Annotated in this window: 45 protein-coding genes, 1 rRNA gene and 1 other RNA gene (2 of these 47 running past the window's edge); 24 read left to right on the forward strand and 23 right to left on the reverse strand. The window is 40.7% G+C overall.

Features of this window, described 5'->3' with window-relative positions; genetic code table 11:
• The 4 genes from D9T12_RS09640 to D9T12_RS09655 form a co-directional block, all read right to left on the reverse strand.
• Window positions 1-977: ribosomal RNA gene (locus D9T12_RS09640) — 16S ribosomal RNA — on the reverse strand; it reaches 565 nt to the left of the window's first position.
• A gap of 729 nt (window positions 978-1,706) precedes the next feature.
• Window positions 1,707-5,456 (reverse strand): YhdP family phospholipid transporter, encoded by a 3,750-nt coding sequence (locus D9T12_RS09645; RefSeq protein WP_130537974.1) that lies wholly within the window; start codon window positions 5,454-5,456, stop codon window positions 1,707-1,709.
• Window positions 5,457-5,546: 90 nt separating this feature from the next.
• On the reverse strand, window positions 5,547-7,016 hold the full coding sequence (rng, locus tag D9T12_RS09650; protein ID WP_130537975.1) for a ribonuclease G: 1,470 nt from the start codon (window positions 7,014-7,016) through the stop codon (window positions 5,547-5,549).
• A gap of 62 nt (window positions 7,017-7,078) precedes the next feature.
• Window positions 7,079-7,663 carry a Maf family protein gene (locus D9T12_RS09655; protein ID WP_165395088.1) on the reverse strand — a complete coding sequence of 195 codons (585 nt, stop codon included), beginning with the start codon at window positions 7,661-7,663 and terminating at the stop codon, window positions 7,079-7,081.
• A gap of 135 nt (window positions 7,664-7,798) precedes the next feature.
• On the opposite strand from D9T12_RS09655, the gene D9T12_RS09660 reads away from it, so the two are divergent.
• Window positions 7,799-8,233 (forward strand): hypothetical protein, encoded by a 435-nt coding sequence (locus D9T12_RS09660; protein WP_130537977.1) that lies wholly within the window; start codon window positions 7,799-7,801, stop codon window positions 8,231-8,233.
• A gap of 24 nt (window positions 8,234-8,257) precedes the next feature.
• Here D9T12_RS09660 and D9T12_RS09665 read toward each other — a convergent pair whose 3' ends face one another.
• The 4 genes from D9T12_RS09665 to D9T12_RS09680 form a co-directional block, all read right to left on the reverse strand.
• A complete protein-coding gene (locus D9T12_RS09665; RefSeq protein WP_130537978.1) occupies window positions 8,258-8,920 on the reverse strand; it encodes a hypothetical protein in 663 nt (220 codons plus the stop codon).
• A gap of 126 nt (window positions 8,921-9,046) precedes the next feature.
• Entirely contained in the window at window positions 9,047-9,667 is a 621-nt protein-coding gene (locus D9T12_RS09670; protein WP_130537979.1) for a glycosyltransferase family protein, read from the reverse strand.
• Between the two features lie 126 nt (window positions 9,668-9,793).
• Complete coding sequence (locus D9T12_RS09675) at window positions 9,794-10,828, reverse strand: polysialyltransferase family glycosyltransferase (RefSeq protein ID WP_130537980.1); 1,035 nt, start codon at window positions 10,826-10,828, stop codon at window positions 9,794-9,796.
• Between the two features lie 10 nt (window positions 10,829-10,838).
• On the reverse strand, window positions 10,839-11,987 hold the full coding sequence (locus D9T12_RS09680) for an O-antigen ligase family protein (RefSeq protein ID WP_165395089.1): 1,149 nt from the start codon (window positions 11,985-11,987) through the stop codon (window positions 10,839-10,841).
• A gap of 178 nt (window positions 11,988-12,165) precedes the next feature.
• Here D9T12_RS09680 and D9T12_RS09685 point away from each other — a divergent pair, with 178 nt between their 5' ends.
• A complete protein-coding gene (locus D9T12_RS09685; protein WP_130537982.1) occupies window positions 12,166-13,038 on the forward strand; it encodes a glycosyltransferase family 2 protein in 873 nt (290 codons plus the stop codon).
• Here the strand turns inward: D9T12_RS09685 and D9T12_RS09690 are convergent.
• Window positions 13,017-14,117 (reverse strand): glycosyltransferase, encoded by a 1,101-nt coding sequence (locus D9T12_RS09690; RefSeq protein WP_206199093.1) that lies wholly within the window; start codon window positions 14,115-14,117, stop codon window positions 13,017-13,019. The genes D9T12_RS09685 and D9T12_RS09690 overlap by 22 nt on opposite strands.
• Window positions 14,099-15,157 carry a glycosyltransferase family 9 protein gene (locus D9T12_RS09695; protein WP_130537983.1) on the reverse strand — a complete coding sequence of 353 codons (1,059 nt, stop codon included), beginning with the start codon at window positions 15,155-15,157 and terminating at the stop codon, window positions 14,099-14,101. Before D9T12_RS09695 ends, D9T12_RS09690 begins: the two co-directional genes overlap by 19 nt.
• Before the next feature lie 111 nt (window positions 15,158-15,268).
• Between D9T12_RS09695 and msbA the strand changes: the two genes are divergently transcribed.
• Genes msbA through D9T12_RS09715 form a run of 4 tightly spaced genes read left to right on the forward strand, consistent with a single transcriptional unit; the run spans window position 15,269 to window position 19,966 of the window.
• A complete protein-coding gene (msbA, locus tag D9T12_RS09700) occupies window positions 15,269-17,005 on the forward strand; it encodes a lipid A export permease/ATP-binding protein MsbA (protein WP_240693172.1) in 1,737 nt (578 codons plus the stop codon).
• Entirely contained in the window at window positions 17,002-17,937 is a 936-nt protein-coding gene (locus D9T12_RS09705; protein WP_130537984.1) for a lysophospholipid acyltransferase family protein, read from the forward strand. The genes msbA and D9T12_RS09705 overlap by 4 nt, the downstream gene beginning before the upstream one ends.
• 8 nt (window positions 17,938-17,945) lie before the next feature.
• The gene (hldE, locus tag D9T12_RS09710; protein WP_130537985.1) at window positions 17,946-19,403 is read left to right on the forward strand and encodes a bifunctional D-glycero-beta-D-manno-heptose-7-phosphate kinase/D-glycero-beta-D-manno-heptose 1-phosphate adenylyltransferase HldE; all 1,458 of its coding nucleotides are present in this window, start codon (window positions 17,946-17,948) and stop codon (window positions 19,401-19,403) included.
• Window positions 19,403-19,966: a D-sedoheptulose-7-phosphate isomerase gene (locus D9T12_RS09715; RefSeq protein WP_130537986.1), complete on the forward strand. Its 564-nt coding sequence runs from the start codon at window positions 19,403-19,405 to the stop codon at window positions 19,964-19,966. Before hldE ends, D9T12_RS09715 begins: the two co-directional genes overlap by 1 nt.
• Before the next feature lie 63 nt (window positions 19,967-20,029).
• Here the strand turns inward: D9T12_RS09715 and D9T12_RS09720 are convergent, their stop codons facing one another.
• Window positions 20,030-20,239 (reverse strand): zinc-finger domain-containing protein, encoded by a 210-nt coding sequence (locus D9T12_RS09720; RefSeq protein ID WP_130537987.1) that lies wholly within the window; start codon window positions 20,237-20,239, stop codon window positions 20,030-20,032.
• 29 nt (window positions 20,240-20,268) lie between these two features.
• Window positions 20,269-21,198, reverse strand: a complete 930-nt coding sequence (locus tag D9T12_RS09725; protein ID WP_130537988.1) for a branched-chain amino acid transaminase — start codon at window positions 21,196-21,198, stop codon at window positions 20,269-20,271.
• A 357-nt stretch (window positions 21,199-21,555) separates the two neighbouring features.
• Here D9T12_RS09725 and D9T12_RS09730 point away from each other — a divergent pair, with 357 nt between their 5' ends.
• Both D9T12_RS09730 and argF read left to right on the forward strand, forming a co-directional pair.
• Window positions 21,556-22,728, forward strand: coding sequence for an aspartate aminotransferase family protein (locus tag D9T12_RS09730; protein WP_130537989.1), 1,173 nt, complete (start codon window positions 21,556-21,558; stop codon window positions 22,726-22,728).
• Window positions 22,729-22,743: 15 nt separating this feature from the next.
• Window positions 22,744-23,649, forward strand: coding sequence for an ornithine carbamoyltransferase (gene argF / locus D9T12_RS09735; RefSeq protein WP_130537990.1), 906 nt, complete (start codon window positions 22,744-22,746; stop codon window positions 23,647-23,649).
• A 70-nt stretch (window positions 23,650-23,719) separates the two neighbouring features.
• Here argF and D9T12_RS09740 read toward each other — a convergent pair whose 3' ends face one another.
• The 5 genes from D9T12_RS09740 to ffs form a co-directional block, all read right to left on the reverse strand.
• Entirely contained in the window at window positions 23,720-25,618 is a 1,899-nt protein-coding gene (locus tag D9T12_RS09740) for an Ig-like domain-containing protein (RefSeq protein ID WP_130537991.1), read from the reverse strand.
• Window positions 25,619-26,218: a recombination mediator RecR gene (gene recR / locus D9T12_RS09745; protein ID WP_130537992.1), complete on the reverse strand. Its 600-nt coding sequence runs from the start codon at window positions 26,216-26,218 to the stop codon at window positions 25,619-25,621. It abuts the gene before it with no gap.
• Between the two features lie 17 nt (window positions 26,219-26,235).
• Window positions 26,236-26,565, reverse strand: coding sequence for a YbaB/EbfC family nucleoid-associated protein (locus D9T12_RS09750; protein WP_130537993.1), 330 nt, complete (start codon window positions 26,563-26,565; stop codon window positions 26,236-26,238).
• Between the two features lie 139 nt (window positions 26,566-26,704).
• Window positions 26,705-29,296 carry a DNA polymerase III subunit gamma/tau gene (gene dnaX, locus D9T12_RS09755; RefSeq protein WP_130537994.1) on the reverse strand — a complete coding sequence of 864 codons (2,592 nt, stop codon included), beginning with the start codon at window positions 29,294-29,296 and terminating at the stop codon, window positions 26,705-26,707.
• Between the two features lie 151 nt (window positions 29,297-29,447).
• Window positions 29,448-29,544, reverse strand: an RNA gene (gene ffs, locus D9T12_RS09760) — signal recognition particle sRNA small type.
• Window positions 29,545-29,957: 413 nt separating this feature from the next.
• Between ffs and D9T12_RS09765 the strand changes: the two genes are divergently transcribed.
• Window positions 29,958-30,650, forward strand: coding sequence for a YdcF family protein (locus tag D9T12_RS09765; protein ID WP_240693173.1), 693 nt, complete (start codon window positions 29,958-29,960; stop codon window positions 30,648-30,650).
• A 159-nt stretch (window positions 30,651-30,809) separates the two neighbouring features.
• Here the strand turns inward: D9T12_RS09765 and hemN are convergent, their stop codons facing one another.
• The 3 genes from hemN to D9T12_RS09780 form a co-directional block, all read right to left on the reverse strand.
• A complete protein-coding gene (gene hemN, locus D9T12_RS09770; RefSeq protein ID WP_130537996.1) occupies window positions 30,810-32,192 on the reverse strand; it encodes an oxygen-independent coproporphyrinogen III oxidase in 1,383 nt (460 codons plus the stop codon).
• A 166-nt stretch (window positions 32,193-32,358) separates the two neighbouring features.
• The gene (locus D9T12_RS09775; RefSeq protein ID WP_130537997.1) at window positions 32,359-33,576 is read right to left on the reverse strand and encodes an EAL and HDOD domain-containing protein; all 1,218 of its coding nucleotides are present in this window, start codon (window positions 33,574-33,576) and stop codon (window positions 32,359-32,361) included.
• Between the two features lie 636 nt (window positions 33,577-34,212).
• Complete coding sequence (locus D9T12_RS09780; protein ID WP_130537998.1) at window positions 34,213-34,698, reverse strand: hypothetical protein; 486 nt, start codon at window positions 34,696-34,698, stop codon at window positions 34,213-34,215.
• A 464-nt stretch (window positions 34,699-35,162) separates the two neighbouring features.
• On the opposite strand from D9T12_RS09780, the gene D9T12_RS09785 reads away from it, so the two are divergent.
• From D9T12_RS09785 to D9T12_RS09840, 12 genes are all read left to right on the forward strand, one after another.
• A complete protein-coding gene (locus D9T12_RS09785; RefSeq protein ID WP_130537999.1) occupies window positions 35,163-35,372 on the forward strand; it encodes a TOBE domain-containing protein in 210 nt (69 codons plus the stop codon).
• 170 nt (window positions 35,373-35,542) lie between these two features.
• The gene (locus tag D9T12_RS09790) at window positions 35,543-36,892 is read left to right on the forward strand and encodes an alginate export family protein (RefSeq protein ID WP_130538000.1); all 1,350 of its coding nucleotides are present in this window, start codon (window positions 35,543-35,545) and stop codon (window positions 36,890-36,892) included.
• 11 nt (window positions 36,893-36,903) lie between these two features.
• Entirely contained in the window at window positions 36,904-37,647 is a 744-nt protein-coding gene (gene modA / locus D9T12_RS09795) for a molybdate ABC transporter substrate-binding protein (protein ID WP_130538001.1), read from the forward strand.
• Between the two features lie 69 nt (window positions 37,648-37,716).
• Complete coding sequence (locus D9T12_RS09800; RefSeq protein WP_130538002.1) at window positions 37,717-38,379, forward strand: molybdate ABC transporter permease subunit; 663 nt, start codon at window positions 37,717-37,719, stop codon at window positions 38,377-38,379.
• A 20-nt stretch (window positions 38,380-38,399) separates the two neighbouring features.
• Window positions 38,400-39,248, forward strand: coding sequence for a ModD protein (gene modD / locus D9T12_RS09805; RefSeq protein WP_130538003.1), 849 nt, complete (start codon window positions 38,400-38,402; stop codon window positions 39,246-39,248).
• Window positions 39,249-39,280: 32 nt separating this feature from the next.
• Window positions 39,281-39,997 (forward strand): ATP-binding cassette domain-containing protein, encoded by a 717-nt coding sequence (locus D9T12_RS09810; RefSeq protein ID WP_130538004.1) that lies wholly within the window; start codon window positions 39,281-39,283, stop codon window positions 39,995-39,997.
• A 567-nt stretch (window positions 39,998-40,564) separates the two neighbouring features.
• Window positions 40,565-41,950 (forward strand): sigma-54 interaction domain-containing protein, encoded by a 1,386-nt coding sequence (locus tag D9T12_RS09815; RefSeq protein ID WP_130538005.1) that lies wholly within the window; start codon window positions 40,565-40,567, stop codon window positions 41,948-41,950.
• A gap of 295 nt (window positions 41,951-42,245) precedes the next feature.
• On the forward strand, window positions 42,246-43,112 hold the full coding sequence (gene soxA, locus D9T12_RS09820) for a sulfur oxidation c-type cytochrome SoxA (RefSeq protein ID WP_130538006.1): 867 nt from the start codon (window positions 42,246-42,248) through the stop codon (window positions 43,110-43,112).
• Window positions 43,113-43,159: 47 nt separating this feature from the next.
• Entirely contained in the window at window positions 43,160-43,843 is a 684-nt protein-coding gene (gene soxX / locus D9T12_RS09825; protein WP_206199094.1) for a sulfur oxidation c-type cytochrome SoxX, read from the forward strand.
• A gap of 90 nt (window positions 43,844-43,933) precedes the next feature.
• Window positions 43,934-44,947 (forward strand): MBL fold metallo-hydrolase, encoded by a 1,014-nt coding sequence (locus tag D9T12_RS09830; protein ID WP_130538007.1) that lies wholly within the window; start codon window positions 43,934-43,936, stop codon window positions 44,945-44,947.
• Window positions 44,948-44,979: 32 nt separating this feature from the next.
• Complete coding sequence (locus D9T12_RS09835; protein WP_130538008.1) at window positions 44,980-45,459, forward strand: DsrE family protein; 480 nt, start codon at window positions 44,980-44,982, stop codon at window positions 45,457-45,459.
• A 245-nt stretch (window positions 45,460-45,704) separates the two neighbouring features.
• On the forward strand, window positions 45,705-46,265 hold the full coding sequence (locus tag D9T12_RS09840; RefSeq protein WP_130538009.1) for a rhodanese-like domain-containing protein: 561 nt from the start codon (window positions 45,705-45,707) through the stop codon (window positions 46,263-46,265).
• Window positions 46,266-46,333: 68 nt separating this feature from the next.
• Here the strand turns inward: D9T12_RS09840 and rlmKL are convergent, their stop codons facing one another.
• Entirely contained in the window at window positions 46,334-48,583 is a 2,250-nt protein-coding gene (rlmKL, locus tag D9T12_RS09845; protein ID WP_240693174.1) for a bifunctional 23S rRNA (guanine(2069)-N(7))-methyltransferase RlmK/23S rRNA (guanine(2445)-N(2))-methyltransferase RlmL, read from the reverse strand.
• Window positions 48,584-48,735: 152 nt separating this feature from the next.
• On the opposite strand from rlmKL, the gene D9T12_RS09850 reads away from it, so the two are divergent.
• From D9T12_RS09850 to D9T12_RS09860, 3 genes are all read left to right on the forward strand, one after another.
• Window positions 48,736-50,001: a lytic murein transglycosylase gene (locus D9T12_RS09850; RefSeq protein WP_240693175.1), complete on the forward strand. Its 1,266-nt coding sequence runs from the start codon at window positions 48,736-48,738 to the stop codon at window positions 49,999-50,001.
• A gap of 14 nt (window positions 50,002-50,015) precedes the next feature.
• Window positions 50,016-52,064 carry a putative bifunctional diguanylate cyclase/phosphodiesterase gene (locus tag D9T12_RS09855; RefSeq protein ID WP_130538010.1) on the forward strand — a complete coding sequence of 683 codons (2,049 nt, stop codon included), beginning with the start codon at window positions 50,016-50,018 and terminating at the stop codon, window positions 52,062-52,064.
• 132 nt (window positions 52,065-52,196) lie between these two features.
• Window positions 52,197-54,839 carry an HD domain-containing phosphohydrolase gene (locus D9T12_RS09860; RefSeq protein ID WP_130538011.1) on the forward strand — a complete coding sequence of 881 codons (2,643 nt, stop codon included), beginning with the start codon at window positions 52,197-52,199 and terminating at the stop codon, window positions 54,837-54,839.
• Between the two features lie 61 nt (window positions 54,840-54,900).
• On the opposite strand, the gene lspA is transcribed toward D9T12_RS09860, so the two are convergent.
• A complete protein-coding gene (lspA, locus tag D9T12_RS09865; protein ID WP_130538012.1) occupies window positions 54,901-55,392 on the reverse strand; it encodes a signal peptidase II in 492 nt (163 codons plus the stop codon).
• A 464-nt stretch (window positions 55,393-55,856) separates the two neighbouring features.
• Window positions 55,857-57,671, reverse strand: the 3' portion of a protein-coding gene (ileS, locus tag D9T12_RS09870) for an isoleucine--tRNA ligase (RefSeq protein ID WP_130538013.1). The gene runs 1,032 nt beyond the window's last position; the window shows 1,815 of its 2,847 coding nt (coding positions 1,033-2,847); its start codon lies beyond the right edge, outside the window; it ends in the stop codon at window positions 55,857-55,859.

Below are 57,671 nucleotides of genomic sequence, written 5' to 3' on the forward strand. Positions count from 1 at the left end.
TCGCGTTGCATCGAATTAAACCACATGCTCCACCGCTTGTGCGGGCCCCCGTCAATTCCTTTGAGTTTTAATCTTGCGACCGTACTCCCCAGGCGGTCAACTTATCGCGTTAGCTACGTTACGAAACATTTTAATATGCCCCACAACTAGTTGACATCGTTTACGGCGTGGACTACCGGGGTATCTAATCCCGTTCGCTACCCACGCTTTCGCACCTCAGCGTCAGTTTTAAGCCAGGAAGGCGCCTTCGCCACTGATGTTCCTCCTAATATCTACGCATTTCACTGCTACACTAGGAATTCCCCTTCCCTCTCTTAAACTCTAGATTGCCAGTATCGGATGCAGTTCCCAGGTTGAGCCCAGGGCTTTCACAACCGACTTAACAGTCCGCCTACGCGCGCTTTACGCCCAGTAATTCCGAATAACGCTTGCACCCTCTGTATTACCGCGGCTGCTGGCACAGAGTTAGCCGGTGCTTCTTCTAAAGGTAACGTCAAGCAATATCGATATTAGCGATACTACCTTCCTCCCAATTGAAAGTGCTTTACAACCCTCGGGCCTTCTTCACACACGCGGCATGGCTGCATCAAGGTTTCCCTCATTGTGCAATATTCCCCACTGCTGCCTCCCGTAGGAGTCTGGGCCGTGTCTCAGTCCCAGTGTGGCTGATCATCCTCTCAAACCAGCTAGAGATCGTCGCCTTGGTAAGCTTTTACCTTACCAACAAGCTAATCTCACTTAGGCTCATCCAATAGCGATAGCTTACAAGTAGAGGCCACCTTTACTCCGTAGAGCACATTCGGTATTAGCATGCGTTTCCACATGTTGTCCCCAACTATTGGGTAGATTCCTAAGCATTACTCACCCGTCCGCCACTCGACGCCTAGAGAGCAAGCTCTCTATCGTTTCCGTCCGACTTGCATGTGTTAGGCCTGCCGCCAGCGTTCATTCTGAGCCAGGATCAAACTCTTCAGTTTAATCTTGCTAGATATATTTAAATTCCGTCTCCGGATATAAACACTCGGAATTGACAAGTTTGCATGATAAATAAATAAATTTATTACCAGTTACATATTTGTCAGTTTTCGAGATTTTTTATGCGTACTCACTTAAGAAGTTTCCACATAAATTATCTCTGAATTACCATATTTTTAAAGAACTTATCCACAACCTAGTCACTGTTGATTTCAAACCGTGACTCGTTGGTAGGCCGCGTATTCTAGAGAAGCTAAAATCTTTTGTCAAATGTTTTTTCAAACTTTTTTCAAAAAATTTTCATCACATTCAAACCAGAATCGCGATGGTTAACTGCTTGCTTTTAAAATTCAATCAAGAAACAAAATCCTCAATCAAATCAAACAATTAACACCAATTTTTTTCATCTCTGAGAAGGCTTTGTTTCCGCTGCCCCTCAAGACAGGTGCGTATTCTAGGGATTTCTAAAATGAACGCAAGTCTTTTTTTACAAAATATTGAAAAAAGTTTAAATTAATTTCAACTCCATTACTTACCCACAAAAACATCCTCTTTATACAAACTTATCCACAGATTTATTCACAAAATACGCTTTAAACTCTTTTTATTCCCCTAACCAATCCTGACCGGCCGGTAAATGAATCCATTCATTAGGCTTCCATAAACCAAATAACCCATTTTGAATGTTTTCAAAACGGGTTTATATAAAGTCGCTAAGTTTTAAATGCTTATTATTGAATCGTCACAGGTATCAACTTTGGCTCTTTCCAAGGTCCAGAAATTTTATATTTAAATGTCACTAACTCTTCATTCACTTTTGGAAGTACCTTCATTAAAGTATACACAGCAATAGCTGCAAAGGGATTCACTGCACCGGCAGCAGCAGCTATAGTTGGAATTGAACTGCCTAGCGATGGTGTGACTTGCGCACGCATATCAAATGTTTCATTTTTTAGAGAGAGCAAACCATTTACTTCAACCTGTGCGGAAGGCGCATTTACATTTAAGCTTTTTAGTTTGACAGTTTGATGATCGAATTCACCTTTTGCATTAATCTCATCAAATACGAATCCTTTCGTTGTTATATCTTTTAAATCTAGTTTTAATCTACGCATAATCGATTCAACACTTAACAAGCCTAACAATCTTGCTAAACCTGGCTCAACGTCCTCAATAACACCATCTTTTACTTTAAAGTCCACCGGTCCTTTTAATTTCTGAGAATCAAAACAGGCTAAATCTCCTTGCCAACTGAGCTGCAACTTCCCTTTTACCTCTTTTCCAGTAAACCCTTTATTAATTCCTAAATAATTGGTGAGAGCTTGAACCTTAGATGATGTCAAAAATAGGACTAACGAACTAACCGCACGATCACTTCTAAAAGAGTAAGCACCTGAAATATGACCTGCACTCTCTCCCAAGGTTCCATTAATTCCAGTTGCTAAGTAACCCTCACTATGCGGAGACAACTTAAAATTTAAATCCTTTAACCAATAATCTTTAAAACGAAGTTGCTTTGCAGAAAAATAAATTTCAGGAATATCTTGCGCAACAACGGATTCTGAACAAATTAGTGAAATGTCTTTTTTACTTTTATTTGGATTCAATTCAATCGTTCCAACTTGAACATTTAGACTTGAATCTGCTTTTTTAACAATTGCAATATCGGCTTTAGGACCTACTAACCGGAAAACCAATTCCTCTTCTCTGGGCTGCCAGCTTAACTGAGATTTAGGAAACTCATAGGAATCAAAGCTAAGCTTTTCAATCTCAAGACGACTATTTCCCCAATTTACAACATAACTAGAATCATTAGATTCCTTTAAATAGCTTTGCTGAAACTGCTTTGAATACTTCCACCATTCATCAATCGAAAACTGATGAATAAACCCTTTTATGGTTAAATAATCACTGAATTGACCATCAAAATTCTCCCATGCAGATAAATGGTCTGCTTGATTCGCCAGCAACACTGTTCCATTTATTGTTTTCTTACCTGATTGGTCTGAAACTTGAATCGCTGCTAAACCGGTAGATTCAGACTGAAAATTTAAGATCAGTTTGTTTTCTTCAACAATGCCTTTAACCGTTAAAGGCGCGTTCAAATCATTTTTTGAAAGCGGCGAAGGCATACCACTAGCGGACTTATGCCAATTTACCCTCCCCAAAACAGAAATATCCAATTCTGCTTGATAAGGAATGTCTACATTCGCAGACCACGCAACAGGGTCAATAAACAGTAACTCATTTTGATCAACCGCCTCACCTGCAATCTCAAGACCTAAGCTTGCTTGATCACCATCTAATTTAATATCGACAGGCCCATTTAAGGTTTGCCCTTGCAAATACCCCTTTACAGACTCTCTTTGAATCTGAATTTGTCCCTGTATAGCTGAAATTTTTGGCAAATCATAAATAAGTGCTCCAACCTGCTTCAATTCAATAGCAATATCAACTTGCGACACTTTCTCTTTATAACCAGACACCGGAACCCAAATCGATTGGATATCAAACACGCCTTCACCAGTCAATATTAAAGACTCACTCAAAAAGTCATTAAATTTTTGTGTTTTTACAAGAGGAGACGCTTGAAGATACTCAACAGCCGATTTTATTTCACCTTCAGCTTGGCCAGAAATTTCAACCGCTATATCTTTTTCCCGCAAATCCGAAATGGCCACGCTCACTTGTTTTGCAAACAATTCTTCGTTTAAAGCAACCTTAGCAGTTGTGAAATTCAAACCAAATTCTTGCAACAAAAAATTAACATCAAAATTCTGTAGGCTCTTCCAATTTGAATCAAAGTTAAGTTGCGCAGACTTGATGACACCAGACATTTCAAATCCATGACCATTAGTCAAAAACTCTTCAAATGGTGCATCAATAGAAATACGAGCCTTTAGAGCCTCGCCATCTATTTGACTATTCTTCAACCATTTCTGAAGAGGCTGCCCCATCCATACATATGGCAAATACTCCATGACAATCTTGGCACGATTCGATTCAAAGCTAGAATCAAACGATATCTTTGAGTTATTCATTCGAGCACTGTTGATCGCTAGATCAAACTCATCAATCGCTAGATGGAATGGCTGCACACGCCAGTGTGTCGGTGAACGCCAATCTATAACAATTGATGAGGTCGGCTGAATTTTAATCGCATCCTTATGAACTCGAGTATCAACTAACCAAACCGGCTTAGATGTCTGCAAAATAACCTCAGAACCTGTTTTATCAAAAGTCAGTTCTTCTATCGCTAAACTAGGAAAATCGGTTAATGGCACCGCTAATTCTTTCAAATAGAAATGTAAATTTTTCAGTTCAAGAGTTTGCCAGTTAAGTTTGCCAGAAAGATTTTGGATGGATAAATGCGCTGTTTTTCCGAAAAGGTTAGCTATTTTAGGATCACTAATGAGTGCCTGCGTAATCACTTTAAAAGGTTCAATATTTAAGCTTTTCGCATCGAAGTCAATAAAATCATCATCAACTTTCAACTCAATTGGCGAAATCGACTCTAAATATTTTTGATCTAACTGAAGGCCTAACAGTTGAATATGCCAATCATCTTGACCTACAAAAAGCACATCATTTTCTAGAACCCATTCAAGCTTTGCTCCCGCAGAATTTGGAAGAAGCTCATCATTTTGAGGCCAGTCGAATGAGCTACCGTTCAAGTTCATTTCTATTTTTGACAGCTTTGAATTTTGAAAGTTTGCTTTTGCTTCAACAAGAACATCTCCTTTGGGAAGAATAGCCTGCCATTCTTCAGGTAACAGAGATACCAACCCTTGAATCTTTACCGGCCGGTAAGAAACCAAATTTAATCGACCATCTCCAATTCCCCCAAAAGAATTTTGACTGGCGTTTAACGTTAAACTAAATGGTTCATAATCCAACACCTCACCATATTTCATACCAAACTCTGATACTAATGAAATCCTTGAAGATTTGGCCAATTCAAAACTTTTTAAATGTATACCGGCCGGGTATTCTTGCTGAAGAGTAAGCCGAACATCTTTAATCGAAACTTGTTTCCACAAGCTTCGAATAGTGGATGGGATTAATAGTTTTTGATGTAAATCTTCTCGACTAACCGAAAGTTGAGCCAGCTTACTTTCGGAAGAGTTTACAAACGATGAGCGCTTCTCAAGCGAAGCATTTTCAACATAAAGATAGTCACCAGCCGCAGCCGCAGGAAGTGCAAAAGAAAAAAGATTGATATCGGCTGACAGTTTTTCAGCGTCAAAGTGAAAACGCTCTGAGTTAAGAGAAACATTTTTCGCTTCAAATTCAAAACCGAGCCAATGTTGGTCGAGCGCCAAAGATTCATAGCTCAATTCCACGCCAATGAAACTTTTAACGGCAGAGGTAAATTGTTCAGGAGCATATTGAAGCCAAGTCAAAAAACCACGAGTAATCAGTAAATACACAATAAATAGTGCAAAAATGACCTCTAAAAATCTGTATGTGAACTTAACCAATTGAGAAACCTCTCACTTATGCCCTTAGCATGCTAAGAATGATCGTTAGAGTTTCCATTTGTTTGGAATGGGAACATCTAACGTAATCAATTACATCATCACAACATCATATTGCTCGGCCGCATAAGAACTTTCCGCTTGAAAACGAATACTCTTATTTAAAAATGCCTCAAGCTCCGCAACACTGCTCGACTCTTCATCCATAATTTGTGAGACCACTGATTCTGCAGCAATCACTCGATACTGTAATGCATCAAATGAACGCGCCATTCGGGTAATTTCACGGAAAATTTCATAAGCCACCGTTTCAGCCGTTTTGACAGAACCTCGTCCACTACAGACAGGACAAGGCTCACACAAGGTTCGCTCTAAACTTTCACGCGTGCGTTTGCGCGTCATTTCCACCAAACCAAGACTTGAAATACTACTTATTGACGTTTTAACACGATCCTTCGCTAACTCTTTTTCTAAAGCGGACAAAACATGCTGCTGGTGTTGCTTATCTTCCATATCAATAAAATCAAGAATGATAATACCACCTAAGTTTCTCAACCGAAGCTGACGAGCAATGGCCTGCGTGGCTTCAAGATTAGTTCGGTAAATTGTCTCTTCTAAATTCTTATGTCCGACAAAGGCCCCAGTATTGACATCAATGGTGGTCATTGCTTCTGTTTGATCAATAATCAAATAGCCGCCTGACTTCAAATTCACTCGTTTGTGCAGAGCGGTTTGAATCTCCTCTTCAATATTATATAAATCAAAGATCGGTCGCTCACCTTGGTACAAGCCCAAACGATTCAAACACTCAGGGACATACATTTCTACGAATCCCTGCATTTTCTTCAAGGTTTCTGTGGAATCCACACGAATTTTTTCAATCTGATCCATTGGAACATCGCGAAGAATCCTCAAATAAAGCGGTAAATCTTCATAAATAATAGTTGGCTTTCTTGATGCACGCGTTTTCTCTTGAATATCCCCCCAAAGGCGTTGCAGATACATCATGTCAGCACGCATTTCATGAAAGTCTACGCCTTCAGCAACGGTGCGGACAATAAACCCACCTTCAGATGATTCAAATTCTGGAATCTGTTTAACAACTTCTCGCAAACGTTCACGTTCTTCTGATGAATCAATTTTCTGAGAAACACCGAGCGTTTTTTCAATTGGCATGTAAACCAGCATTCTAGATGGAATCGTCACTTGCATCGTAATCCGAGCACCTTTACTTCCTAAAGGGTCCTTAACGACTTGCACCATAATCTTTTGTCCAGGATGCAAGAGTTTTGCAATATCCTCACATTGCTCATCCTCACACCCCAAAGCCTGATGACACACATCCGAAACATGCAAAAACGCGGCACGTTCAAGCCCAATGTTAATAAATGCTGCTTGCATACCCGGCAAAACTCGATCCACTTTACCCATATAGATATTGCCAACTAAACCACGCTTGTTCGCTCGCTCCACCCAAACTTCTTGCAAAACGCCATTTTCTACCCAAGCAACCCGAGTTTCATTTGGAGTAACATTGACTAAAATTTTTTCTTCATTGTGCATCGTTGTAGCCTTTATTTTATGTGTGCACACATAAGTTTTTTATTTTTATTTAACTCTTCGAATCAATAATTCAAATTATAAAATTCTGTTTGCTTCAATAATTGTTCAAGCTCATAAACCGGTAACCCCATCACCGCATGGTAGCTGCCTTTTATTTCTGTAATCCACCGAGCCGCATAGCCCTGAATCGCATAAGCACCCGCCTTATCATAAGCCTCATCCGTCAGCAAATAACGTTCAACGTCTTCTGGCTCAAGAGCACAAAAGCTCACTTCAGTTTTATTGACGGCCACATGAATAGTATCATTATGCGCTAAGGCGACAGCTGAATAAACTGCGTGAGTTTGATTGGATAATGTTTGCAATATTTCGCGAGCATCTTCTTGATCTTTAGGCTTACCCATCACTTTATTTTCACAGAAAATTAATGTATCACCTGCAATCACGTAACCGGCCGGTGAAACACCGTGCTGCTGAATTGCCGACTGTGCTTTTTGTTCAGCCAAGCGTGCGACCAATTCTCTCGGCGGTGCTATAGAGTCGATTGACTCATCAATTTCAGCAGAAACCACATCAAACTGAATCCCCATCATATTTAAAATCTCTTGACGACGAGGGGAGTTGGAAGCGAGATAAACCCTTTTCAAAACAAAACCTATCAGAACCGAAAAATAAATTAATACGCCATTCTACCCTCTCCTTCGGTAGAATGTTGCGAGCTTAAGAGTTCATTCATAAGTTTTTAAAATTTGTGCAAAATAAAGGTTGAAATGGTGATAGATATGGAGCTTGGTAAAGAGCTAGACAAAGTTGTTGAAGATCATAGACCAGAAAACTTACAGGAATTGTTTTCAGCAATTCATGTCGCAGAATTACCATTCTTCTCGATACTGGTAAAGCCGACCGCAATTCCTTGGATAATCTTCATCCCTAAAGCACCTCTCACCAACACCAGCGCAATGCTTATGCTGAACGGTCAGATTTTAAAAATAGCGAATGGCTTACAAGCGCAAGGCCGTGGCCATTACAACTTTGCTAAGATTGGCAACAAAAGTGAATGGCTGCACTTTCACCTAGTTTTTCGAAATGAAAACGATGAAGCTTGGCCTGATCCCATTTGGTGTCATGAACCACTCACCGAGAATGAACGCATGGCGCAAGCTCTGGTAAAACAAATCAAAATCGTTTTACAAGATGGGGATGACACGGGAATTTAATCAAAACTTTAGCACATGCTTCAATCAAGATGATTTTCTCAGCCACTGGTATGACTTTGGAGTTTGTGCATATAATTTAAACGCAATAAAAAAGAATACAGCAATAAACATCTCTAAAACTTCCTCTATATGCGAAGCGTGTTGAGTAAACCAATTGCTGATTTCAAAGCCAACCCCATGCAGTTTACGCTCCAAACCATCTAACGTCTTAGAAGCCACAACACACCCAATCCCTAGATAAATACCAACCATGTAAGCCTCCGGCTTTAACACACTTTTTAGCAACGGCATAAAGTGATGATAAAGCGTCCGAGCCACCGCATAGATTAAGATCAATAACACCAAGCCCCCAATTACCTTCTGCAAAATCGGCACTTGATCTGACACCAAAAATTTACTCTTTAAAATCCCAATTTCTGTAAAACGCTTATCAAAGTCCAGCTCTCGAAGAGTAAACATAAAAAGAATCATTAAAAAATAATGATATTTTTTTGCATAATCCCAAGTAAATTTCTTGAAAACATATGCCAAGACCAACAAATAACTGACGGCGGCGACAATTTCAATCGGACCACTTTCGCTTAACATAGACTTCGATAATTCATTCGGGGCAGCTAAGATAGCGCCAACCATTAACAGCAAAAGAAAGATGGCTGATAGGTATAATTTTTTTGCATTTGATGTCATAGACTTCCTTCTAAAAAGTAAATTGCTAATGCATATATAGTTGAAAACAAAGAGCAAGGATAATAACTTTTGGTAACTCAAACCGCTAAAGGTAAATGCTTTCCATCCTTTTCAATGGCACTTGAATCAAGATTCGTAGATTTCTGAGATCCAAGAAGCTTGTCGATATTTGTCATAGGGGCCATTCATCACATCTTTCGGATCAGGTTTACCATGAAAAAGAACAATACTGACTCCGTGTGGGTAAGGCACACTACCTTTGGGTAAGAAGGTTTGAAAATGCCTCCGCAATAGCTTTCCTAAACGACCAAAGGAGTACTTAGTCTTGGCATTCAAATCAATTTTATATGATTTGATAAGTGTTTTCGGATAGATAACTGCATCTTTAAAGACATATTCAATCCAGTCTTGGTCACCATGCATCTGCTCAACAATCCAAGATTTCTGCACCCAAAAAGAGTCCCAAATAAAACTATATTGGTTGGCGGTAAAACACATCACCGAACTGTTATAGCGCTTTTCGTTAATATCAGATGCTATGCAAAACCTTTCGCTGTGCTCAACCAGAGCATCTAACGGGCCCGTAATAACAATATCCAAATCAAGAAATAAAACTCTGTCCTCAGCAGACAACCCCAAAAAACCTTTCTGAAAAATTAACAGCTTATACCACCACCCTTGTAAACCAATGTCCGCAAGATTCTCAATCAAGACTTCATCATCAATTCCTTGAGAATTTTCAGTCATGCAATGAAACTCAAAAGGGATATTGAGGTTATTTTTGACCATTTTATAAAGACGGTTCACGTAATCGGGGCCGTACTTAGTTCCCCATTTTAAGCAAATAACATGAAGCATATCTCATCCATAAAATTAAGAGATTAAATCTTGTAAAACACTGTCCATCGGATCACTCTCATCGACCAGAGCCTCAATGAGAACCCTTTGCTTAAGAAGCTTAACGGATAACAGAGCTGTAGAGGGAGCTGAAACTACACAGCTAAACGATAATATCGGCAACATCAATTCCAACGGCAAGTTTGAAGGTAGTAAATCAATCGAACTTGCTTGCAACCTCGATACACCATTCTTTAACCATTCAAAATCAGAGACATCCCTAGGATGTTTTTTGACCGCTATATTTTGCCAATCAGAAGTATTTAGATAATCAATATATTGCTGTCGCAAAGCCTTACCTAAGTTTGATGGATGAGGCAAAATCACCAGCAAGTCGAAAGATTTTTGTAACAATAACTCTTCTTCAGCTGACACAAACTCATTTAGCAAAGGTCTTAAATTAGAACTTGAATAATATTCCAGAGGAATTTTATGCACATCCACATTTTGATTAAGAAGCTTGCACGCCTTTTCGGGTTTCAGCAGCCAACCCTCAGTGATCCAATCACTGGCACCAACAGTGACTGGGTGTTTCCAATCAACCGGATACATTAAACGCTTAATCCAAGAATCTAAAACTCGATCTCGCCAGGTCCGAGAACGCTGGCGACAAGTGTAACTAAATAAACCCTCATCTAAATAAATCCCTTTAACGCTAGGTTTATACCTTACCGCTTCCGTCATAACGCATTGAAACTCAATCCTGCGATCGCTTCCCACAAACACTTGATCAGGTTTTAGTTTCGCAATAATTTTCTGAATATCTTGAATTTCATCCAAACGTCTTCGCCATTTTTGCCAAGCCCCTTTATATTTTCCATGAAACCCCCAAGCCTGCTTAAAGGGCGAATTTTCTAATTTAGCCAATGCTTGTAAAAATGGGTTTTCCTGACCATAAGTAAAATCGACGTACAACAAATAGCTCTCTTCATCTTGGCGATCTGTAGCAAACACAAAGCTATTCAGAAAATTCCATGGTGTTGCAACAATATAAACGGAACAAATACTCACTAAAATCCTCTTAGCTTGCTGCCATACGATTGATAGATAATAATTTCCCTGTCATCAGAGCCATTAAAATTAAAAACGGCATGGTGCTTTGATTCAAATGGAACATAGTAATGCTCAAGAAAAAGTCCAGATATAAAAATACACTCACTGCACCAGCAACCGCAAGCGATTTCACTTCCAAATTACAAGAAACTAAACGTTTTGAAAAAAATCGTAAAAATGCCCACATCATGACTACTAGAGCGATAAATCCAACGACACCATGAAACGCTAAAGCTTGCAGGTATTGATTGTGCAAATGCTCGTAATGAATAAGCTCTGGAGTAATTGCTGCTTCACGAATTAAACGCTGCAACTCTGGCAGATAATTAACTTCCCCAAATCCAAGCAACGGGTTTTCAAGAAATAAACGCCAACCTAATTGCCACATTTCAAAGCGTAACCCTAAAGAAGTGTTGGGATCATCCTCTAAAAAATAACTCTGTAAACTCTGTATGGTTAATAGCACTCTATGTTGAAAGGGTGTATCAAAAAAAAGAACAAACAATGTAATCAAAATTACAAAGGCTGCGGCACCCCAATAAAGTAAAGCCTGTTTTTGATAGATTTTCGCGAAGTGAAACAACACAAAAAAAAGTGCAAATGGTATCGCAACCCAACCGCCACGAGAACCACTTAGAATAGAAATCATCACGCCTGCTAAAAAGCCAAGCAGTAAAAAAATTGACCAACCCCATTTAGCCTTGACTTGCAAACCTTGTGCCCAAATAGTACCGGCCAGACTCACAAAACCAAACAGCAAGGATACATTCCCATAATACAGGGGGTGATCAAAAACATCGGTAGAAAGTCGACCTTCAAAATTATAGTTACCGCCGCTCCATAGTGCATAAACTAGGTTACTAATGGAAGCGATAGCAACCATTCCCCAAAAATACTCAATTCGAAACGGCATCCTAGACAAGAACAGGATAATGAGGCTAAAAAACAGAAATTTTACAGGCTCTTCAAGTAAAGATACCTGCTCAGAATGCACCACAAAACCCAATAGAAAAGAAAGAAAATAAAACACAAGCGTGCCAGAAATCCAAAGCTCTTCCCTAGAAAATTGCCCCCGTATTGACTTACCTTGCTTAGCAATAAAAACAAAACTTGCCAACAACAAGACCAACGGTAGTAAATTGAGCATTCTATCAAATGTAAAAAACACAGCACCGTACAGGAGCAATAGAGCCTGAAACGCAAACGAAAGGACTCTTTGAGCTGGCATTATCAAAATAAAAAAGTTTCCTAAGGTAAAATGAATCCCTCAATCGTCAAACAGGAAATCATAAAACGTGTCATTAAAAAAAGAATTTGCAAAAATGTTCTTTCCTTGGAAAAACTGGGCAACAGTTCAATGGAGGTACTATTTCGGTTCTTATACTTCTTCGCCAAGTAAAGGGGTTATTGCATCCCTGACCTCTTATCCGGCACGCTTTAAAAGCTTGCATTTAACGCTTAAGTCACTGGCTCAACAAAAGGTATCCGCGGAGAAAATTCTTTTATGGATTGCCCATGAAGACAAAGCACTGCTGCCAAAAAATGTTCTAAAGCTTGAAGAACAAGGCTTAGTTGAAATTCAATTTACCGAAGATACGAGATCCTATAAAAAAATAATTCCGGCTTTAGAAAGTTTTTCCAAAAAAACTATTATCACATTTGATGACGATGTATTTTATCCTCAAAACGCCATTTCAATGTTATTAGCGTTGCATGAAAGACACCCTACAAAAGTCATTGCTAACCGTACACATACAATTACCACAGATCCGGCCGGTAACATTTCGTCTTACCAACAATGGCAAAAAAATGCTCAAAATCTTGAATGTACTCACCACACCTTCCAAACAGGTGTCGGCGGAGTGCTCTATCCACCGAATGTTTTCCTTCCTGAAGTCACAAATAAAACACTCTTTAAACAACTTACACCGCATGGCGATGATATTTGGCTTTACTGGATGATGCGTTTAAATGGTAAGGTTGCACTCAAAACAGACAATGATTTTGAATTTTACCACTGGCCATTCTCACAAAAATTTGCACTCTATAAACAAAATGTCCGACAAGATGGTAATGATATCCAAATTCAAGCCATGCTCAAACATTTCGGCAATCCGTTGGCCATGCCTATTGAAGCAAACACTTCTCACGAAGATAAAATCGCTTGATACACCCGATAATTGCCTACCACCATTTGGCTAACAGAAAATTTTTCTCTCATCAATTTCTGAGCATTATCAGCAAACTGGCGGCGAAGGGCTTCATCTTCAATCACACGCATGATGGCATTTTGCAAACTCATTGTTTCTGCCGGTGGAACTAACAAACCATTCACGTTATCCTCCACCGCTTCAGGAATCCCACCAACAGCGCTAGCAACTATTGGCACACCTTGCTGAGAAGCTTGCAGCAAAGAGACTCCTAGCCCTTCCATTAAGGCCGGGTGCACCACTAAATCCAAACAACCAAACAGCGCCGGCATATCTTGCACAAATCCTGCGAATTGCACTGTATCTTGCAACTTCAAACGCTCAATTTCCATTTCCAGTTCTTGGCGGTATTTTCCCTGCCCAAAGAAAATTACTTTGATATTCGGATGCGTCTTTAATAATTCAGGCAAAATTTGAAGTAGATACTTATGCCCTTTTCTTTCAATCAATTGCGCGACCACGCCAATCACGAACGCATTTTCAGTCAGATTAAATCGTTGTTGAAATTTTTGAGCATGACAACTGGAAGTGGCATCATCAGCCAAGGCACTTCGCACCGTAATGACATGCAACTTTGATAAACCCTGCGATAAAAGCACTTCTCGAATCCCGTCTGATATGGTAATTACCTTTTGATAAAGACCATATTTCCACTTTGTCACCCAGCGACTTTCTGGGTTATCCACACGACGAGAAATCACCGCTGGGACTTTTGCAAGTTTTGCAGCAAGTCCACCAAATACATCTGCCCCCCGGCGGCTGTGAATATGCACCAAATCAGGCTGCACCGACTGAATCACTTTTTTGATTCGCCAAATGAGACCAATATCCAAGTCTCCACCGGCCGGTATCTCTATCACCTCAAAGCCTTGTGACTGCATTTCTTTGGCAATCGCACTGCCTCTGGTGGCCAATAAAACATTTTCCACGCCAAAGTCGTCACGCAATCCGCGCATAATGAACGTGACTTGCTTGGCACCGCCATAAAGGTGCTTACCTAATTCAATATGCACAATTCTCATTGCAATTTCTGCCATTCATTCGCCACAAGTTCTGGGGTAAGAGATTGCATGCAATCAAACCGGCCTTCGCAGGTCGGATTGCGACGACATGGCGAGCAATCCATTTTTTGATATAACACCTTAGACTTTCCAGACCGTGTATCCGAATAAGGTAAAGTCGAACCAAAAAGAGCGAGAGTCGGTTTATTTTCAGCAATTCCCATATGCGTCAGTCCGGTATCAACACCAATCACGCCACTCGAATGACGAATCACCGCAATAGCTTCTTGTATCGAAGTTTTGCCAACCAAATTCACCACATTTTCTGGCATGGACTGCATTAAATCTTCTGCCGCTTCAATATCACCTGGCCCACCTAAAACGGCAATCTTAAAAGACTCTTTTTCACCGGCCGGTACTTGTGCCCCTAGGGGTAGAATCTTCGTGAGCTGTTGCCAAGATTTATTAAACCAATGTTTTTGAGGCCGAGTAGTAAAAGGGCAAAACACCATATAATTTTCACCGAGTAGCGATTGAATATTTGCCCAATTAGGCGTATTCAGTTTTGAAGGCAAATTCATCGAAAAATCAAGGCGCATATCCCCCAAAAATTGTGCCATCGCTTGATATTCAGAACTGATCAACTCGCCATCCACAGCACTGCCGTCAACAACTTTATCCATCCACCTCTGCGATCCTTCACGAGAATTCAGTCCGAATTTACGCCAAGCCTCAGACCATTTAACAATCGCCCCACTTTTCGCCAAACCTTGTAAATCAATCGCCAAATCAAACTTTTTTGCACGTATATCACGTTTAAACGCTCGAATTTCTTGCCAAAGTGACCACCATTGAAAAGTTTTAAACGCTTTTTTCCACTTTCCTTTGGGGACAACAATTATCTCATCCAATAAATCATGTCCTTGCAAAACATCTGCAAATTCAGGTTGGACAACCCAGCTAATCTTCGCGTCAGGGTAAAGTGATTTAAGAGACTGAAGAATAGGCGAAGCCATAACAATATCGCCCATTGCACTCATACGAACTACTAGAATTTTTTTTACAGATGCACTCATAATGCCAAGATAACCACGAGGAATTTTTAATCAATTAGGAATGATGGCTATAATACCGGTTTCAATCTGCTAAACGATACAAATTTACGTCCAACACCAAAAAGGTTTCCCTTGATTGCCGACCCGAAAACCATCGCACTTTATAAGCGTTTATTAACCTATATCCGCCCCTATTGGAAGGCTGTGGCGATTACGATTGTTGCACTATTTATCACTGCGGCTATGACACCGTTGCTACCCGCACTTTTAAAAGATGTCGTGGATGAGAGTTTGATTGCAAAAAATGAAGAAGCGATTACAACCATCCCTTTGTTGATTATTTTGATTTTTATGGTTCGAGGATTTGCCGAATATGCCAGTAAAGTCGCTGGAGAATGGGTTGCCCACAAAGCTATTCAAGCCATTCGTTCAGAATTATTTGCCAAAATCCAACGCCTGAGTGAAACCACTCATCGCGAATATACCGAAGGCAAACTTCTCTCAAAAATCACCTATGACGTACCGCAAGTAGGCGCTACACTTAGCCAAGCTTGGATTGTCATCATTAAAGAATCTTTGATTGTTTCAGGGTTACTAGGCTTTTTGTTTTACACCACGTGGCAACTCACCCTATTGATTATCGTCATCGCTCCGATTGTCGCCCTTGTCTTTAACCGCGCCAGTAAACTCATGCGCAAATCCAATAAGAATATTCAAGCCAGTATGGGCGTTTTGACTCAACGATTAGGAGAGAGTCTTAAAGGTCATAAAGAAATCAAAATGTATGGTGCACAATCGTATGAACAAGCCCGATTTGATGACGCCTCGGAAACTTTCCGTAAACACACCATGAAATCTGCTCGGGTTGCAGCGGCAAACGTACCAGTCATACAATTAATTGCTTCAGTATCCCTGGCGGGAGTCATTTATGTCGCTTCAGTCATGTCTGCCAACGACCAGTTAACCACGGGTGAGTTTATTGCCTTTATCACCGCCATGGTGATGATATTCGACCCAATTCGTCGTTTGACCAATATCAACGCGACCATTCAACGCGGTATGGCCGCTGCAGAAAGTATTTTTGACGTTCTAGACCATCGAGAAGAACCCAATTCTGGCACTCAGAAACTTGAAAACAAACTATTGCCAATCTATTTTAAAAATATTGAGTTTGCGTATGGTCATGAACGTTTATTTAAAGACTTTTCATTAACAATACCGGCCGGTAAAAGTTTAGCTCTAGTTGGCTCCTCAGGAAGTGGAAAAACCACTTTGGTTAATTTGCTTACCCGATTTTATGACCCTAAAGACGGCGAAATTTTAATTGGAAACCAAAATATTCATAATGTAGAAACAACCTCTTTACGTGACCAAATCGCTTATGTCAGCCAAAACGTTGTCCTGTTTAATGACACCATTGCCGCAAATATCGCCTATGGAAAATCAGGCATTCCAGAGGAAGACATTATTAAGGCTGCCCAAAACGCACACGCTTGGGAATTTATTGAAAGTTTACCGGCCGGCTTGGATACGATGATTGGTGAAAATGGTGCCAGTCTCTCCGGTGGTCAACGTCAACGCATTGCTATCGCTCGTGCGTTTCTAAAGAATGCCCCGATTCTAATTTTAGACGAAGCAACTTCCGCACTGGACAACGAAAGCGAACGACAAATTCAATTGGCGATGGAGCAACTCAAACAAAACCGTACGGTCATTATGATTGCACACCGTTTAACCACCATTGAAAATGCCGACCACATCATTGTATTAGATCACGGCAAGTTAATAGAACAAGGAACACATCAACATTTACTCGGTAAAAAAGGCTACTACGCAACACTTTATCAAACGGGAAATCTCTCTGAATGACGACAGATCCAACTTTTGACAAACGCTTTTTAACGCCCAAATATTGGGGAATATGGCTGGGCATCGGTTGTTTGAAACTACTTAGCTGGCTTCCCTATTCAGCCAAATTCGCCACCGGCCGGTTAATTGGGCGTTTAATGTATCGAATTGCCCGAAAAAGACGCAAAATTGCTGAGAAAAATCTTGAAATCGCTTTTCCAGAAAAAACGCCTGCTCAGCGCCAACGGCTTTGCAAACAACATTTTGAATCACTCGGCATGAGTTTTTCCGAAATGGCATTAGTTTGGTACGGTGACCACAAAACAAACCATGCAAATGCCTTTGAAAGATCACTTGTGGAATTCACCGGCCGGGAACATTTGGAATCCGCACTGTCTAAAGACAAAGGGGTTTTGTTACTTTCGCCGCACTTTACCACGCTTGAACTGACCGGATTATTCCTTTCCTTCTTGACCCATTATCATGCTGTCTACCGCCCTCATAACAACCCTTTGATGGATTATTTAATTGCCAAAGGTCGCAGCATTCAATTTGATAATGGTGAAACCGTGGAACCGGTTGCCAATTCAAACACTCGAAAAATGCTCAAAATATTGAAATCAGGTGAAGCCATGACCCTTCTGCCCGATCAAAAATATCGTGCGAAAGGCACTGTTCAAGTGCCTCTTTTTAGCAAAAATTGTCCAAGTAATCCGGCAACCTCCAAAATCGCAAAACTGACTCAATGTTTGGTCGTCCCACTGTTTACACGCAGAATTCAAACCGATCAGGGAGTTCGCTATCAAGTCGAATTTTTACCGGCACTCGAAAACTTTCCAAGCGGTGATGACATTGCAGATACTGCAAGACTTCATCGACTCTATGAAACCGCGATACGCATGACTCCAGAACAATATCTCTGGGTCCACAATCGCTGGGATTTAAAACTTTAGGATTTACCATGCTCGATTTTTCAAACGCTAGGATTTTAGTCATTGGAGACGTCATGCTTGACCAATATTGGTCTGGCCCAAGTGAGCGCGTTTCCCCAGAAGCGCCTGTTCCAGTGGTAAAAATTAAAAACGATGAAGTTCGCTTAGGAGGTGCTGCAAACGTCGCCTTAAACTTGAAAGCTTTGGGGGCTCAGGTTGAAATCGCAGGCGTTATTGGAAAAGATAGTGCTGGTGAAGAATTAACCAATGCACTGAATCAGTATGGAATTTCAACTCACTTTTATCTTGGCAGTACTCCAACCATTCGTAAATTGCGCATATTGAGCCGGCATCAACAACTACTGCGCATGGACTTTGAAGAAACACTCCCACCGGAAGATAGCCTAATCTTTACAACTCAAACCCTGCCCTTGCTTAAGAACTTTGATCTCGTGTTAATTTCCGACTACGGCAAAGGATGTCTAAATGAAGTTCAAAGACTCATTCAAAAATCGAATGAACTTCAAATTAAAACCTTTATCGACCCGAAAGGTGATTGCTACGAGAAATACCGTGGAGCAACCTTAATCAAACCGAATCAGTCTGAATTTTGCCAAATCACAGGCAGCTTCAATGATGAAAATGACTTTGACATCAAAGCAGCACACCTCATCGAGAAACTAAAAATTGAACACCTTTTAGTCACCCGAAGTGAGCATGGCATGGCACTGTTCGGTAAAACCAATACACCTTACAAAATCGCGACTCGCGCTCAAGACGTCTATGATGTCACTGGTGCCGGAGATACCGTGATTGCTACCTTAGCAGCTGCTTTTGCAAACGGAAAAAACCTCCAAGAATCTGTAAATTTGGCCAATATGGCCGCCGGCATTGTCGTCGCTAAAGTCGGAACTGCAACGGCATCCATAGCAGAACTGAATGACCAATTTTCTCAATCGCAACGTCATCAAGGCTATGTCTCTCCTTCCAAAGAGCAGCTTAAGGAATTGGTTGAGCAGGCACAACAGCAGGGACAAAAAGTGGTCTTTACCAATGGTTGCTTTGATATCTTGCACTCTGGACATGTTCGCTATTTAGATGAGGCAGCCAAACAAGGAGACAAACTGATTATCGCCGTCAACACTGATGAGTCGGTGCAAACCCTTAAAGGTCCATCGCGTCCAATTATTCCTTTAGAAAACCGTATGGAACTTCTCGCGTCTTTGAGTTTTGTCGATTGGGTTGTGCCATTTTCAGAAGAAACGCCACGTGACCTGATTTGCTACTTACAACCCGATGTTTTAGTGAAAGGTGGCGACTATCAACCGCATGAAATTGCTGGCTGTGATTGTGTATGGGAAAATGGTGGAGAGGTGAAAATTTTAAGCTTTTGGGACGGTTTTTCCACCAGCAATATTGTTGAACGCATTCAAACTAGCTTGGATGACAATCGCTCAAGTCAAAATAATGCTAAAGGTGATGCATAATGTCGTTAAATTTTACGAAAATTGCCGAAGAACATCAATTGGCTATCGATTCGGTTATTGAACAACAAGATAAAATCGAACAAGCCACTGGACAGATTATCCATGCACTCAAAAATAACAAGAAAGTCTTATGGTGCGGTAATGGAGGCAGTGCAGCAGAAGCACAACACATGGCTGCAGAGTTGATGGTGAGATATGTAAAAAACCGCCAACCTTTGGCTTCGCTTGCACTGACCAACGACACCTCGATTTTAACCGCCCACCCCAATGATTACGAATTTGAAACAGTGTTTTCAAGGCAGGTTCAGGGGCTTGGACAAATCGGGGATATATTAATCGGTATGACGACTTCTGGTAAAAGCCAAAATGTACTTCAAGCTTTTCGGGTAGCTAAAGAAAAAGGGATTTTTACGATTGCGCTGGTAGGTCAAAACAGCAAACAGATAGAAGCCGATAGCGATTTAGTCATTACAGTCAAAAGTAATAAAACTGCTCGTATTCAAGAAGGCCACACATTTATTAACCATTTGATATGTGAGCTGTTAGATTTGGCATTCGACTAGAAACTAAAAAAGCCGCCAATCAATTGTTGATTTAGCGGCTTTTCTGTTTATCAGCTTGGCAGATTAATGACTAGCCGGTGCATTTGGATCAAAATCCGTCAGGATATACTCCGCACCACAATATGGACACTTCGCTTTACCTGTTTTTTCAATCGGCAAATAGACTTTTGGATGCGAGTTCCACTGACTCATTTCAGGGGTTGGGCAATGCAAAGGTAAATCCTTATGCGTGACCTCATACACCTTTTTGCTATTGGTTGAGTTTGATGCCATCTGGCTCTCCTTGGTAGCGTTAAATTTGATTAACCAGCAACGTTAGTCAGCCATTCCATGTGCTGTGGTGAGCGACCATGAACAATATCAAAATACTGTGATTGCAGCTTTTCAGTAATTGGGCCTCGAGAACCTTCCCCGATTGGACGATTATCTAACATACGAATCGGCGTCACTTCTGCAGCCGTACCGGTAAAGAAAGCTTCGTCACAAATATACACTTCGTCACGTGTAATACGCTTTTCACGCACTTCAATGCCATTTTCTTTCGCAAGCTGCATAATGGTTTTACGAGTAATTCCGTCCAAACAACAAGTCAGCTCAGGAGTGTACAGAACACCTTCCTTCACCATAAAGAAGTTTTCACCAGAGCCTTCAGCAACATATCCATCTACATCCAACAGCAAGGCTTCATCACAACCATTTGACGTCGCTTCTTGAAGTGCCAACATCGAATTCATATATTGACCATTCGACTTGGCTTTCGTCATGGTGACATTCACATGGTGACGCGTGTAAGAAGAAGTGGCAATTTTAATGCCTTTAGTCAAATTCTCCTCACCCATATAAGCGCCCCATTCCCATGCAGCAACCATGACATGTGTTTTCAGATTATCAGCACGTAAGCCCATTCCTTCTGAGCCATAAAACACCATTGGACGGATATAAGCTGATTTTAGATCATTTTCTCGAACGGCTGCGCGTTGCGCCTCATTAATCATGTCTTTATCATAAGGCATCGACATATTCATGATTTTTGCAGAATTAAACAGACGATCAGTATGTGCGTCAAGACGGAAAATCGACGTTCCCTGTTCTGCTTCATAGGCTCGAACGCCCTCAAAGACTCCCAGGCCATAGTGTAAAGTGTGTGTCAAAACATGAACCTTTGCATCCCGCCAAGGAACCATTTCACCGTCTAACCAAATCAGGCCATCTCTATCCGACATAGTTTGCATCGAATCATCTCCAAATAATTCACAAAAATTTAAACCGTCAATTTTAGCGAATTTAAGAAAAAGATGATATGAGAATTTTGAGGTTATCAATTTCACATCGAAAATTTAGAAACAAACATTTGGAAAAACCTTACATTGAAAATACACCTCAGTAAGTTTATCCACAATGACTTGAAATTTTAGTGTGGTTGGCTAAAATCAATTCTTTGTATTAATATTTACCGGCCGGCAACCATCTGAAAACGTATTTATAAGTGCTTACTCCATTCGACTTAAGCGTTTACAAATACCTTTTCAAGGTTGCTTTTTTATTTTTGGTCTTCGCAAACACATTTGCATTTTGATTAAGGAAAATTCATGTCAGACCATTTAATGAACACTTATGCGCGCCTACCTGTGCAATTCAAGAAAGGTAAAGGTGCTATCTTGAAAGACAAGCAAGGTATCAACTACCTTGATGCTCTAAGCGGAATTGCTGTTTGTAGCCTAGGGCACTCTCACCCAGCCATTAGTGAAGCAATTTGTAAACAGAGCCAGAAGATCTTACATACATCCAACCTTTATCAAATTGGAAAACAGCGAAAGCTTGCAGAAAAGCTTTTCAAGCTTTCAGGTATGGAACGTGTATTCTTTTGCAACTCTGGGGCTGAAGCCAATGAAACCGCGATTAAAATTGCGCGTAAATTCGCCAATGACCAAGGGATCACTCACCCCAAAATCATTGTTATGGAAAACAGTTTTCATGGCCGAACGCTCGCAACACTCTCTGCAACTGGCAACGATAAAGTTCATGCAGGCTTCTCCCCTTTAGTGGAAGGATTTGTACGTGTGCCATTCGACAATGTCGAGGCTATTAAAGACCTTCAAGATGATAAAGATATTGTCGCGATTTTAGTTGAACCGATTCAAGGTGAAGGCGGTGTTCATGTTCCTCAAAAGGGTTACTTAAAATCCTTACGTGAAATTTGCGATCAAAACAACTGGTTGTTAATGTGTGATGAAATTCAAACGGGTATTGGGCGAACTGGTAAATGGTTTGCACATCAGCATTGTGATATTACCCCTGATGTAATGACACTTGCCAAAGCACTAGGCAATGGCGTTCCAATTGGTGCTTGTTTAGCAGCAGGAAAAGCGGCCAATGTTTTAGCACCAGGAAATCATGGCACCACATTTGGCGGCAACCCTCTAGCTTGCGCAGCAGCACTTGCGGTCATTGATGTATTAACCATTCACAACCATATTGACCTTGTCGCAAAAAAAGGTGACATACTACTGCAACGATTCAAGGATGAACTTGAAGGCATTGAAGGCGTTGTTGATATTCGTGGTCGTGGTTACATGATTGGAATTCAACTTAACCGTAACTGTGGTGATTTGGTTATTCAAGCACTAGAAAAACGCCTACTAATCAATGTCACACGAGGTGATACCGTCCGCTTATTACCAACATTTGTTATGAGCCAAGAGCAAACAGATGAACTGGTAACGACTTTAACTCAATTAATTAAGGACTTTCTTAAAGCTTAAGAAAGCAAATTTTCTATGACTGTAAGACATTTTTTAACGCTTAAAGACCTGAATCGCGATGAGTTAACGACCATCTTAAAGCGAGGCATTGAACTCAAAAAAATGCAGAAATCCGGTGAAATTTTTGAACCTTTAAAAAATCAAACACTGGCAATGATCTTTGAAAAATCCTCGACTCGTACTCGTATTTCCTTTGAAACAGGGATGACGCAGTTAGGAGGCCATGCATTGTTTTTATCACCACGAGACACCCAACTAGGGCGAGGTGAACCGATTGAAGATAGCGCGCGCGTTATTTCTAGCATGGTCGATGGCATCATGATTCGTACCTTTGACCATGAAACCGTTGAAACCATGGCAAAGTATTCAAACGTGCCGATAATCAATGCTCTAACAGATGATTATCATCCATGTCAGTTATTGGCGGATATGCAGACCTACTATGAGCACCGAGGTAGCATTGAAGGCAAAACCGTGACGTGGATTGGTGATGGCAATAATATGTGCCACTCTTATATGAATGCCGCATCACAATACGGCTTTAAGCTTAATATTGCCTGTCCTGAAAACTATGATCCGCTAGATCGCATTATGAAAGAGAATGCCGACCACTGTGAAATCATTCGAAACCCACTAGAAGCCGCTAAAAACAGTGACTTAATTGTGACGGATGTATGGGCAAGTATGGGACAAGAAGACGAACAACGTTTAAGAGAAATCGCCTTTGCAGATTACCAAGTCAACAAAGCGGTAATGGATGCTGCAAATCCAGATGCACTCTTTATGCATTGTTTACCGGCTCACCGAGGTGAAGAAGTTACCGCCGATGTAATTGATGCACCAGACAGTGTGGTGTGGGATGAAGCCGAAAACCGGCTCCATGCACAAAAAGCACTACTTGAGTTCTTAATGGCAAAGTAAAACCTCTTTTGCTACACACATAAAAAAATCCCGCAATGCGGGATTTTTTATAGTTAGAAATTTTCACAAACTATGGAGCAATCGCATCCGCAGGATCTGTTAAATCAACTGATGCAAACCCTAAACCGCCCTTTGTTGTTACACTAACTTTTAGAACACCTTCTTCCACTTCAGTATTTTCATCGCTTGGTTTAATTCTAAATGAAAATTGAGTGTAAGTATTCGTATTAGGAATAGGGTAAGTAGGCTTTTCCAAAACTTCTCCAATTCCCCCATTATCAACATCGATAGTACTACCTGTTGCAGTTGAAGAGTGGATGACTCTTGAACATGAATCATATTCAAATCTTGAATTAGTCGGCAAAGCAAATCTTGCTCCATTTGAATCTTCACACAAGACGGCACCATCTTCAATCATAGCCCAGAAAGTTGTTGTCCCTTGTAGATTTAAAGCCTGACCATTAACATTCAAACAGATACTTGTATCAAGTTTTCCATTGTTATTCAGACAACTCTCAAAATTTGTAGTATCTGTGACCTGATACAAATGAACAGCTGGGTTATCTTGAGGCATTATTAAAGTAATATTATTAAACACATAAGTCAGAGACGAAGTACAAGAATCATGATCGCAGGTAACTCCGTCATACTGACCATTTCCATTTGGTTGTCCATCACTATCTTCATCCAAACCTGTAAATACACCATCTCGAATTACATCACCATCTAAATCACCTGTAAAAGAACCTGTTTCGTCATAGTCAAAATACTTTTCATCTTTACTTAAAAAACCACTTGCCGTTTGACTGTAACGCCCATTTTCATCGTCATCACGAAAAGCATTCGGTAAATCATCAAAAATCTCTCCTTCATCATACAAACCATTGCTGTTCGAATCATAAAAAGTTTCATGGCCAACCGCATAGGCAAGAATTGTTACACGATGATCATCTGGGCGATACTCTTGACTTTCCCAAGTAACAGAACAGCCACTATTTACTGTCTGACAACTTGCATCGATTTTTCCACCTTCTGCAGTAAAGTAAACAGAAGTTTTATCTGGTACAGGGTTGTTGAATTGGTCTGCCAAACGAATATTCAACTGCGTCGTCACACCATCAAGCATCCAAGCACCATCTGGTGATAAATCAACTGCAGTCAAAGAGAAACTATTTTGGTCTGGAATACCTGTAGTAATAGTTAAGTTACTTGAAAAAGTACTTCTACTTCCGTCCCTTGATAAACTGGCTTTTACAACCACTGACCCAGGCACTGTACCAGAATTAACAGTGGTTGAAACCTCTCCATTTACATCTGAAATAGAAATGTTTCTCGAAAGTGTCAAACCTCCCAATTCAGACTCCAATGAGAAAAAAACTTCCTCATCTTCAACAGCATTTCCATCTGTATCAACAACTCTAAAGGTCACTACTGCAGTTTCACCATAACCTATCCCCCCAACACCTTTTAAAGAAATAATATCTTTACTGGTACCAACAAATTCAACAGAGCCACCTTCAACTGATTCTGCAGAAAATACAAACTCAAAATTTAATGACGCACTCTCACCAGTTTCTGATTGAAGAGTGATTGTGCCGACACTTGCACCAGAAGTTAAACCCTCAGGAGGTAACACTGAAAAACGGGCTATTCCATTAGCGTCGGTTTTAATTGGTGATTGGCTTACGGTTCCGACAGATGAATCGACAGTGATTATTTTGTTAGAAAACCCTTCTAAAGAAGATAACTGAACAGTTCCATTTAAATGACTGCCAGAAGAAATCGATGTTGTCTCTTGAGCCGTTACAGAATCTGAAATACAGAAGCTTAAGCCCTCCTCGCTTACACAAGCACTACCCGTAACGCCATCAGCATTTACGCCATCCTCCTCTGTAGGCCCTCCACAACCTTGCAGAGTTAGCATAGAAATAACCAACAGGCCAATATAGAGTTTCAATTTATTTATCATTTATTCATCCACCTCTTTTCGATACAAAAACGCTTGGGTTAAAGTACCGGGATCGAGGTACTCCAGCTCTGCGCCAAATGGTATGCCTTGCGCCAATCGAGTAACTTTGACAGCATTCTGTTTTGCTATCTGCTGGAGGTAATGTGCAGTGACTTCACCTTCCACCGTCGGGTTTGTTGCAATAATCAGCTCGTTCACTACACCTTCATGCAAACGATTTTCCAAAACATCCAAGCCCAACTCTTCAGGGCCAATCCCATCAATTGGAGATAAATGCCCCATTAACACATGATATTTTCCTTTAAAAACGCCAGAAGATTCAAAACTTAAAATATCCGCCGGGGTCTCTACAACACAAACAACCGTATCATCGCGCCGGTCATCCGAACAAATCGGACAAACCTCTAACTCCGTTAAAGTCCGGCACGTTTGACAATGTCCAATGTTTTCCAAAGCCGCTAAAATGGTTGTCGCCAAATGCTTTGCACCCGACTGATCTCGTTCAAGCAGGTAATAGGCCATGCGCTGGGCAGACTTACCGCCAACACCTGGCAAAACTTTTAATGACTCTATGAGTTCGAGAATTAATGGACTTTGCACAAACAATTCCAATTCAATTAGAAGGGCATTTTCATACCGGCCGGTAAATTCATACCAGATGTTAAACCACCCATTTTCTCTTGAGTGACATCTTCAACCCGACGCGAAGCACTGTTCACCGCTGCGGCAAAAAGATCTTCCAGCATCTCTTTGTCATCCATAATAGAATCGTCAATTTCAACTTTCACCAACTCATGCTTTCCTGTCATGATAACTTTTACCATGCCACCACCGGCTTGACCTTCGACTTCCATCTCAGCAATTTCCTGTTGCGCTTTTTGCATATTCTCTTGCATCTCTTGCGCTTGCTTCATTAGATTTCCAATACCACCTTTTCCACCAAACATGGGTCTTCCTTTGTTGTAAAATTAATTAATAAAACCTGTTTACAAGTTCATATCGCAAACAGAAATCATATCTTTAATGCTCAAAATCATATCAAGCATTACTGAATTTGTCTTTGTTGAAAATAACTTTCTGAAAATTTTACTCTTTAACCGAGAAAGTGTTCTCCAATACCTGCATATCAAACGCTCCGACCAACTGTTGTAAAGCTGAGTCTGACAGCAAGGACTGTTTGGCATTTTCAAGCTTTTGCTGGGACTGTCTTTCAAGAAATTGACTAGGAGTCTCTGATAAATTTTCTTGCGCAATCGGCCAAGCTTGCCATTCAACAGTTGATTTACAATATTGACTAAGAGCTTGTGCGATTTCTTGTTTTATCGAGTCAACATGAGGATAGTCATGTTCAGGCATTAGCGCCAAATTAAAACTTTCACCGGCCGGTAATAAAATGGAATTCAAGGCCACTTCTCGCTTCATCCCTGAAAATTTTAACACCTCAATCCATTGCATCCATTTAGTTAAATTCTGGGAAGGCGTAAGACTTTGCTCAAAGTCGGTCAAGCTATTAAAACCAATGTTTTCTGGCACTCTTGTATCTGTGGCTGAGTTAATCCTTTCTATGCCCGTAGAATTCACATCTGTCGCCACTTCTCGAGTCTCTTGGACTCCTTCAACACTATTTTTTACCGGCCGGCCAGTGTTTTCAGCAGCTTCAGTTTTATCGGAGTTTTCAACCCAAGGAACATCATAAAACTGCGATAAGTCTTCAGACTGATTCATTTCTGCTTGAAGAACCTCTTGGGAAGCATTTTGCTGCATCGCCTGCGTTGAAAGAGCTGATTCTTCGATGTCATTTTGGGTGTGATTAGACTGCCCCCTACCATCATCTGTGCTATCAACAGCTTTTGCTTTCGGTAGATCTTCCAACGAATTTAAATGGTGATCCTCGGCCTTATTTGTTGATAACTGATTTTCGCCTTCCCAAGGTAAATCAACTTTTTCTTCAAGGAAGGAGCCATTTTGCGGCTCAGCTATTTCATCATTTTGCGATTGAAAACGATCTGGAACTTGATTTAAGGAATGGCTTGATTCCGAAGATGAGTCAGTCGTTTTAAACTCTCTCAAACCCACACTTACCTTGGAATCACTTTTAGCATGAGAAGAGTCGTCAGACTTAGCTGATGCAGGAGCTTGCAATGCCTGTAAACGCGCTTGCAACATTTCAGAATGGTTCACCGGTTGAGGCTGAACGACCTCTTCAACAGGTGTTTTTAAAATTTCAGAGTTTTCACTTAGCTCAACTTTTTTTTTTGCAGCACTTGAAACCAAAGATCGAGCAGAACTAAGGTGACTCATAGCGTCATTAATTCCCATGTCTTGAATCATTGATGGTTCATCAGGACGGATTCCTGATGCCAATCCAGAATCTAAAGAGTCTTTACTGGGGTTCGCCCCTGTATTTGAGCTTTGAACATTTGGACCTTGCGCCCCTTGATACGCATGAACCGAAGGTTTTTCTGACGTGATAACAGGCCCTTGCTGGCTTATGGTAGAACTCAAACTTTGGTTAGTTTGGACAGTCTCCATTTGGGTAGAAGGCGTTGATTTTCCAAATCCATGAGAGTCTGGAGTATGCACTTCTTGTACCGCCTTGGGAGAAAAGGCCAACATTCTCATCAGCCCCATTTCAAAGCCAATTCGGATATCCGGAGATAGCAACATATCTTGCTTGGTCAGCAAAGCAATTTGATAAAGCATTTGCACTCTTTCCGCCGATAAACTCTCAGCAAAGGCGGTCAAAGTTTCATCTGGCAGCCCAGAATTTAAATTCACGTCTTGAAAGACCTGATGATAACTAATCGCATGTAAAGCCTCAATCAATTGAGTCAAAAGGGCTTGGTAATCTACCCCCATTGCGCCAATATCCATGATGACCGCTTTTAAATCCTCAGATGCATAGTCGGCAAGAGCCTCTAAAACTCGGATAGTAAACTGTTGATCCACCAAGCCCAGCATTGTCTGCACCGACTCAAATTGAATCGCTCCACCACTGTAAGCAATGGCTTGATCCAGTAAACTTAATGCATCTCGCGCAGAGCCATCCGCACTTTTCGCAATCAACCCCAAAGCGGATTCTTCAAATTTCAAAGACTCCTGTGATAACACATAAGCTAGGTGACTCTGAATCTGCTCAATCGTTAAACGCATTAAATTAAACTGCAAGCAACGCGACAAAACCGTAATGGGTAGCTTGTGCGGATCGGTTGTCGCCAAGATAAATTTCACATGCTCTGGAGGCTCTTCCAATGTTTTGAGTAACGCATTGAAACTGCTTTTTGAAAGCATGTGCACTTCATCAATCAGATATACCTTGAAACGGCCTTGTGTGGCTGCAAATTGCACGTTATCCAAAATTTCACGTGTATCATCTACTTTGGTTTTTGAAGCCGCGTCCACCTCAATCAAATCAATGAATTTACCTTCATCAATGGCTCGACAGTTATCACAGACACCACAAGGCGTTGAACTGATTCCTTGCTCGCAATTCAGAGCCTTGGCAAAAATGCGTGCAATCGTGGTTTTCCCCACTCCGCGCGTGCCCGTAAATAGATAAGCATGATGTAAACGGTTTTGATCCAAAGCATTTGCCAACGCTTGCATCACATGTTGCTGCCCGACTAATTCAGCAAATTTCTTTGGACGCCATTTACGCGCCAAAACCGTATAACTCATAGACCTATCCCTGAGAAAAACAATAATTTATGTATGAAATTGAGACGTTATTCTAACGTGAAGAGAGGCTAAAATAGCAGTTAATTACAAGCAATCTTAAAGGAGATGGATAATTTAGAAATTAAATGAGGTGCTTAATAAATGGTGGCAACTCTATCCGCCTGACCTTGGCGCACGCATCAGCTAGTACCGTTGCTTCCTTCCGGACCTGGCGGGGTTTCCAACCTAGCGTCGCAAGGGGACGAATAGAATCACCATAATGTAATTTATCTAAAAGAGTATCAGATAAATGGCAAGAGCCTGATTACCAGAATAAATCAAAGTAACCTCGAGCAACATCCAATTGACTAATCAATGCCAATCAGGACATAGCCACTCTCTCACGATGCGCATTCTATAACCCGACTACAGTTTTGTCAAAACTAAACTCGAACACACCTTTCTGCTTTCTGTAAAAGACCTTTTGACGGCTGGCAGTAACTCATACACAATAGACATAAACACCTATCACAGAGATTCTATGGACTTCTTCACAGATAACTTATTTTTCTTTATCTCCAAAGTGGCCTGGGCACTCCTAAGCCCCAGCAACCTGTTAATTTTCTTGTTTATCCTAGGAACTGTTTTTGTAATTTTAGGCCGTCGAAGTGCCGCATTAAAAATGCTTATTCCCACAAGCGTTGTTGCATTGATGATTTCAATCTACCCAGTCAGTGATTGGCTCATAGAGCCTTTAGAAAAACGTTTTCTTGCACCTGAAACTTTACCGGACACAGTAGACGGGATCATTATTTTAGGGGGTGGAGAAGATGTTTCCGTCGGTATCAGTTGGAATTCAAAAGAAATTGGATTAGCTGGAGACCGGTTCATCAGCACTCAGGAGCTGGCACAAATCTATCCAAAAGCTCCGATTATTTTTACCGGTGGAGTAGGACAACTGACCATGCACAGCCATCTACAAATGCAGCTAAGCACTCAAAACTCACCGCTTGGTTCTCAGATTTTACAAGGCTTAGGCATCGAGCCTGAACGGCTTGTTGTCGAGCGTTTATCGCGAAATACCTTTGAAAACTTTAAAAACATCCAACCGTTATTACCCAATTCAACCGGCCGGTATCTATTAGTCACTTCTGCATATCACATGCCCCGTTCCGTAGGCATTGCTCGAAAACTACGGATTAACGTAATTCCTTACCCTGCGGATTATCGCTCTACTCACGAAAATTTTAGAAGGATTGATTTTGACTTTTATGGACATTTACAAGCACTGGAACCCGCTTGGAAAGAATGGATTGGCTTAACAGCGTATTACTGGACAGGCAAAACTAGTGAGTGGTTTCCGAAAGAAAACTAACTTTCCCAAGTCAGACGTATCAAATCTAAGTACCTGTGTTGAGTTTTAAAAAGATGCTGTAAACCCATCCTTGAGGCGCTCGGCGCAGAACTTCCTATTCTGCGACGCTTTTTAAAACTCAACACAGGCACGTCGCCAACAAAAGTTTTGGAAAAGAACTTAAATCACCTTCGAAAAACGGTTCTGCATATCCGGCTTCAAATAAGCATCAAATACCATACAGATGTTTCGAATCAACAAACGGCCTTTAGGGGTTACAAATATATCTTTGCCATCCAGCGTAATCAAACCGTCTTCAACCATCGGTGCGAGGTTCTGAATCTCTTTAGCAAAATACTCATCAAAATGAATCTGCCATTGCTGATTTATCACTTCAAAATTCAAATGAAAGTGCGAAATCAAACGGGTAATCACATCTCGTCGCAATTCATCATCTTCGGTCAGTTGCACTCCTCGAAAAACGGCTAATTCACCCGAATCAATCGCTTCATAATATTCTGCCAAACTTTTACGATTTTGCGCATAGGTATTGTTTACCAAAGAAATTGAGGTTGCCCCCATTCCCACCAAATCACATTCCGCATGGGTTGAGTAACCCTGAAAATTTCGATATAGGGTTTCATTGCGCTGAGCCACCGCAAGTTCATCGTCGGGCTTCGCAAAGTGATCCATTCCTATGTAGACATAACCTGCTTGCAAAAGACGCTCAGTCGCAGCATGCAGAATGGCCAACTTTTCGTCTGGATTTGGCATATCTGCTTCATTCATTTTCTTTTGAGTTGGGAATAAACTTGGCATGTGTGCATAATTGAAAATCGAAAATCGATCCGGTTGTGCTTCTAGCACTCGATCCAATGTACGGATAAACCCTCTCTCAGTTTGATGTGGCAAACCATAAATCAAATCGACATTGACCGACAAAAATCCAGCTTCACGCGCACCTTCCAACACCTCAAAAGTTTCTGCCTGCGTTTGAATACGATTCACCGCTTTTTGGACTTTTTCATCGAAGTCTTGCACCCCCAAACTCATTCGGTTAAAGCCAAGTTCGCGCATCAACAACACGGATTCTCGATTAGCCTCTCGAGGGTCAATTTCAATTGAGTATTCTCCGGAATCATCATCATACAAATTAAAATGCTGACGAGTTTTATCCATCAGAGCACGCATTTCATCATTATTAATAAAGGTCGGAGTACCACCACCCCAGTGCAGCTGTTCGACTTTTCGGCTTGAATCAAACAATTTGGATTGCATTTCAATTTCTTTAAACAGACGATCCAAATATGGTGTAGTTTTTGAACGGTCGCGCGTCCAGACTTTATTACAGGCACAAAAAAAACAAACCGTGTCGCAAAACGGAATATGGAAATACAACGACAAGCCACGATCAGACTCATTACTTCGTTTAGCCGCCGCTGCATAGTCGCTCATTCCAAACGACTCATCAAACTGCAACGCAGTTGGGTAAGACGTGTAACGAGGTCCTGTTTGGTTATAGCGCTTAATTAACGCTTCATCGAATTGAATTGCCTGTTGCATCGCCCGATTCCTCTCATTATCTTCAGTCGCGAGAATCCTAAAACATTTGGTTTAAAATCAAGTTAATCGAGCACAAGAAATACAAATACAGACATATGAAATCCATCGTTAGCCTTAAATTAAGCCAAATGCTTTGCAATTCTTTTCTGGTAAACCCACTTCCACCTTAATTCAAGCTCGACAAAGTTTGCGACGCCCATCCATTGGCAGACATATAGCTGTTGGAAATCGCCATAATATCCATACTTTCAAAACCAGCCATCAAGACTTGGGTATTTCCTTGCTCCATAGAACGAGCAATAAACAAACCTTTACCCATCGAACCTTTCTGATCCGTTAAAGCAACTTTAACTTCATCCGACAAAGGAAGTTCATCAACAATATCAACCATTGGTTCTTTCAAAAACGCATTCAACGTTGAGAAAAGCCCGACCATGAAATAGCGCTCTGCCTGATCTTTTTGATTGATCGCTTCTGCCACCATCTCTAAAAACTTTGCTCGAACCAGAGCCGTCATCAATAATTCTTCTGGAACATCATCCACTTCCGACATCATCAACATATTGACCCAAAATTTCAGACGCTTAAGCCCCATGAAATTGACCGCATCTTTCAAGGATTCCACAACGTAAGGCAATTCATTCTGAGGGTGATTAATAGCGGATAGCAGTTTATGCGTCAATCCAACATCAGCACCAATCGTTTCTGCCAAAGCGCTAAATTCCACATCAGGATTATTCACTTCGGCCAAAAGTTTTAACATTGCCAGTTTGTTGCTGGAAATTTCTTTCTTCGTGGAGACAACTGGATTAGTGAAAAAATACCCTTGAAATAGCTTTGCACCTTTATCTCTTAGGGTTTGGAACAACCCTTCTGAATCAACTTCTGTCACGACCACTTCCAGACTTTTATCGTGTAATTTAGTCAAAATGGTATTAAAAACATCGCTACTCGCTGTCTTTTGGTTGATTTTCACAAGCTTTGCAATCGATAAAAGCTTGTCATGCGCTTCTGTCTGCTCATAATTTTGCATGGCAATTTTCACACCAGCCTGCATCATCTCTTTAATCGATTCCAAGGCTTCTTTGTGCGCCAGTAAATCCACATTCACCTCAACATAGAGATTCGAAATCGGTTCAATATTGGGTAATAAGTCTAATTTCAACATTTCAAGTGGCGCTTGATAAAAAACAGGCTTGTTTGACGTTAATTTGTCAAAACCAATATTTTCAGTCACACCTTGCCATAAAGACTTCGCTTCATCATGCCAATCTTGAAGCGTCAACTTCGCACCTTGCACCGGCGTAACACTCAATTGATAAGCAAACAGCGTTTGCGTCGCATCTAAAATAGGTAATTTATTTAGCAGTAAGTTGTGATGCATATTTCACCCTCTGATTTTTTCTTCTTCTACTTTATGTTTTCTCGTGAAACTTCAAATAAGGACATAAAAACTGAAATGAGATTTTTTGTAATCTTCTACCCAATACGGTTGGATTTATCCTAATCCAATTTTCACAATGTTAGAACGAAAAAGTAAACAAAAGCAAAACAGACTTGATTGAAAACTATTTACCGGCCGGTAAAGTTTGTTGAATTTACTGTTAAATAAGAAATAAAAAACCCCAAAGTTGATATCCAACATTTGGGGTTAATTTATCAGCCAATGATTTAAGGAGCCTCTGATTGAATCAGACTAAAATTCTGCGAGACTTCTAGTCCGATTATTTTAGGCGTGGCACACCGACCTTTGTTATTCTAAGATTAAGGGTCATAACAACAAAGAATCATGCTAGAAGACTCGCCCACAGGGGCTTAGCCAAATTAGTCATCTCTGCGTTGTGAAGTATTGCAAGGTCTAGACATTCCTGCAACTTCACGCCTTGACCTGAAAAATTTGGCGTTGCCAAAAATTGATCCGATTCGATCAGAGAATCCTTAAGAGTTTGTTTCAAAAATCGCGAAGTACTTTTACACAAAGTTAAAATTTTTCGCGTTCATCATCAATAATGAACTGAAATCATTTATAGGCCTTATTTTTCATGCCTTTTAGAAATTCTGGGTAAATTTCATTTATCAACTTTGTGTATTGCTCATTATTGAGTTGCGACTTCACAAACTGATGACATTTAATCTTCCCATTCGCTAACTTATTTCGCAATGCTTGAATCTCATCATTGCGTGCTTGCAATTGCTTCCAACTCGCCCCTTTCAAGGCATCATCATGCGACTGGCTCTCTAAGCTTAGAATCTGTTTTGACAATTTTGCTCCGCCCGGTGCCTTTTCATTTTTAAACTTATTAAACGCTTTACACTGCTCGGCAGATAACCCCAGCTTGCTCTCACTATTTAGCACCACCGGCAAAAGGTTTGGCATATAAGTGGTGTGTAACGTCACTTGAATGTTTTGTGGTGTTTGTGTCGGCACTTCACAGATACCGGCCTGAGCCTGGCCCATTGCCAAAACTAAACCAGATGTCATTGCGATTTTAAGTAGTGATTTCATTTTTTCTCCAAATGTCTTACAGAGTGAACAATTAATGTTTGAATTTTTTGAAATAGTAGCACAGCAAAACCTAGTTATAAATTTTTTCTATACATAAATCAATTTTTCAAAAATCACTAGAATCTGAATTGGCAACAGACCCTAATCAAATTGACTTTCATACCAAAGACTCATAGAATTCAAAACCATTATTTCTTTAAAGTAATAACGTAAAAATCCCGTGTTAATTCTACGCATTAAGCTCAACTTAACACTTATCTACAGTAAATAAAATCCTAAAATATTTGAAAAATATCGCCGTTATGAATTGAATTGATTTAATGAATTTTTTATATTCTCGCTGCTATCAAAAAGACAAATGCATTAATAAGTATTAAAGAGAATGAATAATGCACTTTATGACCTCTTTTTAAACTCAAAATTTGTTATTCAAATATCAAAACCAATCCAATGGAGAATAAACTATGAAATTTAGCGCACGTAACCAAGTAAAAGGTACTGTAAAAGCGATCAACAAAGGTGCTGTCAATACTGAAGTTGTGATTGAAATCGCATCAGGTGTTGAGATTGTTTCTATCATTACCAACACGTCAACAGATAGCTTAGGACTTGAAGTGGGCAAAGAAGCTTATGCGGTTGTTAAGGCTTCAAACGTTATGGTCGCAGTAGACTAAGACGAAAAAATTAACCGGCCGGTAACCTTTACAACCACCAGCCAGTTAACATAAAAAAACTCCAAGGGGAATTTGGAGTTTTTTTCGTACAACGATATGTACAAAAGTAAATATTACTTTATTTACATAACCTTTTAAATCCTTAAATTTACTTAGAAAATACAAAACCTATGAAAACTTTATCCCCCAACATTCAAATTCTGTTTTTGAGTTCAGGTCTGTTTTTGTCAAATTTAGCGCACGCAAACACTGAGTTATTTGTTGAAATCCGTGAGCGCGCGGAACATCAAGAAAATCTCAATGACAAATTTTATGGCAACCATCCAAAAGTCGGCGAAGCTTCAGATAGCTATCTTCTTAGTCGGATTCGAGTCGGTCTTGACCACCAATTTTCTGAACATCTAAAAGGCCGTATTAGCCTGCAAGACAGCCGAGTATTGGGCTGGGGCTTTGACGATAAAAATTGGGTCAATAGCGAATTTGGCGGTATTGAAAACAATCCTCAATCCGATCCAATGGAGTTGGGTGAAACTTGGCTGCAATATCAAGCGGGAGCTGTAACGACAAAAGTCGGTCGCCAAGCGATCTTTTATGGCAATAAACGTGTTTTTGGCCCTGGGGCTTGGAAAAACTCCGGCAAATGGGTTTGGGATGCCGCAAAGGTTCGTTTCAAACACGAAAAACACTGGGTGGATGCATTTTATGGCAAAACCATGCTACATGATCCAAACGAATTCAGCCTAGAACATGGACACGGCTTCACTGGAAAAGGGCTTTATGGCCACTTAAAAGCATCTGAAAACTTGGTCATCGAGCCAATGTTGTTCACTAAATTCAATGATGACAGTAATGACTATTTAGAAAAAGACCTTTACTACTACGGAACCAGAGCAGTTTTCAAAGATTATGGCTTTAAAGTCGATGCAACCTACCTTCTACAAAAAGGCGATATTCTGAAAACAACTTCGAAGAGCGTCGATGTCGATGCCTATGGTTACAATCTGGACATCAATTACCGACTCTCTCCAAAATGGATGCTTGGTGCGACCCATGCTTTTGCAACCGGTGACGACAAATCAACACCAGAAAACGAGCGTTTTGATGGAGCCTATGGCGCATCAGATAAATACTATGGCCGAATGAATTTAATGGGGTGGTCGAATATAGCGGATTATGGATTTTTACTGAACTATCGCCCACACCGTGATTGGGAATTCCAAGCAGAATATCACCAATTTTATGCCGATGTCGTTGAAGATTCATGGCGTGCTTATAAAGCCGCTACTGCAACTGCTGCCAACAACCCTCTAAAATCATCAAGCGATCACTACGGCAATGAAATCGACCTGACCGCCGTTTATAAAATGAATAAACAGTGGAACTTCCAAGCTGGATTAGGTGTCTTTATGCCAGGAGAGGCCATTAAACAATCCGTTGCCAACGGCACAAAATTCTTAACGGATGACACGGCTTATTCCGGTTTTTTTCAAGTGCAATATAAATTTAAACACGCTCTATAAGAGACATATTTATGAAAACTCTATCTAGATTATTACACAAACTTATGGGAGCAACGCTGGTTGGTGCCCTTTTCTCTTTCAGCCAAATCGTCACTGCGGCCGATTTGTTAATTGTTGCGGGTGGCGGCTACAAAAAACCGATGCAAGCTGTCATTCATGACTATCAAAAAAACTCTGGTAAAGCGGTCGATGCCAGCTACGGTAATATGCGTCAAATTTTGGCTCAGGCCAAGGCCTCAGGAAAAATTGCACTGGTGGTAGGTGATGAGAAGTTTTTGAATCAAACGGATCTATTCTCCGCTTACCAACCGATTGGTAAAGGTAAATTGGTCATCGCTTGGGCAAAAGGCAGCCCTGCCATTAAAACGACCAAAGACTTAACCAACCCTGAAATCAGCCGTATTGCTCATCCACATGCTAAAAAAGCGATTTACGGACGTGCGGCAATCGAATGGTTGACTTCTAACAAGCTACAAAACCCTTTAAGTGAAGTGTTAATGCAAGCTTCGACCGTCCCGCAAGTCTCTTCATACCTTGTCGCACGAGAAGTTGATGCAGGCTTTATTAATCTCACCGATGCCATTGGTTTAGGCGACCGTATTGGGGGCTACACACTTTTAGACAGTGGTTACAGCCCGATTAAAATAGTTGCTGGAACGCTTAAAGGGCACGAGAACAATTTGGAACTCAAGGCGTTTAAAGCCTTTTTACAAAGTGAACAAGCCAAAACCTTGTTTACCCAATTTGGTCTATAAATCACCTATGTTTTATCAGATGTGTCAGCAATGACTCAGTTATTAATACGTTATTAACAGGTCATTAATATGTCATGTTCACTTGGACCTTTATGGATCAGTTTAAAGGTTATGTTGCTCAGCGGTGTTCTACTAATCATTATTGGTTTACCCCTAGCATGGCTACTGAGTCGTCCAAAATGGCGAGGGCAAGGAATGCTTGAAATCTTTGTCACCTTGCCACTGGTATTCCCTCCTATTGCCATCGGTTTTTTTCTTTTACTTTTACTGGGGCGTGATGGATGGCTGAACCAGATGCTTCCGGCCGGCTTTCAATTTGAATTGATTTTTTCCTTTAGCGCGTTATTGATTGCCAGTGTCATTGCAGGACTGCCGTTAATGATTAAACCCATTCAAGCAGCATGGCAAAGCGAAACGACTTACTTGGTAGAAGCCTCTTATGGTTTGGGTAAATCACCTTGGCAAACCTTTTGGGCAATTACTTTACCCAGTATTGCACCTGCAGTTGCCGCTGGCTTAACGCTTGGCGTTGGACGCGGCATGGGCGAAGTCGGTATGAGTTTAATGCTTGGCGGCAATTTGATTGGACAAACCGATACCCTATCACTTGCTATTTATAACTCAGTTTTAGATGGCGATTTTAACTGCGCAATGCAATTTACTTGGATTTTAGCGGTGATTGCAATGAGCCTATTTATAGTTCTACGTCGCTTAGGGCGCAAAAATTACTAACCCAATTAAAGAGAAACTCTATGATTTTTTTTCAAACCCACGAAATCGAAGCTTGGATTAATGAAGATGCACCTTTGGTTGATTTAACCAGTCACTTGCTTGGCGTTGAAGAACAGCCTTCAGAATTGACCATTCGCACTCGCCACACAACTCGCCTAACCATGATGGAAGAAGCGGCACGCATTTTTGAAATCTTAGGCGCAAAAGTTGTGCACTGCGCCCAATCTGGGCATGACGTCGAAAGTGGCGCCATTATTTTTCAAGCCGTTGGTCGTGCCGATGTCCTGCATCGCGGCTGGAAAGTAGCGATGAATTTATTGGAATATTTGTGCGGAGTCGCCACACTCACCGCCAATATGGTCAAACAAGTCGAAGCCGTCAGACAGATTCCGTTACTCGTAACACGCAAACATATTCCAGGGATGAAAAAGGCCATGACCAAAGCAATTCTCAATGGCGGCGCTCATCCACATCGTTTAGGTTTATCCGAAACCATTTTGGTCTTTGACAATCATCTAAATGTTATTGGCGGAAGAGAAACTCTCAACCACAAAATTCCCGCAATGCAGGCTGCAGCCTGTGAAAAGAAAATTTCCGTGGAATGTGACACTTACGCTCAAGCTTTGCAAGCTGCGAACGCCGGTGCCGATATGATTCAATTTGATAAGGTACCGGTTGATGAACTCATTGAATGGAATCTAAACCTGAAACAACAATTTCCAACAGTAAAAGTTCTGATTGCCGGCGGGGTGAATCCAGACAATGTTCAAGACTATGCCAAATCCGGCGTCGACGGCATTGTTTTAAGCTCTGTCTATCATGCAAAACCGGCAGACCTAGGCGTCAATATCCAACGACTAAGCGATTAACACCCTGCACAAAATAGAATTTAGAAACTTTTATGAACAGTTCTACACATTTAACACCACAATCATTGCATTTCATGCTCAAAGGAACTCTACAAAGTGCTATGGGCGCTTTAGCCGTAGAGTGGTCTGCAACCATTGAAGCAAACCAAACTATTTTGCTGACAGGCGAATCTGGTAGCGGTAAAACCACATTAATGCGTGCTTTAGCAGGCTTACCGAGTCAATTAAGTGGAAAGGTTCAGTGGGGACAAGAACTTTGGCAAACCCAACAAAAAATTCACCGACCGGTATATAAACGCCCTATTGGCATGATGTGGCAGCAGTATGCACTGTTTCCACATCAAACCGTTGGTCAACAGTTGCTATTTGCTCATAAAAGCAAAGAACGTGCACAAGCCTTACTCAAAGCCGTTGGCTTGAGCCGATTAACAGAGCGCTATCCACATCAGCTCTCCGGTGGCCAGCAACAACGTCTAGCATTAGCCCGAACCTTAATGCGTTCACCCTCTTTGTTATTATTGGATGAACCCTTAAGTGCGCTGGATATTGATACGCGTGAAGAAATTTTAGAATGGTTAAGAGTCGAACGCGCACAACACCCGTTTAGCATGATCGTCACTAGCCATGACCCCAAAGATTGGCAATTATTTGACCCACAAAAATGGCGGATTAAAGACGCAAATTTATTCATGGATCAAAGCAATCAAAAAGCCGACCAGACACAGGTCATGCGTGAAAAAATCGCTTAAATACGGATGCAAAATTTTACCGGCCGGTTATTTTTCTTAACCAAACCTTCACTATTTAAGATCCAATGAAGATCTAAAATTTTAATAAAGCCCAATCTAAGTACACCAAACTAAACTATCGTGAACGAATCAACCAAACATAAATCTGATTGGCACTTTAGACCTAACCTCTCTATATCCAGTCAACTACCCTACGGCAATCAAAAAAAGACAAGCATTTGCTAACAGTCAACTCACTTAACAAGGGTTTGCTACCCAAAGATTTCCTTAACTCATCTCGTCACGAAAACTCATAAAAATCTAGTTTTATCGCAACAGCTCAGTCTATTAGGCAGATTCATACTCTTAAAATGAGCGGAAAACCTCTACCAACCCAATATGAGATTTTTAAAACAAAACTCTTCCCGATTCATCTCACATTATTGACCATTAACAAAGACAAAGAATGACAACCACTTTTACCAAAGTGAAATTTTAACTAGAATATCGTTATGTATTAAAAAACATATTGATATTCTAGATTAACTAAAATGTAACAAAACAATTCAACTAGACGGATGCCAGAACATGATTAATAACAAACTTCGCCTTCTAATCCCAAGTACTATTGAATCGGAATTCAGGCAACTTACCTTAAAAAACAATATTAAATTTGAAATTCTTATTTTTGACTCAAGTGAAATCAACGCATTAAACCCATCTACTACTCGAAATGTTGACTTACTTTGGCTTTGCTCCCAATCACCAAATTTTAATGAACACTGGCAGGAAGGCCTCAAACTTAATCCACAGCTACAAATCATTATCAGTCTTAAGCTTGGTCAAACTGAGACAGCAATCAATGCCTTTCACCGTGGAGCCTTTGATGTAGTCATAAAACCTTTTAATCACATTCAAATCGACAATACTCTCAGTCGTGCTTATGATTTTCTCCAACACCGTGAACGAATTTGGCAACAACAAAGTCAAGAAATTCATCAATCCACTGACTCTCAAAGCCTACCTATCTCAGAAAGTCCAGCCATGAAACGAACCTTGCAGCGTATTCATCAAGTACTTAATCATCCCGTACCTGTACTTCTAATGGGCGAAACGGGAACTGGAAAAAGCGTGCTTGCCAATTATCTGCATAAACAAAGCGAGCGTAATCAACAAAAATTTTTAACCGTTAATTGCGGAGCTCTAAGCCCTACTCTGCTTGAGTCAGAATTATTTGGCCATGAAAAAGGGGCATTTACAGGTGCAGCTCATCGCAGAACAGGCCTGCTTGAAGCTGCTGATGGCGGAACTCTTTTTCTAGACGAAATAAACAGCGCATCCCCCGAATTACAAGTCCGTCTTTTACAATTTATACAAGAAAAAACATTACTCAGAGTAGGTGCACGCACAGAAGTTCAGGTCGATGTACAATTGATCTTTGCAACCAATCAAAGCTTACAACCTCTCGTTAAAAGTGGACATTTTCGAGAAGATCTATTTTTCCGATTAAATATATACCCTATTGAGATCCCATCATTGAGGAATCGAATTGAGGACATCTCATATTTAGCCGCCCGTTTTTTATTCAAACACTCTCCAAAACTAAAAAAACAAGTGCAATCATGTGCACCTGGGGTTTTGGATATCCTTCAAAGCTACCATTGGCCAGGAAATGTTAGAGAACTTGAAAACGTCATTCAAAGAATTCTAATTTCATGCCAAGGAAATCGGGTTGAGTTACATGATCTTCCCCCAGAAATTTTCACTACTCAACAAAAGAATTTTTCAACGAGCAATGAAAAACACTCTTCTCATTTTTCACCACATCCTCTATTTCCAGAGCAAGCAACCTTAGAAGAAATTGAACAACTTTGGATTATCCAAACACTTGAACGATTTCAAGGCAATAAATCGGCAGCTTCAAAGGCTTTAGGCATTAATCCAACGACGCTATGGCGTAAATTACGAAGTTAAAAACCATGAATCCGCTAGTCATTACAACGCAAAAAACATTGCTTTATGCAATCTAAAGTTGCAACTTGCAATCACAAAATTAACTTGTTCAAAGGGAACTCATCATAAAACCATATTCATAACCAGTCCCCTCAAACCCAATAAAAACCATAACATATTGAATTTAATAATCTTTTAGTAAAGTAACAGTGACTTAAAACCTTATATCGATTCAATTGGCACGATTCTCGTTATATCCTAAAAGACATAACGTATTCAAAAAATTGAAATTGTGAAAAAAGAGGAATAATTCAAGATGAAACTATTCAACCCCAACTTAAAGTTGATTCTAGCAATCGGGCTAAGCTTACCGGTAATAGCTGGAGTGAGTGCACATAACTTTGTACAAGCTTCAGACGATACAAAATTTTCTGAATATCGAGATTCTTTGGCCGATGGAAATCCAGGTGAATTTTGGGTTGATGACGGCGAAGAACTTTTTTTTCAAAAAAATGGGCCAAAAAACGCAAGTCTAGAAAAATGTGACTTTGGACTCGGTCCAGGCGTGCTTGAAGGTGCTTACGCACAATTACCACGCTATTTCGCTGACACAGATAAAGTCGAAACACTTGAAAGCCGTTTAATGACCTGCATGAAAACCCTGCAAGGACTCAACGATCAGGATATTGAAGACCACTATTTACAAATTCATTACCTCAATGCGGCCGAAGAAGACAGCCGAGTCTCCCCTTTGTCTCAGCTAGCGACCTTCGTGGCCTCAAAGTCAAATGGCCTGAAATTTCAAATTTCTCTTGAACATCCAAAGGAAAAACATAGCTATGAGCTCGGAAAAAAAACGTTTTGGCATCGAATGGGCTCAATGGACCTTTCTTGCGCGCACTGCCATGCCGCTCCTGGTCGCATACTAAGAGGGGTTGAACTGCCAATTATGACTAACCCCGAAAGGGCTGGAAAAGTAATGGGGGCATTTCCTGCCTATGTGAATAAAGACGGTAACGTCAGAACGCAATGGTGGAGAAACCAAAGATGCATACTTGCAATGCGCTTACCTTGGCTGAAAACAGGCTCAGAAATTGACGCTGCCCTAATTCTATATCAAGTCAAAAAAGCATCTCAAAGCGAAGAAAAAATCTCCGTACCAGGCATTAAGCCTCGAGCTTAAGTGAGACAAAACTCTCAACCATGACCAAATAAGGAATTTAAAGAAAAATGAACAAAAGAACAATTGCAAAACTCTGCTTTGGATTAATTGCCATTCTTACAAGCATCGCCTCCGCACAGGAAGACGATAGTAAAGATCGCGGCAAGTCAATTTCCGAGTCGGAATTTTTATCCGCAGTAAAGTCCAGTTTTAAAGTAAATAACGATGCCGAGTGGAAACGCTTCACAGATCCAACACTAACGATTTGCAACAAAACAATGGATCGTCCCAGCGGGGCTCAAGTGAAGCAGATTCTACAACGAGAAAAATCCTCCATTACACTTCCAAAACATGGCAATTACATGGGAAATTGGGAAAAAGGAAAAATTTGGGTAGAAGGAGCACACGGTGGTCGCATAGGCTTACCGGGCTTTGCGGATGCTGACAATCCTGCTAAACCCAATGGTGCCAACTGTTATGCCTGTCATGCTGTCGATCCAAACTTCCCACAAAATGGCAACATGGGGCCAAGTCTCACCAATTTTGGCAAGATTCGTGGTCAAAGCACTGCAATTCAAAAATACACTTATGAATACATTTTTAATGCTAAGGCATTTAATCCATGCTCTCTAATGCCTCGATTCGGTCATGGCGAAGGCCATTTACTAACAGCTGAGCAAATTGCCGATGTCGTAGCCTTCTTACTAGACCCAAAATCTCCAGTAAACCTTCCTAAAAGGGATACACCTTAGGCGCTGAATGAGCATTTATCAACATAACATCGATTAAATCCAAAATTGGAAAGCTTCGGTAATAACTTCAACAAGTAAAAGAAGAAAACTATGCAATCTAACGATCTAGTAAACACTGTACGTCGTGACTTAATTAAGCGTTTTTTTGGAATCACTGCAGCGGTTGCAGTGGGAAATGTACCATTACAGGTTCTTGCATACCAAAAAGACGATTTCTTTGTGCCTGATGTGACCCCAATCAAAATTAGTGACCATATCTATGCTTTATATGCAAGAGGCGCTTGGCCAACTGCTGAAAACCAAGGTTTTTTTGCAAATATTTATCTAGTGGACACATCCGCAGGAATCGTTGTTTTAGACACGGGAACATCGGTTCACATTGGCAGAATGGCGATTCGTGCAATAAAACAACATTTTAATAAGAGCGTAGTTGCCATATTTAACAGTCACTATCATGGTGATCACTGGCTTGGTAACCAAGCTTTTAAAGAAGCATTTCCAAATGCACCAATTTATGCTCATCCTGAGGCTAAAACCGCCATTCAAAATGCCATCGGTGACGAGTGGCTTCATCAGATGATGAATGCCACTTCGGGAGCTGTCAAAGGAACTCAAGTCGTTGCACCCACAGAAGGGGTTGAACATAACCAGTTGTTTGAGTTTGGTAATGTGAAACTTAAGGTCCATAGCTACGGACAAGCCCACTCTCCTGTAGATATTATGATTGAAATCGTCAATGACAAAGCCCTCTATGTAGGTGACATTATTATGGAAAACCGTATCGGCAACCCGAGCGAAACTTCTTTTAAAGGTTATATATCCACCCTTAATGAGATTGATCAGAACCTTAAAGGCTATCTATTAATGCCTGGTCACGGCAAGCCGGGGAAAACGGCTTTACTTAAGAGTTACCAAGAAATCATGAATGGCATTTACGAGAATGCAGTTAATGGTGTCGAACAAGGGCTAAGTATTAGTGAAACCAAAGATTTAGCCTTAAAAGACCCTAGAATCAAAAAACATGCACAAACAACGGCTGGGTTTGAAGAGTTTGGAAAATTTGTCAGTGTGGCATACACACAAGCAGAACTAGAACTCTTTTAATGTTACCAACAATCGATTAATAGGAATATGTCATGAAAAATATAAATTTTAATGCACTTTTTTTGGCATCGGCTATCACATTCACCATGCTTTCGAGTAACACAGTGTTTGCAGACGAACTAGAGAAAGTTGTCTATCACGTAGACTTTTCACAAGCAGATCGTTTTTCTGCAACACTCACTTCAGTGAACAACATGTTAGTTGAATACGAAAATGCCTTTAAAGACTATGAAGTGAGTATTGTATTTGTGGGACTAGGTGCCCGCTTTGTAACGGATACCGAAAAAGCAGGTACCAGCGAAAAACTGAATCAACGACGAAAAGAGCTCAGCGCCCGTTTAAAGAATCTTCACGACATGAAAGAAGTCAAACTTTCGGTGTGTAATAACACATTAAAAGACTTTGGCCTGAAGGACAGTGAACTCTACCAAGGCGTCGAAACAGTTCCTTCTGGGGTCGTCCACCTTGCATCCTTACAAAAAAATGGAGCGGCTTATTTAAAAATCCAATAATTGGATTGTTCAAGAATATTAATAAAAGAACAGAAATACTAATTTATAAAAACTTCCATAAAAATTATATAAACCTTTTCATTTTGGCTTTGGAGGAAGCCATTGCCGATGATTTCGGCACTTAGCAGAACCAAGCTCCCGAAAAGATTAAACTTCTCGAAGTTGAAATACACAAGAGAAATTTTAAGCTGCGGATGGCAAGGTTTTGCTCTTTTTATTTACTTTATCAGAGGAGATAACCTAGAATGAAAAAAACACTGCTAACAAGCTCAGTGCTGATGCTTAGCCTTTCAGTTTCAGCCGCACCAACGCCTAACGACCCAAAAAAACAAACACCACAAGGGCTTTATGTTGATTCTAAAGAAGCCTACGAAATGCTTCAAACAGACCCTACTGCAATTCTAGTTGACGTACGCACACCTGAAGAATGGCAATTTGTTGGTCACACTCATTTAGCAAAGATAATGATTCCTTCTGTACTGTTTGACTACACGCAATACGATGAAAAAAAGTTACGTTATAAATCCGTCTCCAACAGCCAGTTTATTTCACAATTTGAGGAAGCAGCCGCAAAACTCAACGCAAGTGAAGAATCCAAATATATTTTAATGTGTCGCTCCGGCTCATCAAGAGCACAACCCGCAGCCAAAATGCTTGACCAGTACGGCTATAAAAACATCTATGTAATGACCGATGGTTTCGAAGGTTCCAAAACCAAACGAGGAGACAAGAAAGGATTCCGACTCGAAAATGGATGGAAAAATTCGAACTTACCTTGGACTTATAAAATCCAAATACCAAAGTAATAATCTGTAAAAACTGATATTCAATTTGATATTTATTTTCATGTCGCTCTCCACCTGGTCTACAGGTTTTACCCAGCTTTGTCTGGGCTTTTTTTATGTGGGCGAATTAACCAAACCTGATGAATTTTTTGATTCCGTTTAAAATCTTCCGGCATAGTTTTGCGCGTAATATCTTCAACATCAAATTGCATCTCGACCAATTCATCAAGCTTAAATTTTCTTAAGTTATTTGAAAATACCATCACGCCATTTGGTGTTAGCAACTGCATGGCTTTGCGAATCATCCAACCATGATCACGTTGGATATCCAACACCCCTTCCATTTTCTTCGAGGAAGAGAAAGAAGGAGGGTCCATAAAAATCACATCAAACTGTTTCTTTTCACCGGCCGATTTATCTGCTTCTTCTGCCAACCACGCAATGACATCTGCACGCTCAAGCATATGTTTTCGGTCATCAATTTGATTCGCCCAGAAATTATTCTGCGCCCAGAAAAGATACGTTTTCGACATATCCACACTTAAGCTGCTTTTTGCACCCTTTGCAGCGGCAATTGCTGTGGCCGAAGCGGTATAACAGAACAAATTCAAAAGAGATTTTCCCTTGGACAATTCCGCTACTTTGGCTCGAACATCGCGATGGTCTAAGAACAATCCTGTATCCAGGTAATCCTGGAAATTGACTCGTAACTTCACGCCATTTTCAATGACCGTGAAGTATTCTTTCGACTCATCCATACGTTCATATTGACTCGCCCCTTTTTGACGTTCGCGTACCTTAAAAATGATTTTACCGGCCGGTAATTCCATCACATCCGGCAACACCGACATGGCTTCATGCAAACGTTTTTTTGCTTTCTGTCGGTCCACCGTCTTAGGTGGCGCATATTCATTGACCACCAGCCATTCGCCTTCTTCGAGAGTTTGATAATAATCAATCGCTAGAGAGTATTCCGGCATATCTGCATCATAAACACGGTAACAATACGCTTTCGTTCTGTTCGCCCATTTTCGAAGCTGTTTCAAGTTTTTTCGCAACCGGTTGGCAAACATCTGAGCACCTTCAGAATTTGCCAAATCAGGAAACGTTTTTTGCACCTGCTCTGCAATGTCAGCACCGCCTTTAATCGCAGGTTCTCGATGAAACTCTTTGGCAATATCAAATCGCAACAACTTACATTCCAAAGGCCCATTGGCAAATTCATGAGAGCGCTTAGCTTTAATGCCCAAATACATCCCTAACTCGGAATTACAAGTCAAAATCGCCGCTTGCCAACCGTCAAATTCTGCCTTGAGGTAATTACCCAAATGTTGATAAAGCTCTTTAACCTCTTCAATCTCCCCCAAACGCTCTCCATAAGGAGGGTTGCTAATCACTAAGCCCGTTTGCCAATCGCCCCATTTTCTGCCCTGTTCAACGGTCATCTGTTTAATTTCGATAGAGTCTGCATAACCGGCATTTTCAATGGCTTCTTGCGCAATATCCAACGATTTATGGGAGGCATCTGAACCATAAATATCCGGAAGGTTTCGCAACCCTTCCGACTCACGATGCTGCGCCTCAGTAATTAAATCTTGCCAAATCTGCGGTTGATGCATTTTCCAATGATTAAGCAACATCTGGTCAGCTTTTTCCAACCCCGGCGCCAGATCAGATGCCATCATCGCTGCTTCCACCAAAAATGTTCCCGACCCACACATCGGGTCATACAAACACCCTCCATTTGAAGCAATTTCTGGCCAACCCGCTCGCATTAACAAAGCCGCGGCAACATTCTCTTTTAAAGGAGCTGTTACCTGTTGTCCTTCTCGGTAACCACGTTGGTGAAGACTGTAACCAATCAAATCGATACTAAGCGTTAAACGGTTTCGGTTTAAATGCCCGTGAACTCTCAAATCAGGTGAGTAACGATCAACTTCAGGACGCGAACCAGAAAAATCTCGAAAATAGTCAACAATGCCATCTTTAATTTTTAAGGCACCATAATGGCTATGATCGATACCTAATCCTTTTCCTGAAAAAGACACGGCGAATGTGCCTTCTGCACTCATATGTTTTTTCCAGTCGACTTTGGCAATTGTCGGCGTCAAATCATCTTGACTGTCTAGTTTGGTATCCAATACCACCAAAAATATCCGATTCGCTAAACGTGACCATAAACAACAGCGATAAAGCGTTTCAATATCGGCTTGAAATGCAATTCCTCGAGGCTGAGCTTTAACCTCAGTTGCCCCCAAAGACATAAATTCTTCACGGCAAAGCTCATTTAAACCACCAGCAGTAGTGGCAAAACAACTTAATGACTTCATATTCAACATAGGGACGACTCTCAAAACGGATTTGCTGGCAAGATGCCATAAAAAAAATTGCCTCTCATTTTACTGGTTTTTCACTGTTACTTTGAGGCTCTTTCAGTAGAATAGTTGCTCAACAGGCTTGTACTTAACAAATATTCAACGGATTGACTCTTATGTTTCGAGCAAAAAAACGATTCTTTTTTGACCTACCTCTTATAACGGTTTTCATGGCAAGTGTTTTAACGTTGGCAGTGCAAAGCTCAACAGTACAAGCTCAATCTAATTCAAATGTGGCTCAACAAGGCTTCGAAAAATGGCTAAGTGGTTTTAAGCAAAGAGCTTTACAGGAAGGCATTTCAAACAGAACACTTGAACAAGCATTTGAAGACGTTTATGTTAGCGACAAAGTTCTCTCCTCTGATCGAAAGCAGCCAGAATTTCGTCGCACATTTTTTCAATACTTAAATAGTGCTGTCTCAACCACTCGCGTTTCTCAAGGCCTAGCTCAATTCCGTCGCTACCAACGACTGTTAAAGTCAGTTGAAAAAAAATATGGTATCCCAGCAGAGGTACTTGCTGCATTTTGGGGGATGGAAACCAACTATGGTGGTTACACAGGCAATCTACCTATTATCCAGTCTTTGGCAACACTTGCTTACGATCCAAGAAGAAGCGTCTTTTTTTCAAAAGAGTTAATTGCTGCGCTGAAGATTCTCGACCGTGGACATGTCAACTTATCAGATATGAAAGGCTCATGGGCAGGAGCAATGGGACAAGTTCAATTCATGCCAAGTAACTATTTAAAATACGCCATTGATGGAGATGGCAATGGCAAAATCAATCTCTGGAAAAGCCTTCCAGATGCATTCCACTCAGCCGGTAACTTTTTACAGTCACTTGGTTGGAATCCGGATGAAACCTGGGGATACGAGGTACAGCTTCCCAAAAATTTTGATTACGCGCTTGCCGATGGAAAAATTGAAAAATCTATCTCACAATGGAGAGCTTTAGGTGTCAAAGGCAAAGACCCAAGCGGAAAAACCAAACCAGGGCACCGTGCGCGCCTGATTTTACCGAGTGATTACCGCGGCCCCGCATTTTTAGTGTTTGATAACTTCAAAGTCATCAAACGTTGGAACAACTCTAACAATTACGCTTTAGCAGTCGGCTATCTTTCCCAGAGAATCAAGCAAGGCCCAAAGCTGTCAAAATCCCAACCTGCCAATGACAAAAACTTAAGCTTAACGGAACTAAAAGAACTCCAAAACAGTCTTAACCGTTTGGGCTATTCAGCTGGAACCGCCGATGGAATTGCGGGGAGTAAAACCCGCAGTGCCTTGAGAGCATTCCAAAAATCACAAAAACTTCCGGCCGATGGCCATCCATCGGTGCAAGTTTTGGAAAAATTGCGACAACTGTTGCAATCTGCCGAGCGCTAAACCGAGACCGACCTGTGAAAAACAAACCTTCCAACATTGATAATATACTTGAAGTTTTTGACAAGGTCCTTAGCTCAACGCCAATCCTTATCTTTGCATTAGACTCAGATGGATACTTTACCTTTTCTCGTGGCTCACGTTTACAACAACTCGGGCTTGAAAATAGCCAAAAACCTGGCTCGCACTATTCTGATGTATATACCACCAACCCAACAATGATGGAACATATACAACGCGCTTTAAATGGTCAGGAATTTGAATGCCAAACACAAATAAATGGACACTTTTTTCATGTGTATTATCGGCAGACAAACAATAACCAAGTAGTTGGAATTGCGCTTGATGAAGCTGAACTCATCTCTACTCGTGAAGAAAAAGACAAACTGTTTAATCAATTACTCATTGCCTATGAGATTTCACGCGAAGGCATGTGGTCATGGAATTTAAGAACCAATACAATTGAATACAATAGACGATGGCGAGAAATTTTTGAGTACACGGGGTCAGAGCCCAGCAACCAATTAGAATACTTCACAAATCGAGTCCACCCAGATGACTTACCGCAAGTTTGGCAATCTGTTGAGCAGGCTGTTCAACAAGGCACAACTTTCGAGCATCAGTACCAAATCCTTACTCCATCTGGAACGAAAGTGCTCCAAGACCGTGGTCGCGTGGTTTACTGGGACTTAGAAGGTGAACCTCTTTATATGACAGGTTCAGTTAATGACATCACTGAGCAATTCAATGCACAAAAACAACTTGAGCAAAAAGCTTCAACCGATGAGTTAACCGGTCTTAGCAATCGTTTTGGCAGCCTACAAGCTTGGGATCAGTGGAAGAATCAGAAAAGCGAGAATTTTAAAGCCGTTTTTGCACTCATCGATTTTGACCATTTCCAACCTCTCAACCACGTTCTGGGTTACAACATTGGTAACCGGATTCTGAACCATTTTGCACACCAACTCCAACAATCACTCCCCACCAATGTTCATATCGCTCGCATAGGAGGCGATGAATTTTTAGTTATGGCACCCAACTTTTCTTTGTCAACTTTAGAAAGTTTATTAAGAAAATTCTCAGACACCTTCCTCACATCTTTTCAAGAAGATTTAATCGGTGCAAAACTTCAATTTTCATGTGGATTTTCCAAACACCCTAAAGATGGTGATGATTTCATTACACTTTTCAGACGTGCAGAAGCAGCACTCCATGAAGCCAAAAAATCCGGTAGGAATTGTTTTAGACGCTTCGATATTGAGTTTGAGAATGCTACGTCCAAACGCTATGCTTTGATCAATAAGCTACAAACCGCTTTAGAACACCAACAATTGTATTACCAGTTGCAACCCCAATTTAATATTGTTCATAGCCGTTTTAGCGGAGCTGAAGTGTTGATTCGTTGGCATGATCATGAGTTAGGATTGATTTCTCCAGTCGATTTCATACCTCTGGCTGAACAATCACAACTTATCACTCCAATCACCTATTGGTTGATTGATAAAGTTCTCAGCGACATTCGTTCTTTGAACCAAAAACTCAAAACTTCCTTAAAATACTCAATCAACATCCCTGCCCAATTTCTATACGAGCAAGACTTAATTACATGGATTCAAAATCGCTTTAACCACTATAAAATTCATCCTAAACAGATTTGTTTTGAAGTAACCGAATCACAATTAATTGCCGACTCATCTACTCAATGGCTCTCAAATATTGAATGCCTAAGGCAACTTGGGATTGAATTTGCCGTGGATGATTTTGGAACAGGCTACTCCAATCTCTCACAACTCAAAAAATTGGATTTCAACTTACTCAAGATTGATAAGTCCTTTATCGATGCCTTAACAGATAAAGACGATAAAACAGGCCATGCACTAGTCAAAGCCATGATTGGACTCGCCCAAACACTAAAGCTAGATTTAATTGCCGAAGGTGTTGAAAGCCCAAACCAAGTAATTTGGCTTGAAGCACTCGGCTGCCAAGTGTTCCAAGGCTATTATTTCTCCCCACCTCTCAATACTGAAGAGTTCCTGAGTCTTGTGATCGAAACAAACTCCCACTAATAAAAAAGCAAATGTCACTTCACCCCCAAACTTGATTCAATAAAACTTTTACCGAAACCTTACGAGTTATAATTTTAGATTCGTGATATTGAAATAACTTCTTTATTTAAATGACACAGGAGAACTTAATTCATGCTTCGCTTTGTTCTACCTGTGACACTTCTCTTTGCAATCGCCATCGGCTATTTCATCTTTCAATACAACCTAAACATCAACGCAAGCCTAAAAGCTGACTATCAGCGGCAAATCGATCGACACCAAGAAATCATTCATGGATACCAAATCAATAGTGATGTCACATTCGAAAACCTTGTGATGCAAAAAGATGTTTTAAGCATACTTAACCAAGCACAAAACACCTCCAAAGATCAATTCATTCAACTTCATAATCAGCTGCATGCACTTCTGGCAAATAAATATGAAAGCCTAAAAAAAATCGCAAAAATTCGGCAACTGCATTTTCATATGCCAGATGGTCGAAGCTTTTTACGAATGCACCGGCCGGGTAAATTTGGAGACCTGTTGTTTGATTTTCGCTACTCTGTCAAAAAAGCCAATATCGAAAAGAAGCGTTCTCATGGTTTTGAAGAGGGACGAATTTTTAATGGATACAGATTTGTTTACCCCATTATCGACCATAACCAACATTTAGGCAGTGTCGAAATCAGCTTATCGATGAAAGCTTTCACAGACTCATTATCCAAAGTTTATGAAGGCACCTATTGCTTTATGCTTGATGCCAATATTGTTGGGGAAAAAGTCTTTGCAGATGAAAAATCTAATTATCGTCAAAGCCCTTTTGGCGAACACTACGCTATGGATAAAAAAGTCGATAACGAGTTGTGCACGCGCCTAAACCCCCATATTGATGAACTCTCAACCGATGATGACTTACTGATTCACTTAAAAAGCTTTAAACCTTACAGCGAGATGATTGGTGGTTTTTTTAGATTTGACGGCTTTATCAGTCATTTCGTGCCTTTACAGAATATCGAACAAGAAACAGTCGCTTATTTATTCAGTGTTCAGCGAAATGAAGAAATTACGTCCTTACGTAACCGATTCATTTACAACCTTATGTTGTCAATCCTAGTATTTATTGCCACTGTAGTTGCAATTATTGCCCTTAATAAACGCCATCAGGAACTTAAAACGCATGCTGAGGAGCTTAAAACCACCGTTCTCGATCTCACTGAAAATTATGAAAATCTAATGAAAGAACAAACCTACATAAAAGGACTACTCGAAACGATTTTCAATGTTATTGACCACCTCAATCGTCTGGGTAAGGTTGACAAGCTGCTATACGCGAGTTGCGAAAACTTGATGCATTACGACAACTATCGCTTTGTTCATATTCATACTTTTAACAATCAGATTAATGTCGACATTTCACAAATTGCTCAAAAAGATGGTCTAAAAACTCCAGAACTTAAAGAGTTTTATGAAAACATTGAACAAGAGGCATCAATCCAAACGGTTTTAAAGCATGGTGAACTTATTACAGTTGACAACTTACAAAATAAAGACTTTGCTCAGCCCATCATTGACTATTTGCAATCACGCGAACTAAGTCACGCGACTTTTTTGCCAATCCAAAACAAAGATAGTCATACCTATGGCTTTATGATACTGCTCACCACTCAGGAGCAAATACCGGAAGAACGTACACTTCTCAAAAAACTTGGAACCACCATTTCCCAATCCGTCACGACTCTTAACCGTCGAGATACCTATGAACATCAATTATTAGAAAAAACTAAAAACTATAAGTTCATACTATTTGAAATCGTCGACCTGTTAGAAAAACGCCATGTCCTGACCGCTGGACGATCAATTAGAGTGTCAAAATATTCAAAGAAAATTGCAACCGCGCTAAACCTCGATGCCAAAAATATCGCAACCCTTGTTGATGCCGCCATGCTCCATGATATAGGCAATATTAAAACTCCAGACAATATTCTATTAAAAGCCGGAATACTCACCCCACAAGAGAGAAACATGGTAGAAAACCATGTAATGTATGGAGCCAAGCTCTTTGAGCGTTTACCTGGCTTCCAACAGATATATGAAACAATTTTGCATCATCATGAATATTTTGATGGTTCTGGCTACCCAAATGGCATCAGTGGTGAAGAAATACCTTTGCTCTCTCGAATTATTGCTGTAGCGGATGCCTTTGAGGCGATGACTTCCTGTTGGATTTATAAACCCTCCATTCCCGCTAATAAAGCAATTAGTGAACTCGAAAAACATAAAGGGAGTCAATTCGATCCAGTAATTGTCAATATTGCTAGCCATGTATTGAAAGATGAACCTCTAGACCACCTTAAACGAAGCCTGCCGACTTCTGGAACAGAGCTTCAAAGACTGCAATATTTGTTATGCGATGAAAATACCGGATTGTTTGATGTTCGTTACCTTGACATGTTAGCTTTGTCGGAGTTTCGAGGAATGAAAATTGAAGCAATGCAAATTGTTACCATTGCAAGCCTATTGGAGCAGACTCATCAGCAACACTCTGAAACCATGAACATGTTGGGCAAGATATTTAAAAAATTCTATACCAATGACTTGAGCTTTTTTGTTGAGCCGAATTATCTGATATTGATTCATTTAGAAAGCTACGATGAAAATCTTCAATCCGCATTATTACAACGGCTCGAATCAGATAAACATATCCATTTAGATATAGAAACGATTGTCACTGACAATCTCAAAGAGCACCTACAAAAACTACAACCAATATTAGCAAGCGCAAGACAGCGCCAATAACTCAAAAACACCGCCATGAACCGGTATTTTTCAATCTCTAACTGAACTATTTCGCTAAGACTTACTTAGCAACACTCTCTTTATCTTTTTTCAAAAAAAACTCACTAAATATCAATAAAGCGGCACCCAAGGAGATAGCGATATCAGCAACATTGAAAGTGGCATAGTGCCAAGCACCAATATAGAAATCAATAAAGTCTGTCACACGCCCTTCTAATATTCGGTCAATCACATTGCCAATTGCGCCACCAATTACCAAATTTAGGGCCACGACTTCAGTCGTGATTTTGGCAGGTAACTTCTTAAGCCACCACAACATAAACACTGTCATTCCAAATGCCAAAACCACAAAAAACCAACGTTGCCAACCGCCCATATCGGCCAAGAAACTAAAGGCCGCGCCATAGTTATAGGCCAACGTCCAGTTCAAATGATCTATCACTGGAACCGGCTCACCAAAGGTTAAATTTGTCACCGCAAGGTATTTAGTGATGTGATCAAAAATGATTACCAGAACAGCAATCCATAAGGTTTTTAAAGCCGTTGAAGTCATTAGTTATCCATAAACTTAATAATAAAAAACCACGCAAGTTTTCACTTCGTGGCTTGTTCTACATTCTAAAAATCACACATAAACAGGACGCTTTAAAAGACACAGCAAGTTCATCCATGAATACTCGGAGTATTGTTTCAACCATTTTCTACTTAATTCGCAAGATAGTGTGTGCCACTTCTAGGCAAAAAATGTGAGCTTACGATGAGTAAGTGACCATTTTTTAACACCGAAATGTTTCATCAGATTGTCGAAATAAGTCTGGAAATTTTTAAAACCGTCGAGAGAAGTTCAAAACGAGGCGAAAGCTGCCAAAATTCTCGTAGCATGGTTTCAAACATTTTCTACTTAATTCGCAAGATAGTGTGTGTCACTTCTAGGCAAAAAATGTGAGCTTACGATGAGTAAGTGACCATTTTTTAACACCAAAGTGACCCACTAGCTTGATGAAGTCAGTCTGAAAATTAAGCGAAGTGGCGTGTTTCTCCACTACCCTCGGTATTATCCACACAACGCTGACAAAGATCTTCATGCCCTTCTATTGAACCCACTTCTTCACGGTGATGCCAACAACGAGCACATTTTGCATGTTCAGTTGCTGTCGCTTCAACCCATAGGCCTGCCATTTCAGATTCAATCGCCGCATCCGTTTTTTCACCGGCCGGTAAGACTTTCGCCTCTGAAGTAATTAACACAAAACGTAACTCTTCACTCAGTTTGGCAATTTCTGCATATAACGTATCTTCAGCATACAAAGTGACTTGAGCCGTTAGCGACCCTTTAATAACTTTTTCATTACGTAAACCTTCTAACTGTTTTGATACCGCAGAACGCACTTCCATCATTTTCGCCCAGTAGGCTGAATTCATTTCTGTGCTTTCATCCAGAGCCGTTAGCGCAGTGTACCATTCAGAAACAAACACTGTTTTGGTACGCTCTCCAGGGATTTCACGCCAAAGTTCTTCGGCAGTAAAACTCAAGATTGGTGCAATCCAACGCGTCATCGCTTCAACGATATGATACAAAGCCGTTTGCGCAGAACGACGCGCAAGACCATCGGATTTACACGTATATTGACGGTCTTTAATCACATCCAAATAGAAAGCACCTAACTCAATCGAACAGAAATGCGTTACTTTTTGGTAAATATCCAAGAAATTGTAGCTTTCATAAGCTTCAAGGATTTCTTCTTGAAGTTTAGCCGCAAAACCAATTGCCCACTTATCCAAGGGTAATAAGTCATCATATGCCACCATGTCGGTTACAGGATTAAAGCCATTGATGTTTGCCAACAAGAAACGCCCTGTATTACGAATACGGCGATAGGCATCCGCGGTACGACTAATGATTTCGTCTGATACCGTCATTTCATAGCGGTAGTCCGCCGCAGAAATCCATAAACGTAGAATATCGGCACCATATTTATTGGAAATATCTTGCGGTGCAATCACATTTCCTTTCGATTTCGACATTTTCTTACCGTCTTTATCCACGGTAAAACCATGCGTCAAAACTTGTTTGTACGGTGCTTCACCATCAGTTGCCAGTGCCGTCAACAGTGAGGATTGGAACCAACCACGGTGTTGGTCAGAACCTTCTAAATACAAATCTGCCGGTGCAGAAAGTTCTTCACGTTCTTTTAAAACCGTTTGATGTGAAATCCCTGAATCAAACCATACATCTAAAATGTCCGTAACCTGCTCATAGTTTTCCGCATCATCGCCCAAGAACTCTGCAACGTCTAAGTCATACCAAGCATCAATTGATTTCTCTTCAACCATTTCGGCGACTTTTTGCATTAACTCAACCGTGTTTGGATGCATTTCACCGGTAACCTTATGAATAAAGATGGTGATTGGCACACCCCAGAAACGCTGACGCGAAATACACCAATCAGGTCGTCCTTCAATCATGCCTTCAATTCTGTTTTGTCCCCATTCAGGCACCCACTCCACTGCTGGAATCGCTTTTATCGCATTATCACGCAAACCGGCAGCTTCCATCGAAATAAACCATTGCGGTGTAGCACGGAAAATCAATGGCGTTTTGGTACGCCAACAGTGAGGATAACTGTGTTCAATAATTTCAATATGCACCAAGGAATGATGCTCTTTCAGAACTTCTAACACATGGTCATCGACTTTCAGAACATTTTCGCCCTCGAAAATAGGCGTACCAGCTACATAGTTCCCGTTGTTATCGACTGGGCAATCCACTTCAAGGTCATACTTTTTACCGACCTCGAAATCTTCCACACCATGCCCCGGAGCTGTATGGAC

The organism is Thiomicrorhabdus indica, from assembly GCF_004293625.1.
Lineage (GTDB): Bacteria > Pseudomonadota > Gammaproteobacteria > Thiomicrospirales > Thiomicrospiraceae > Thiomicrorhabdus > Thiomicrorhabdus indica.

Excerpts from the sequence above, each read along its gene's own strand:
- rng (WP_130537975.1), bottom strand. The coding sequence starts at position 7,016 with ATGCACAATGAAGAAAAAATTTTAGTCAATGTTACTCCAAATGAAACT.
- D9T12_RS09660 (WP_130537977.1), top strand. The coding sequence starts at position 7,799 with ATGGAGCTTGGTAAAGAGCTAGACAAAGTTGTTGAAGATCATAGACCA.
- D9T12_RS09665 (WP_130537978.1), bottom strand. The coding sequence starts at position 8,920 with ATGACATCAAATGCAAAAAAATTATACCTATCAGCCATCTTTCTTTTG.
- D9T12_RS09670 (WP_130537979.1), bottom strand. The coding sequence starts at position 9,667 with ATGACTGAAAATTCTCAAGGAATTGATGATGAAGTCTTGATTGAGAAT.
- D9T12_RS09690 (WP_206199093.1), bottom strand. The coding sequence starts at position 14,117 with ATGGCAGAAATTGCAATGAGAATTGTGCATATTGAATTAGGTAAGCAC.
- D9T12_RS09695 (WP_130537983.1), bottom strand. The coding sequence starts at position 15,157 with ATGAGTGCATCTGTAAAAAAAATTCTAGTAGTTCGTATGAGTGCAATG.
- D9T12_RS09705 (WP_130537984.1), top strand. The coding sequence starts at position 17,002 with ATGACGACAGATCCAACTTTTGACAAACGCTTTTTAACGCCCAAATAT.
- hldE (WP_130537985.1), top strand. The coding sequence starts at position 17,946 with ATGCTCGATTTTTCAAACGCTAGGATTTTAGTCATTGGAGACGTCATG.
- D9T12_RS09715 (WP_130537986.1), top strand. The coding sequence starts at position 19,403 with ATGTCGTTAAATTTTACGAAAATTGCCGAAGAACATCAATTGGCTATC.
- D9T12_RS09720 (WP_130537987.1), bottom strand. The coding sequence starts at position 20,239 with ATGGCATCAAACTCAACCAATAGCAAAAAGGTGTATGAGGTCACGCAT.
- D9T12_RS09725 (WP_130537988.1), bottom strand. The coding sequence starts at position 21,198 with ATGCAAACTATGTCGGATAGAGATGGCCTGATTTGGTTAGACGGTGAA.
- D9T12_RS09730 (WP_130537989.1), top strand. The coding sequence starts at position 21,556 with ATGTCAGACCATTTAATGAACACTTATGCGCGCCTACCTGTGCAATTC.
- argF (WP_130537990.1), top strand. The coding sequence starts at position 22,744 with ATGACTGTAAGACATTTTTTAACGCTTAAAGACCTGAATCGCGATGAG.
- D9T12_RS09740 (WP_130537991.1), bottom strand. The coding sequence starts at position 25,618 with ATGATAAATAAATTGAAACTCTATATTGGCCTGTTGGTTATTTCTATG.
- D9T12_RS09750 (WP_130537993.1), bottom strand. The coding sequence starts at position 26,565 with ATGTTTGGTGGAAAAGGTGGTATTGGAAATCTAATGAAGCAAGCGCAA.
- dnaX (WP_130537994.1), bottom strand. The coding sequence starts at position 29,296 with ATGAGTTATACGGTTTTGGCGCGTAAATGGCGTCCAAAGAAATTTGCT.
- D9T12_RS09765 (WP_240693173.1), top strand. The coding sequence starts at position 29,958 with ATGCTTATTCCCACAAGCGTTGTTGCATTGATGATTTCAATCTACCCA.
- hemN (WP_130537996.1), bottom strand. The coding sequence starts at position 32,192 with ATGCAACAGGCAATTCAATTCGATGAAGCGTTAATTAAGCGCTATAAC.
- D9T12_RS09775 (WP_130537997.1), bottom strand. The coding sequence starts at position 33,576 with ATGCATCACAACTTACTGCTAAATAAATTACCTATTTTAGATGCGACG.
- D9T12_RS09780 (WP_130537998.1), bottom strand. The coding sequence starts at position 34,698 with ATGAAATCACTACTTAAAATCGCAATGACATCTGGTTTAGTTTTGGCA.
- D9T12_RS09785 (WP_130537999.1), top strand. The coding sequence starts at position 35,163 with ATGAAATTTAGCGCACGTAACCAAGTAAAAGGTACTGTAAAAGCGATC.
- D9T12_RS09790 (WP_130538000.1), top strand. The coding sequence starts at position 35,543 with ATGAAAACTTTATCCCCCAACATTCAAATTCTGTTTTTGAGTTCAGGT.
- modA (WP_130538001.1), top strand. The coding sequence starts at position 36,904 with ATGAAAACTCTATCTAGATTATTACACAAACTTATGGGAGCAACGCTG.
- D9T12_RS09800 (WP_130538002.1), top strand. The coding sequence starts at position 37,717 with ATGTCATGTTCACTTGGACCTTTATGGATCAGTTTAAAGGTTATGTTG.
- modD (WP_130538003.1), top strand. The coding sequence starts at position 38,400 with ATGATTTTTTTTCAAACCCACGAAATCGAAGCTTGGATTAATGAAGAT.
- D9T12_RS09810 (WP_130538004.1), top strand. The coding sequence starts at position 39,281 with ATGAACAGTTCTACACATTTAACACCACAATCATTGCATTTCATGCTC.
- D9T12_RS09815 (WP_130538005.1), top strand. The coding sequence starts at position 40,565 with ATGATTAATAACAAACTTCGCCTTCTAATCCCAAGTACTATTGAATCG.
- soxA (WP_130538006.1), top strand. The coding sequence starts at position 42,246 with ATGAAACTATTCAACCCCAACTTAAAGTTGATTCTAGCAATCGGGCTA.
- soxX (WP_206199094.1), top strand. The coding sequence starts at position 43,160 with ATGAACAAAAGAACAATTGCAAAACTCTGCTTTGGATTAATTGCCATT.
- D9T12_RS09830 (WP_130538007.1), top strand. The coding sequence starts at position 43,934 with ATGCAATCTAACGATCTAGTAAACACTGTACGTCGTGACTTAATTAAG.
- D9T12_RS09835 (WP_130538008.1), top strand. The coding sequence starts at position 44,980 with ATGAAAAATATAAATTTTAATGCACTTTTTTTGGCATCGGCTATCACA.
- D9T12_RS09840 (WP_130538009.1), top strand. The coding sequence starts at position 45,705 with ATGAAAAAAACACTGCTAACAAGCTCAGTGCTGATGCTTAGCCTTTCA.
- rlmKL (WP_240693174.1), bottom strand. The coding sequence starts at position 48,583 with ATGTTGAATATGAAGTCATTAAGTTGTTTTGCCACTACTGCTGGTGGT.
- D9T12_RS09850 (WP_240693175.1), top strand. The coding sequence starts at position 48,736 with ATGTTTCGAGCAAAAAAACGATTCTTTTTTGACCTACCTCTTATAACG.
- D9T12_RS09860 (WP_130538011.1), top strand. The coding sequence starts at position 52,197 with ATGCTTCGCTTTGTTCTACCTGTGACACTTCTCTTTGCAATCGCCATC.
- lspA (WP_130538012.1), bottom strand. The coding sequence starts at position 55,392 with ATGACTTCAACGGCTTTAAAAACCTTATGGATTGCTGTTCTGGTAATC.